The sequence below is a fragment of the Ruegeria sp. BHSA123 genome (assembly GCF_059613425.1).
In genome coordinates, this window is the sequence record NZ_JBXWSL010000004.1 from 113,765 (window position 1) to 171,435 (window position 57,671).

Here is a 57,671-nt window from a genome sequence, read left to right on the forward strand (position 1 = left end):
TTCTTGAACATGTTTCCGGTCCCTCTTCTTACTCGGCCGGCGTGGCGTCGGCGTCAGCCTTGCCATAATGCGCGTTGAAGTCTTCTTCGATGGTCTCGGGCTGGGCCAGAGGTTTTTCGATCACGCCGAGGATCGGCAGGATCACGAAGAAATAGGCGAACCAGTAGGCCGATGCGATCAGCGAGAAGGTCGCATAGGGTTCTTCCGCAGGCATCGCACCCAGCCACATCAGGGCAAAGAAGTCGATAATCAGCAGGTAGAACCACCATTTCAACATCGGACGGTACTTGCCCGAACGCACGCTCGACGTGTCCAGCCAAGGCGCCAGCGCCATGGCCAGGATCGCACCAAACATCGCCAGAACACCAAAGAACTTGGCGTCAACGATGCCACCGGTGATGAAGCTCGCGAACTGTACAACCCAGACCTCACCGGTAAAGGCACGCAGGATCGCGTAGAACGGCAGGAAGTACCATTCAGGCACGATGTGAGCAGGCGTAACCAGCGGGTTGGCTTCGATATAGTTGTCCGGGTGACCCAGATAGTTCGGCATGAAACCGACAACAGCCCAGAACACGACCAGGATCACGGCCAGCGCGAACAGGTCCTTGATCACGAAATACGGCCAGAACGGCAGCGTGTCTTTCTTCGCCTCGTCTTTCGAGCCGCGACGCACTTCAACACCTGTGGGGTTGTTGTTGCCGGTAGTGTGGAACGCCCAGATGTGCACCACGACCAGAGCCGCGATGATGAACGGCAGCAAATAGTGCAGCGAGAAGAAGCGGTTCAGCGTGGCGTTGTCCACCGCAGGTCCGCCCAGCAGCCAGGTCTGGATGGCATCGCCCACAAACGGAATGGCGCCAAACAGGCCGGTGATCACAGTCGCACCCCAGAAAGACATCTGACCCCATGGCAGAACATAGCCCATAAAGGCCGTGCCCATCATCATCAGGTAGATCAGCATACCGACGATCCACGTGATCTCGCGCGGGGCTTTGTATGAGCCATAGAACAAGCCGCGGAAGATGTGGATGTAGACCGCAACAAAGAACAGCGATGCGCCGTTCATGTGCAGGTAACGGATGAAGTAACCGCCATTTACGTTACGCATGATGTGTTCGATGCTGGCAAACGCCAGATCAACATGCGGCGTATAGTGCATCACCAGAATGATACCGGTGACAATTTGCAGCGCCAGGCAGAACGCCAGAACGATGCCCCAGATCCACCACCAGTTCAGGTTCTTGGGGGTTGGGATCATGAGGGTGTCATACAGCAGGCCAACAATAGGCAGGCGGCTGTTCAGCCATTTCTCGCCGTTTGTCTTCGGCTCGTAATGATCGTGGGGAATTCCGGACATAAGTTTGGGTCTCCCTTAGCCGAGTTTGATTGTGCCGTTGTCCACCCACTCTGCGGGCGGAATGGGCAAGTTCTCAGGCGCGGGGCCTTTGCGGATACGACCGGCAAGGTCGTAGTGTGAACCGTGGCAGGGGCAGAACCAGCCACCAAAGTCGCCTGCATCACCCAGAGGCACACAACCGAGGTGCGTACAAACACCCATCTGGACGACCCATGCACCCGGCGCTTCGCCTTCCGGCGACGGCATCACCCGGTTTGCGTCGGTCGCAGGGGCATCGGCGCTCAGGTTAAAGTTGCGGGCCAGCGGATCGGGCAGCGCATCAACACCTTCGGCGTCCTGTTTCTGAGCTTCCTGAATCTCTGCACCGGTGCGGTGACGGACAAAGACGGGTTTACCCAACCATTTGACGGTCAGCTGCGTACCCGGCTCAACACCGCTCACATCCACACGGATCGAGGACAGCGCCTGAACGTCTGCCGATGGGTTCATTTGGTTGATCAGGGGCCATACGGCTGCACCCGTTGCAACGACACCTGCGCCGCCAGCGACGTAGTACAGGAAATCTCTGCGGGTGCCTTCGTGGTCTTCTGCGTGGGACACGAGGTTATCTCCGATTGTCTGGCGCCCGCGGACGGGCAAATAGCTCGCGCACCGCACGAATGCGGTGTCTTAACCGCGCTTACTATCGGGGAGAATAGTGTTCGTCCAGCGTTCATAAACGCGCAATACGCCGCATGTGTCGTTTCCAGCAGCTGCGGACGGTGTTTTTTGGTGAATCTCGCGTGCGACTTTGTCGGCAACTTCGATTCATGCGCCATTGATTCGCTTACCCACCCTGTCTTCCGTCACCTGGATCAGGTATCTGGAGCCTGTCTCGTGGACCACTGATTTGCGCCCCAAAGTACATAATCAAGACCTCGGAACGGGGATTGTTTTCAGCAAAAACATACTCGCTAAATAGATGATTTAAATTATAAATTGCACGCGCCCCACCTGTTGCACTTTCCGCGCGAATAAAGGACAGCGCAAAAGGCGTGCGAACTCCCGCAAGGAGACCCCAATGTCAAAGATCGTTCTGGCCGCTGCCCTGTGCACAATGGCCCTTCCCACTCAGACCCTTGCCGCGGGCGATCCCGCAAAAGGTGAGGCGATATATAACCGTTGTTCTTCGTGTCATGCGATCATCAAGGATGGTGAAGTTCTGGTCAAAGGTGGAATCACCGGCCCGAATCTGTACGGCGTCATCGGTCGCGTGGCCGGGTCCGAAAACGATTATCGCTATGGAAGCGAGCGCCTGCCGATTGGCATGTTCACGGACGACATGATCCGTGCCGGCGAGGAAGGTCTGGTCTGGACCGAGGAAAACATCGTTGCCTATGCGCAGGATCCTATCGGCTTCATCAAGGAATTTCTGGATGACGAAACTGCCCGTCCGAACATGAGCGTCAAACTCAAGAGCGGTGCGGACGATATTGCCGCCTATCTGGCGACTTTCAGCCCCCAGTAAACCCGGCGCCTGGTGCTGGCTACGCCTTGTGCATCAAGGCGGCCAGCCGGGCGATTTCACTGCCAAAGCCAGTGGATACCTGATCAGCAGCAGCGTTTCGAGCACCTTCGGGTTTGTTCTGACCAAGCTTCCAGGTGCCCTGAATATCTTCAATGCGCATGCGGCACGGTATGATCATGCGCATCATCTTGTTCAGCGCGTCAGAGGACATTTTTCCCGTGCCCCATGGGGCCTTGGGCAGCAGCCGCTTTTCGTAGAACGCCGATTGGCGGTCAAGCACGTCACGTAACTCGTCCTGCGGGCGCAGCTCAAGTTTTCCGATCAGGTGCACGGCGACATAATTCCAAGTCGGAACCTGATCTTCGACACCGTACCAATCCGGCGAAATATAAGCATCCGGCCCCTGCACCGCGATCTTCGCGTGCTGCGGCTCGCGCAGCGCTCGTACAATAGGGTTCGAGCGCACAAGATGCAGGTCAGCCAGTGAACCGTCTTCGGACAGCAGAAACGGGACGTGGCTTAATAGCGGGGCCTCTTCGGCAGAGAGTGCCAGAACGCCGAACGCCCGGTCGCGGGCGAATTCAACATGCCGGGCTCGATCCTCGGCGCGAAAAGCGGGGTTAGGGTGCATGAATGTCCTCCTGTCAATTCTCTTGCAGCGTCGGACAGTTCTTGGCAAGGTCCGCCTCGTTCTCAGGGCGGGGCGGAATTCCCCACCGGCGGTATGCAGGCCACGGCCCGCAAGCCCGCGAGCGGCCCCGGCTTTCGGGGTGTCAGCAGATCTGGTGAGATACCAGAGCCGACGGTTACAGTCCGGATGAAAGAGAACGTGCAAGCCGCGCCGGTGAACCGGCGCGCCTGCTCGTGATCGCCTTGGGTGACGTGTCATGCCGGGCTGGCAGCGAAATGGGATCTGGTTCTCGCGACTGCCGGCAGGCCACCAAACTGAAAGGAGATCATGATGACACACACCCGCTATGCTTTTGTCAAAGCCAACTGGCATTCCGATATTGTTGACCGCGCGCTCGACGGCTTCCTCGAACTCGTCCCCTCGGAACAAGTCGATGTCTATGACGTTCCCGGCGCGTTCGAGATGCCCCTGCTGGCCCGTGATCTGGCCCGGACCGGGCGCTATGCCGCCGTCGCCTGCGCTGCCTTTGTCGTTGATGGCGGCATCTACAGGCACGACTTCGTTGCGCAGGCCGTGGTCGATGGTCTGATGCGCGCCGGGCTTGATACAGGGGTTCCTGTCCTGTCGGTCTCGCTGACCGCGCACCAATATCAGGAAACCAAACATCACAATTCGATCTATCGCGACCATTTCGTACAAAAAGGGCGCGAAGCGGCTCAGGCCGCGCTGATGATCTCGGAAATCCGTGCGAAAATCGCGCAGGCCGCCTGATCTTCATCTTTTCGAAAATACACAAAAATGCGCCGCCCGACGGGCGGCGTTCAAACCATCAACGGCCAAATCCGCTTGAGGCCGGGGGCCTTGCCCGCTAATCACGATCCGCAAAGGAGCACGCCCCATGTCGATGAACAGCTTTGGCCATCTTTTCCGCGTCACCACCTGGGGTGAAAGCCATGGGCCCGCCTTGGGCGCCACTGTCGACGGTTGCCCGCCGGGCGTTGCGATTGACGAGGCGATGATCCAGCACTGGCTGGACAAGCGCAAACCGGGGCAAAACAAGTTCACAACGCAGCGGCGCGAACCGGATCAGGTCAAGATCCTTTCTGGCGTGTTCGAAGGCCAAACTACAGGCACGCCCGTGCAACTGATGATCGAAAACACCGATCAGCGCTCGAAAGATTACGGCGACATCATGGACAAGTTCCGTCCGGGCCATGCCGATATCACCTACTGGCAGAAATACGGCATCCGCGATTATCGCGGGGGTGGGCGCAGTTCAGCCCGGGAAACCGCGTCGCGTGTGGCCGCGGGTGGACTGGCGCGCGAGGCCATCAAACAGATTGCGCCCAATGTGCAGATCACCGGCTACATGACCCAGATCGGTCCGCACAAGATCGACCGCTCCAAATTCGACTGGGCGCAGATTGAACAGAACCCGTTCTGGACGCCTGATGAACAGGCGGCCGGGGATTGGGCCATCTATCTGGATGATCTGCGCAAATCCGGCAACTCGGTCGGTGCCGTGGTCGAGGTTGTGGCACGCGGTGTCCCGGCAGGGCTTGGGGCGCCGATATACGCCAAGTTGGACACTGATCTTGCGGCCGCGATGATGTCGATCAACGCTGTCAAAGGCGTCGAGATCGGCGAAGGCATGGCTGCCGCCGAACTGACTGGTGAAGCCAATGCCGACGAAATCTTCATGGGTCAGGATGGCCCGCAATACAGTTCAAACCACGCAGGCGGGATTCTGGGCGGCATCTCGACCGGGCAGGACATTGTCGTGCGCTTTGCGGTCAAGCCGACCTCTTCGATCCTGACCACCCGCAAGACCATTACAAAATCCGGTGAAGAGACCGAGATCATCACAAAGGGCCGTCATGACCCCTGTGTTGGCATCCGCGCTGTCCCTGTCGGTGAGGCGATGATGGCCTGTGTTATCCTAGATCACTTGCTGCTGCACCGTGGTCAGATCGGAGAAAACCGTGGACGGATCGGCTGATCTGCGCGCGCGTTTGCGTGCTGTTGTCGCGCAACGCATGGAAACTGATCCGGCCCATGACCTGGCCCATCTGGATCGTGTTTGGACCAATGCTCAGGCCATTGCAGGCGCTCAGGCGGACATCCCCGTCCTGTTGGCAGCCTGTTATCTTCATGATCTGGTCAACCTACCCAAGAATGACCCGAAACGACAGTTTGCCTCACGTCAGTCAGCGACTGAATCAGGGCCTATTCTGGCAAAACTGGGCTTTTCCGACGATCAGGTTCAGGCCGCGCAACATGCGATCGCGGCCCATAGCTTCTCGGCCAACATCCCACCCGAAACGCTGGAGGCCCGGATTCTGCGGGATGCGGATCGCCTTGACGCCTTGGGTGCCATCGGGATTGCGCGCACATTTTCTGTATCGGGTGCTTTGGGGCGTGTTCTCTATGATCCGGCTGATCCATTCGCAGAGGCGCGCCCGCTGGACGATCTGCGGTATTCGATTGATCACTGGAAGGTCAAACTGCTGACCCTGCCGGACGACATGCTGACGGATGCAGGCAAGCAGATCGCGCAAGCAAGGGCGGGCCGAATGTTTCAGTTCCTTGAGGCTTTTGCAGCGGAAATCGGCGCATCGGTACCGAACTCGTGGACCATCACCTGATCCACCCCGTTGATCTTTTTTCTGCAAAGGCGCAGGGTCGCGCCGATGACAAAACCCTTAACATCGCATCGACCTTTGCTGGCTGTAGCGCTGAAGCTTGGCGCGCTGTTCCTGTTCACGTCGATGTCAGCCTTAGTCAAAGCCTTATCTGACGAATTCCCACCGGGCCAATTGGTGTTCTTCCGGTCCCTATTTGCTATTCCGGTCATCATTCTGTGGCTGATCGCGCGCCGAGAGCTGGCGCAAGGCTTTGTCGTCAAGAAACCCATGGGTCATTTCTGGCGCGGTGTTCTGGGGACCAGCGCCATGGGGTTGACATTCACTGGCCTTAGCCTGTTGCCTCTGCCCGAAGTTACCGCAATCGGTTATGCCACCCCGATTTTCACCCTGATTTTGGCCGCCGTGATGCTGGGCGAGCGCATCCGCATGATTCGCATCGGTGCCGTGGCACTTGGGCTGCTGGGCGTGATGATCATGATCTGGCCCCGGCTTGGCAGCACTCAGATGGAAACGGCTGCAACTATCGGAGCTCTGTGTGTACTGGGCGCGACTTTTGCCCGGGCCTTTGTGCAGATCCACATCCGCCAACTGGTCAAGGTCGATCACCCTGCTGCAATCGTGTTCTATTTCTCGCTGACCGCGACGTTGCTTTCGGCCCTGACGGCGATCTGGGGATGGACAATGCCAACTCTGACTCAGGCTCTAATACTGATCACCATGGGGTTGATTGGCGGAGTTGCGCAGATTTTGGTCACGTCCTCGTATCGCTTTGGACAGGCATCGATGCTGGCACCTTATGACTATGCAACAATGCTCTTTGCGATTGTGATCGGTTATTTCGTGTTTGATGAATTGCCTACCGTTGCGATCCTGATCGGGGCCGCATTGGTGATCGCAGGCAATGTTGTTGTGATCTGGCGCGAACACCAGCTGGGGCTTGAGCGTGGCAAGGCGCGTTCTGTCACAGACCCCAAAGCGTGACTTTACCTTTTGCATTCTTTCCCTAGGTTGGGCCGGACAATCAATGAGGTTCCCCAATGAGCGACGCACAGGATCACAAGGAAAAGATGCAAAAGGTGCAGGCCCAGCACCGCAAGAAAGTGTCCGAGGCCGTTGATCCCGAACGCGGCCTTGTTCTGATCAATACCGGGAAGGGCAAAGGCAAGTCATCTGCGGCCTTTGGCGTTGTCATCCGCGCGCTTGGTTGGGGTCAGAAGGTTGCCGTGGTTCAGTTCATCAAGGGCAAGTGGAAAACCGGCGAGCGTCGTTTCTTCGAAGAACGTGATCTGGTCACCTGGCACACGATGGGCGAGGGGTTTACCTGGGATACACAGGATCGTGAGCGCGACATTGCAGCTGCCAATGCCGCCTTCGACAAGGCTTGCGCCCTTATGGCAAGTGGCGAATACGATCTGGTGGTTCTGGACGAGATCAACATCGCACTTCGCTATGGATATCTCTCGGTCGAGCAGGTGATAGACGGGCTGAACGCGCGTTCGGACAAGACGAGTGTGTTCCTGACAGGCCGCGACGCACCGCTGGCGCTGCGTGATTATGCAGATCTGGTCACCGAGATGACCGAAGAAAAGCATCCGTTCCAGGCGGGAATCAAGGCCCAGCGCGGGGTGGATTTCTGAACCTTGCAATAGCGCAGCCCGTATTGCTGCGCAGTTATCCTCTGCCGCTTAGCACAGTTTCAAAGATATATCGCAACGACTTGCGTTGACGGACGGTGCCTTGTGCCCGGGCTTCTTCTGCGGTTGCGGTGTCCCGGTTCTGGCGATCAGCATAGGCACAATAGTCGCCTTCGCAACAGTTGCACCCGCACGCAACTAGCGCATCATGTCGGGCCATGATTTCGTCAAGCGTGTCTGTCATCTGTGACCTCACCCCGCACTGGGATAAATCTGATGAATTCAGTCAGCTTTTTCAAGTAAATTCACCCGACCGGTCGATACACTTCTCTGCTCTGAGCCGCCGATTTCTAAAACAGGCAGCTCAGCTTTTTTGGCAGTATTTGGACAAAGTTGCCAATGCAGAGGCACAGCGCTCAGGCAGCGACTTCCTGCTCGGGCGCGCTGAGCGAGATGACGAGAACCACGGCCGCACCGTTCAGCCAGTAGAACGCCGCATCCAATCCTGAAAACCCCAGTACACTAGGTGCAAACAGAAAGGTGATGCCGACAATAAGGTCCACGGCCAAGTGAAATTTGTAGGGTAGAACGCGCCAAATTCCCAAATGATGGTCGGTCAGAACCGTCAGGACAAAGGCGGCGACGCCAGTGACAACCGAAAGCCACAGCGCCAGCGGGTTGGACTGACCCAATCCCAGCAGGAATGGCAGTGTCATCAGGGCAATGGCAACCGGGTAGTCCAGATACGCGTGGACAGAGCGGGTAACGAAACGCAGGGACATAAGATTCTCCTCTTTTCAATCAGTGATGAAAGAAAGATAGAAAGCCTGACCCGAACGCTGAATTCTTGATCGTTTCAAAAATCTTGCAGATCGTACATAATATTCGGCGTATTAGTGCATGGACCTGTATGCGGCTGGTGACAAGCCGACCTGCTTCTTGAAAACGCGGGAAAACGCGGCCTCAGAGGCATATCCAACTTCGGCTGCTGCATCTGCGACGTTCCATCGTGCCTCTGTAAGGCCATGGCACGCAATCTGCATGCGCCAGTCGGTGAGGTATTGCATCGGCGTCGTGCCCATCTTCTGGGCAAACAACTGAGAAAAGGCCGTGCGCGACATGCCGGATTCGCGTGCCAGTGTCGCAACACTCCAGTCTTGCGCTGGCGCTTGGTGGAACGCCGTCAATGCGCGTGAGATGCGTGTATCCGCAAAGCCCGCAAGGGCAGTGTCCTGAGGGCTTTGCCGTTCCAGGTAGGTTCGGATCGCCTGCGCAAACAGAACTTCGGACAGCTTCAGGGCAATCAGATCGCCGCCAATACGGGCCCCGGAAACTTCGGATCCGATCATGCGCAGGGTCGATTCCATCCACGATCCGGCCTCTTCGCCATAATTCTCGATCAGGATGTAGGGCGGCAGGCGGTCGATCAGCATATGCCCGGTGCCTTTTCGTCCTGCTGGGCCGGTGAATGAAAAATGACCGCAGATCAGTTGTGTGTCCCGGTCCTCGTCTGCACCGCCATAGACAAGAACGCCATCGCCCTTGTAGCCGGCAATCTCAAGAACCTGTTCCAGAGGAAGCGCATCCAGTGGCCTGACCTCGGCACACAACAACGCATGTGGCGCCCCATGAGGGATCAGGATCAGATCCCCCTGCCGCAGCCGCAACGTTTCCCCGGTGGATGAGACATGGACCTTGAGTTCACCCCGTTGGACAAAATGAAACCGCGCGACGTTTTCGAATTCCGGCACCTGAATACCAAATGGTGGTGTGAACGAGGTGCGGAAGTAGAACGTGCCACGCAGGGACAGACGGGTGAGAATATCGCTGAGTAAATCCAACATGTGTCGAAGATACGGGAATTGACCCGATCGTCCAGATCACGGAACGCTTTGCACGACAATTTGCACGATCTGCAACAAAAACCCCGCCGAAGCGGGGTTTTGCAACTTATTACGAGCGGACCAGCTTTTCGTAATCTTCTGCGATTTCGCGGGTCAGGTCGCCGACTTCGAAAGTGTAATCGCCGATTTGCCCGACCGGAGTGACCTCGGCCGCGGTTCCGGTCAGCCAGCACTGTTCGAAATCAGCCATTTCTTCGGGCTTGATGCGCCGCTCATGCACAGTGATGCCTTTATCCTTCAGCATCTGAATGACGGTTTGGCGGGTGATACCGTTCAGGAAGCAATCCGCCAGCGGGGTGTGAACCTCTCCATCCTTGACGAAGAACACGTTGGCACCTGTTGCTTCGGCCACATAACCACGCCAGTCCATGAACAGCGCGTCCGAGCATCCCTTGGCTTCGGCCTTGTGCTTGGAAATGGTGCAGATCATGTAAAGGCCCGCAGCCTTGGCGTGAACCGGGATGGTTTCCGGGCTGGGGCGTTTCCATTCGGCGATGTCCAGTTTTGCGCCCTGCATCTTGGCGTCGCCATAGTAGGCACCCCAAGGCCAGACCGCGACGGCCATCCGTACCGGGTTGCGGGCCGACGCCACGCCCATGTCTTCGCCAGACCCGCGCCAGACCAATGCGCGGACATAGGCATCCTGAAGGCCACTGGCTTTCAGGGTCTCTTCCTTGGCTGCTTCAATCTGATCGACAGAATAAGGCATCGGCATGTCCAGTGCCTCGGCGCTGGCGATAAGACGTTCGGAATGTTCGCGGCTTTTGAAGATCTTGCCGCTATAAGCGCGTTCCCCCTCGAACACGGATGAGGCATAGTGCATCGCGTGGGTCAGAATATGCACATTGGCATCGCGCCAGGGCACCAGCTTGCCATCCATCCAGATGACACCGTCACGATCATCATACCCTGCCATGCGAAACCTCCTGAACCGGGTTAAATTTCCGATTGTTGCGCTACTTAGGTCCGATGCGGACACAATGTTGCGCAAAAACTGCGATTCGATACCTCTCTGCCCTTGGAATGTCAATAACGCTGACATAAAGTCGAACCCGAGTAACGAATGAGGCATGATATGTCCGAAATCCGCCCGGCCCCGCGATATGGGGGCGAAAGCCTGTTGTTTTTGACGGATGAACAATTGCGGCAGGGGATCGAGGCAATGTTCTTCGCCTATCGCGGCTTTACCGCGGATCCCGATCGTATCCTGTCCGAAATGGCCTATGGCCGCGCCCATCACCGCGCGATCCATTTTATCAATCGCGCCCCGGGCACCACGGTGAACAACTTGCTGGCGATCCTCGGGGTTACAAAACAGTCTCTGAACAGGGTCCTTCGGACGTTGATCGAGGATGGTCTGGTGGAAAGCCGGGTCGGAACCGTGGACAAACGTGAACGGCATCTATTTCTGACGGAAAAGGGCGAAACGTTGGAGGCCACGTTGTCAGATGCGCAACGAACAAGAATGCGCGCGGCCTTCAAGGATGCCGGTCCCGAGGCCGTGGCCGGGTTTCGCAAAGTGCTTGAAGCAATGATGGATGCTGATATGCGTCATGCCTATACGAAATTGCGGGATACGACATCATGAGCGAAATAGATGCACATTTGCTGATTGTTGATGATGACGAACGCATTCGCGATCTACTCAAGAAGTTCCTGATGCGAAACGGGTTTCTGGTGACGGCGGCACGGGATGCGGCCCATGCGCGGCGGGTTCTGTCGGGGTTGGATTTCGACATGATCGTCATGGATGTGATGATGCCGGGCGAAGATGGCGTCAGTCTGACCAGGTCGCTGCGTGACACTCATACGACGCCGATCCTGTTACTAACCGCCAAGGGCGAGACCGAGCATCGGATTGCAGGGCTTGAAGCCGGGGCGGATGATTATCTCGCCAAACCTTTCGAGCCGAAAGAGCTGCTACTGCGGATCAATGCGATTCTGCGCCGGATGCCGGAAACCCCGGCCGAGGAAACAGCGGCGAAGATCCTGCATCTCGGCCCCATCCGGTATGACATTGAACGCGGTGAAATGTGGCAGGGCGAAAGGCCAGTCCGCCTGACCGCGACCGAAAGCCAGCTGATGAAAATCTTTTCGGCCCAACCTGGTGAGCCAATCAGCCGCGCAAAACTGGTGGAAGATCTGGGCCGGGATAAAGGACAGGCACAGGAACGTGCGGTGGACGTGCAGATCACCCGCCTGCGCCGGAAGATCGAACAGGACCCGAAACAGCCCCGGTATCTGCAGACAGTCCGGGGCGCGGGCTATATGCTGGCGCCCGATTGAATGAGCCGCTGTGCGGCGATTTAAGCCTTCGGCGAGGATATTTTAGCCAGATGAAGATGGGATCCCGATGAAAACCGCCCTTTTGACACATGCCGATTGCCTTGGACATGTCACACCGCAAGGTCATCCGGAACAGGTGGCGCGGCTGGAGCATATCCTGCACGCGCTTGAAGGACTTGACCTGAAGCGCGTGACCGCTCCACTGGCGGCAGACGATGATTTGCTGCGTGTTCATCCCGAAAGCCATATCCGAGACATCAGATCGTCACGCCCTACTGACGGGTTTGCGCAAATCGACGGGGACACCTTCATGTCACCGGGTTCCGTGGATGCGGCCTATCGTGCGGCTGGTGCGGCGGTACGGGCCGTTGATCTGGTTTTGGGCGGTGAGGCGCCGAACGCCTTTTGTGCCATTCGCCCACCGGGGCACCACGCCGAAGCCGAGAAAGCTATGGGGTTCTGCCTGTTTGGCAATGCGGCGCTGGCTGCGAAACATGCGCTGGATTACCACGGGCTGAAGCGGGTCGCAGTGGTCGATTTCGACGTTCATCATGGCAACGGCACGCAGGACCTGCTGTGGGATGAAGATCGGGCCCTGGTAATCACGAGCCAGCAGATGCCGTTATGGCCAGGATCGGGCCGCCCGGACGAGACAGGCGCTTACGATAACGTTCTGAACATCCCGCTTGCCCCGGGCACCGGCGGGGCTGAGATGCGATCCGCCTATGAAACGCAGGCCTTTCCACGCTTGCGGGCGTTCCGGCCGGAACTGATCATCATCTCGGCCGGGTTCGATGCGCATCAGGACGACCCTCTGGCCAACCTGAACTGGTCGACCGGCGATTTTGCTTGGATCACGGCAGAGCTGTGCGGGATAGCCGATGAGGTGTGTCAGGGCCGTATCGTCTCGACTCTGGAGGGCGGGTATGATCTGAACGCACTGGCCGAGGCGGCACGCGCCCATGTGGAAGAACTGATGAAGGCAGCACGATGACCGATACCCCAGTTGAACAGATGACATTCGAGCAGGCCATGAAAGAGCTTGAGGCCGTGGTTGGCCAGCTTGAGCGCGGCGACGTGGCGCTGGATCAGTCGATTGCGCTGTATGAACGCGGGGCCGCTTTGAAAAAGCGTTGCGAGGACGAGTTGAAGCGGGCCGAGGAAAAAGTGGCCGCGATCACTCTGGACGCGAATGGCCAACCGACCGGGACAACACCTGTCGAAGGTCAGTAAATGTTTCAGGAAAGACTGGCGCAGGACGCGGCGTGTCTTCAGGATCATTTTGACCTGACAATGGGCGCGCTGGCCGATCTGGATGTGACACGGGCAATGGCCTATGCCACCCGTGGCGGTAAACGGCTGCGCGGCTTTCTGGTTCTGGAAAGTGCGCGCCTGCACCAAATCAACGAGTCCCGCGCGATCTGGCCCGCGACCGCAATCGAGGCCCTTCACGCCTATTCTCTAGTTCACGACGATCTGCCTTGTATGGATGACGACGATCTTCGGCGCGGACGCCCCACGGTTCATGTGAAATGGGACGAAGGCACGGCCGTACTTGCCGGGGACGCGCTGCAGACACTGGCCTTTGAACTGTGCACCCGGCCCGAGGTTGGAGATGCAGACGTTCGCGCTGATCTGGCACTGACACTGGCCAGGGCAAGCGGTGCGCAAGGTATGGTTTTGGGGCAGGCGCTTGATATCGCGGCGGAAACCGCTTCTGAACCTTTGACGCTGAATGCGATAACACTGCTTCAGGGCGGCAAAACGGGCGCTTTGATCGAATGGTCCGCCTGTGCGGGTGCGCGTCTGGCAAAAGCGGATCCAGAGCCCTTGCGCCAATATGCCCGGGCCCTTGGTCTTGCTTTTCAGATTGCAGACGACATCCTTGATGTTGAAGGTGATGCGTCAAAGGCAGGCAAACGTCTTCAGAAAGATGCGGATGCGGGAAAGGCCACTTTCGTATCTCTTCTGGGTTTGGATGCTGCCAGAACCCGTGCCAGTGAACTTGTTGATCAGGCCTGTGCCGCACTGGACGGGTATGGCCCGACGGCAGAAACCTTGAAGGAAGCCGCTCGCTTCGTTATTGCCCGGGACAGCTAAGCCAGGAACGCGCCAAATGTCTGACCGCCCCAAAACGCCTCTGCTGGACCTTGTGAACCGCCCCGCCGATCTCAAGCGGTTCTCGGACGCGCAGCTGCATCAGGTTGCGCAGGAATTGCGGGCCGAGACGATTTCGGCGGTTTCCGTAACCGGGGGGCATCTGGGCGCGGGTCTGGGCGTTGTGGAGCTGACGACCGCGCTGCACGCAGTTTTCGAAACACCGCGCGACAAGATCATCTGGGATGTAGGCCATCAGTGCTATCCGCATAAAATCCTGACCGAACGGCGCGACCGCATTCGCACGTTGCGTATGAAAGACGGCCTGAGCGGTTTCACCAAGCGCAGCGAAAGCCCCTATGACCCGTTTGGCGCCGCGCATTCCAGTACGTCCATCAGCGCCGCTTTGGGTTTTGCCGTTGCGCGTGATCTGGGCGGTGTGACTCCGGAAGGGTTGGGCGACGCCATTGCCGTGATCGGTGATGGATCGATGTCGGCAGGTATGGCCTTTGAGGCGATGAATAACGCAGGTCACTTGAAAAAACGCCTGATCGTCATTCTGAATGACAATGAGATGAGCATCGCCCCCCCGGTAGGTGCCTTGTCCAGCTATCTGTCCCGAATGTACGCCGAGGCGCCGTTCCACGATCTGAAAGCCGCCGCCAAGGGCGCTGTTTCACTGTTGCCCGAACCGTTCCGCGAAGGGGCCAAGCGCGCCAAGGAAATGCTCAAGGGTATGGCCGTCGGCGGAACCCTGTTCGAAGAGCTCGGGTTTTCCTATCTCGGGCCCATTGATGGGCATGACCTGGATCAGCTGCTGCCGGTTCTGCGCACCGTCAAGGCGCGGGCAACCGGGCCGATCCTGATCCACGTCTTGACCAAGAAGGGCAAAGGGTACGCACCAGCCGAACAGGCCCGCGACAAAGGCCACGCGACTGCCAAATTCGATGTGGTCACGGGTGAGCAGAAAAAGGCTCCGTCAAACGCGCCTTCTTACACGTCTGTCTTTGGCAAGGCTCTGGTGGATGCGGCCACGCACGATGACAAGATCGTCGCAGTGACTGCCGCGATGCCAGATGGCACCGGGTTGGGCCTGTTTGCCGAACGGTACCCGTCGCGCTGTTTCGATGTGGCGATTGCCGAGCAGCACGGCGTGACCTTCTCAGCGGCGTTGGCGGCAGGAGGGATGAAGCCATTCTGCGCCATGTATTCGACCTTTTTGCAGCGGGGTTACGACCAGGTTGTGCATGACGTCGCAATTCAGCGCTTGCCCGTTCGGTTTGCCATTGATCGCGCAGGTTTGGTGGGCGCTGACGGTGCCACCCATGCCGGGTCGTTCGATATTGCCTATTTGGCCAATCTACCGGGCATGGTCGTCATGGCCGCTGCGGATGAGGCGGAATTGATGCACATGGTGGCAACCGCTGTTGCGCATGATGAAGGGCCGATTGCCTTCCGCTATCCGCGCGGCGAAGGTGTCGGAGTGGACCTGCCCGAACGTGGTGAGGTACTGGAGATCGGCAAAGGCCGCATGATCCGAAAAGGCGCGCGCGTCGCACTTTTGTCTTTTGGCACGCGGCTGGCTGAAGTTCAGAAAGCAGCCGAGTCTCTGACCGCCAAAGGCATCAACCCAACCATCGCCGACGCCCGCTTTGCCAAGCCGCTGGATCGGGACCTTATCCTAGATCTGGCTGCGGATCATGAGGCGTTGATCACCATCGAAGAAGGCGCTGTTGGCGGATTTGGCAGCCATGTAGCACAGCTTCTGGCGGATGAGGGTGTTTTTGACCGGGGCTTGAAATACCGCTCGATGGTCTTGCCCGACATCTTCATTGATCAGGCCAGTCCTGCGGATATGTATGCCGTTGCGGGTATGAATGCAGAGCAGATCGAAGCCAGGGTGCTGGATGTTCTGGGCGTAACCTCGATCAGTGAAAAGCGCGCGTAATACCGGCGCTGCCTTACCCTTCTTTGGCTTTGCCGCTTACCAAAAGCAGGAGGCGATAGGCGACCCAGAACCAAGCGGGTATACATAGCGCCACGAGAACCTTTATTGCGGTTTATCTTGTCATGACAGAATCGCCGCTGTTTCAAAGATGATTTGAAGCGATAAGACACCGATTCAGACATCACCAGCTCATTAGGCGGCTGCTTCCATATTTTCTTTGGGAAGAAATGGTGCCCAGGAGAGGCTTTTCCCGATTCGTTAACCAGTCCTTAACGCCAACTCAAGTCACTGATGCTATTGCCAAAATCGTCGGCATACAAAGGCCTCATGTAGAGGGTCAGCTCGCCGATGTGATACAATTTGTGTAACAAACATCGAGGCAATAGCATGAGTTATCTTTGGCCCAGAGGAAACGTATTCTGGTTCAGAATGAGAACACCTTGCAAATACAAGGCAGTTCACGCAGACGCGTTTCTCACGGAATCCCTGAAAACCGACAGTCGAAAAACAGCCCAAGCCTTGGCTTATCAAGTTCGTGAAAGGCGTTTGGCCGAGTTGGAGGCCAAGTTGACCATGGGGAATGGCGGCCATGACGAAGATCGTTACCGATCCGCAATCAAGCTTGCGAAAGACAATGGTGTCGCACCGGCTACTGCTTCCGAATTGGCCGGCGGAAGATTGGAAGAGATCGTGTTACGTCTAAGAAACTTGATAGATCAGGATCCGTCGGCCAAATCTCCGCTGTTTGCGGCAAATCTAGGCGGATTTCAGCTGCCTGATACCAGGGTGACTGAGGTCGCTGATAGGATGGATCAACTTTGCCCAGACAAAGTGGCTCGTAAGAATGACCGACAAAAAAGAATGTGGCTCAACCGTTACAAGCGAGCAGCCAAAATGTTTGCTGAAGTTGCGGGCGAAAAGTCGATCTCAGAGATCTCAGCGAGCGATGCGTCAAAATTCCGACGAGCGTGGGAAATGCGTGTGAATGCCCAAGAGGTAACGACACAGTATGCGAACAAGCACTTCGGCTACTTGAGAAATATCGTCAGCGCATTTTATGAAGATCTAGAAATTGATGATTACACAAACCCTTTTTCGACTATTCGCATTAAGGGCGAAGCAATTTGGGAGAAAGAAAAGGAGCCAAGCCCAAAGCTTGAGTTCACCCCAAGTTGGATTGCCCAAAACATCATCAATGGAGATAAACTGGACGGGTTGAATGACGAAGCTGAAGCCATCTTGACAGTGTGCGCAGAAACAGGATGCCGACAGACTGAGATCTATGACTTGCCTCCCTCGTCAATTCATCTCGACGCGGATGTTCCACATATCATGGTCAAAGTCGAAGGTGGTGAGCACCAGAGAGAAATCAAAAACAAGGCATCAAGGCGACCAGTTGTACTTGTGGGCGCAGCTTTGGAGGCTATGAAACGTTTCCCAAGTGGCTTTCCACGCTATCGGGGTAAAGAGGGTTACAGTGCCGCAGTTTCAAAGTTCTTTGCTCATAACAACCTCTTCCCGACGGACCAACACTGCGTGAGCAGCCTCAGACACAGCTTTGAATCAAGGATGATCAGGGCGGGTTTAAGCAACGAAGAACGAGGTTTCATGATGGGACATTCAATGAAGTCTATTCGAGGCCGTGAAGTATACGGAAACGGTCCAGATCTTCGCATCAGGGCTCTCTATGCCGAACTCGTGTCATTTGAAACAGAGAGTTGGAAACCCCGCGAACCAGAGGAGATTTTCAGAGATATCGACAACATTCTTGTTGAGGACGGATTTCGGGTGACTGGCCGCAGGCGGTAGATCTCGCAACGGCCAGTCGTGAAGCTCTAGTGACGCAAAAACTTTGCAGCGGTTGTATTCACGATGGCGCGTCACAAGAGTCTCATGACGCACTTAATGACGTCGACTACGAGCAATCTTGGGATTAGGCACGAGAGCAGCGCCACACTGGATTGCGACATTGCGCCGCACCAAGTGATCGGCCACCAAGCGAAGTGGTAGAGGTTTCTATCCTAAAGTGATGCCTCAGGCATCACTTCGACAATATTTCACAAACACAAATTGCCGTATGATTTTTTAATAAACTTATCAGTGTGTTGCGCAATTTTTTCTGACCTGTTGATTTTGCCAACACGCTCCCGCATATCTTTCTTACGACGCTTGAATGACGAAGCTGAAGAACGAAACGGAGAACATATGACAGAAAAAGACACTGGGTTTGGAACTGAACAGTCGGCCCCTCAACTTGGTAGGGCCGCCAGCAGAATTCCCGAGTAGACTTTCAACATCGGGCATTCGTTTGATGCTGTTCCCGGACGGCTAATCGAAGTCACTGCAAGGCATCCGAATGGTACGTAGGACTCGGGCGAAACGATGCTGAACGAACACGGAGACATCGCGAACACGCTCAAACGCGAACGCATTCAACACTAACTACCTTCCCGAAAATTGACTTCAAACAACGGTGAGCATCGCTTCACCGAACGCTACCGCTTTGCTCTCCTGAACAGATAGGAGAGCAGCTCCTCGCCGGCTCTAGCAAACAGCCCGCAGTCCAAGCAATCAAACCCAAAAATGGAGAAATGTATGAACAAAAACACCATCAAGACCGCGGCAGACGGCATCTGCCAGCTTGAGAAACTGGATCGCGAAAGCCCTACAGTCCTGGCCGCAATCGAATATCTGATGCGTAAACATCGATTTTCCCATCCCGAGGGGGAGTTCGACAATGCTGGGCGGTTCAGCCTCTCCGCAGAGGAACAGCACGATTGCTGCGTCGGTATCCGGACACCATCCCGAGCGTACCCGCACTCAGCAATGGTGCACGCACGCACCATTGCCCATGTCGCAAATCTCTTTGACGTCGACGCTCTAGACGTACGTCGGCTGGCAAAGCGGATCGAAGCAGAAGCCTCCATCCCAGACTGAATTTTCGAAAAATCGAAACACACCAAACGATGAATCGCGATTCATCGAACGCTCTCGCCTTGCCAATCGAAACTTGGAGGGAGTCAAAAAGCCGATGATAATCAATGAGGTGACGATATCTAACGCGCCCTCAACTTCCCCAACCAACCTTCTCAACGCGGCTGCATCGTGTCGGCCGCGACCCAATCCCTGCGTCCAATCGCAAGTCGTCATAGGAATCCCTCATGCTTGATGAAACACCGCTGTCCGAGCAGCACGCCGCCCCAATGACTCCCGAAGAATTGCGGCCTCCCAGGCTCACAGTTCTGCGTGCTCTGGAAGGCAAGAAGGCCGTGAAGATCTTCTCGAGGAAGGGTGTTCGATCTTACGACAAGGCGACCTGGTTCGAGGCAATGGATGTGGAAATCATCGATTTTGAGAGCCTTGTCAGCGCCCTGAGTGAGCTGGAAAGAAGCGATGACAGGATCATTGTCACGGGCCGAGTTACAGAAGCATATCAAGGAAAACCCAAGATTCCCCGCAGGAAAAAACCTCGTGGCGGGGAGCCCGCCAGTCTTGAAGATGCTGGCTCTAGGATCGCGATGTTCGATTGCGATGACTTCTTAGTTCCGGAGGGCCATGGATGGCACGACACAGCAGGGCTTGCGAAAGCAACCTGGAACATTCTGACAGATCGCGTGAATGCGTTCAAAGGCGTCCACGTCTTTTGGCAAACCAGCGCCAGAGCCGGTCAGCCAAACTTAGCAGATAAGGCCAAATTTCACTTCTGGATATTGCTCGACGAACCGTTGAGCGAGGGACAAAAAAGGTCGCTGTACGGATTGGCCGGAACCGACAAGAGCCTCTCCTGCCCCATCCAACCCCACTATATCGGGCGTCCTTCGTTTGATGGAGTCGCGGATCCTTTAGGCGGACAACCGCGGTCGGGTGTGATCATTGGCGAGTGTGACACTGCCCGCGTTAAGGAGCTCGGTCTCGAAGAGGTCGAATCTGCCAAATCAGAACTCCGGCTCAGTAACTTGGACCGAAAAGCGCGCGCTTCCTCTGCCCTGCGCGATCAGACTACAAACTCTACCTGGGCAGAGCGTCAGCTGAACACTGCGTGCGACCTCATCTTGAGTGCCGACGAACGCAATACAGAAATCAACAAGCAGGCATTCTTCATTGGCGGAGCGGTCGCCAAGGGCCTCATTGACGAACAAACCGCGCTTGAACGCTTGCATGAAGCCGCGGCCGCAACAGGCCATGATCGCTTTAAAGAGGCGCTGAACAACGGTTTTCGCGATGGGCTGAAACATCCATTGAAATGGAACGATAAGCCCAAACCCCCACAAAACTTGGGGCCCTATTACCCTCCCGCGAGCGAATGTCGCACATCGGCAGTGGAGGGCAGCCGGGCCGCGATCAACACCTGGGCAGACAAGAGTATCGACTATCTAGCCCAAAAAGGCCCAACGGCTCCGCCACGTGAAATGGTTTGGGGGATGCAAGGTGGCGGAAAAACCGGCACCCTTGTTGGACGCGAAGACCCCCCAAATGGAAACTCAGAGTCAGGAACAAGACCAGAGACATCCGCCGGCGCTCTACATCGAACGGCCGGCCTGGTGAGCGTCATGTACCTGCCCACGCATACCAAATGCGAAGAGGCCGCCGAAACGTACCGGAAATGCGCACCAGAAGGCGCGCCTCCATGCATGGTGATACGCGGGCGCAGCCAAAAAGATCCCGAGAGCAAAACCGGTCAGAATATGTGTCTGCTTTCAGATCTAGCTGATCGATTGGCAAATCAGGGTGTCACAGTTCGCAGCACTCTTTGTGTCACATGTCCGCTCAAAGACGACTGTGGCTACCTGCGGCAAGAGCGTCTTGTTGAGAAACACATTCAGGCCGGATTCGGCCTCGTATTCTTCGCACCACATGCTTACGCTTACTTGCCTTTGCCTGCGGAAACCCAATCTGATCAGGCCATCTTCGACGAAAGCCCGGGCAGCACAATCATCGAGAAACTACAGCTCTCCATCGTTGATCTGCTGACACCGTTGGAATTTGGCGGAACCACCTTACTGGTTTCCGAAAAGCGCAAAAATGACATGGCGGCAGATACCATTGCGGATGCTAAACACCTGGTCGAGCCGGCCCTCAAGGTGATTGCGGCGGCGTATCACACTGAATACGGGCTATCCTTGGATCACCTTCGATCCAACGGTGTAGATGCAACCAAGCTGGAGAGCATCCTTGCGGCATTGGATGCCTGTCGCGACAAACGTGTCCCCATTTTGATTGGTAGTCAGCTCTCCACCTTGGATCATTCCGCATCTGTAGAACAGGTTCAACGGTCTGCCCGTAAGATTGCGCGCACATTCTCTTCCAAATCAGGACCGCGGATTGATCACCTGCGCGTATTCCTGGAGGTTCTCAAAACGGAGATGGAAACTGAGTTAAGCTGGCCAATTGCGATTGCCGCAACGCATCCATCATCGGGCATTCTGACTGTTGTTCGTCTGCGCCCGCTCACGCACTCCGATGACAAACCGTTTCTTTTTCTTGATGGCACAGGAGATCCAGACCTTGCCAAAATCATGTTCGGCGATGATTTGAAGGCACATCGGTTTGCTGCTGAAAGGAATTCGGTTGTTACACAAGTAGTTGGAAACCAGATGTCCTCCCAGAACATTTTGGGAAAACAGGGTGCCAATGAACTGATAGATGAGCCTACCTCCCCGAAGTGCGCCCTGCTTCAGGGCCGGATCAAGGGTGTACTGGATCGTTTCCCCGACGCCGCCGTTTTTCTGACCAAGAAGATCCGGAAAGCCCTCGGGCTGTCAGATGATGCGAGAGCCGGCCACTTCAACGCGATTAGAGGCCTTAACCATTGGGAAGATCGGCCGGCCGCCATCATAGTGGGCCGCGAGCAAGCCCCGATGCAGGAGATTGAACTGACGGCCCGGGCCTTTGCAGCAAAACTCGGGAGGCCATTGGCCAGTTCGGGTCCGGTATGGGAATGGCGCGGTATCCGCACGCGGGACGAGGCCTCTTCTTATCCCATTGTTGTGATGACTCACCCTGATCCTTTAGTTGAGAAGATCCTGCATCAAACAAGGGAAGCTGAGATTGCACAGGCCATCGACCGGATCAGGCTGATCCACAATAGGGAGCCCAAGGAGGTCATCATCATGAATGAGATTGCCGTCGACATCACGGTGGACCGGGTTGTGGGATGGCCTGACTTTTGGCCGGGGGGGACACGCCCGGAACGGGCAGTCCAAATGTCTGGTTTCCTACCCCTTGATGGTCAGGAAGCTGTAAATTTGTTTCCTGAAATCTGGAATAACAAAGAAACCTCAAACAAGGATCTCAAGCCTCTGAGAAGCTTAGTGTCAGAAAATGTATATAAAGACTTATTATATGCGAAACCTGACAGTAAGGCCGTTTGCCACGTTCGGTACAAAAAACACATACCGGGAAGCCAACGCACCCACTGGCGGGCCGGTTTAGTATATTCCCCCCGCGCTGAGGCAAAGGGGCTGGTTGAGAAAGTCACCGGGGAACTGCTGGAGTTCGCGGTGCTGAGTGAAAATTCGCTCCTAGACAACAGTGGAGGTTGAGCAAGGCCGGATCAGTTTTGGATTACCGACGGAAATCCCCCTCAATCTCAACCGGCACAAAGTTCATACCTTCCAAATTTGGCAAAACCAGCTTCCCCTGCCGCGCCATTCGCCGCCAGTCAGACACTCTGCTGGGGATCAGCTCATACCGCTTGGCAACCGCGTTGACAGTTTCGCTTTCGTTCAGGGTATCCGCCACGATCCGGGCCTTCAACTCCGGCGGTCAATTACGCTTACCATCCGCCCGACGCAGCAACGTTGCCAGAAACTCGCTCGTAACTCCCATCAAGAAACTCCCCACAAATCAAAGAAGCCTCTGAATCGCAGATAAAGCGGCAGCACGAAAGTGTGGGGGCGGCAAACCGCTTACAGTTCTCAGCGACAATCAACAGCCTTATGCCCAAAGTGCTGTGTAGCATGTTCGACCATGCAGTTCCCAATTGCTTCCCCCAGTTTCGGCGGCACAGCATTCCCAATCAGAGTTCCCACATGTTTGAATGAAAACTCTTCTTTGTCGCTCCAAAATTCGTATGAACTCGGAAATGATTGAATGATAGCGGCCTCCCGGAGGCTGATGGCCCTGTCTTGTTCAGGATGACCAAACCTACCATTTCCAAAACCGTAGCATTGAGTCGTCATTGTGGGTGCTGGCTTATCCCACTCCATCCTGCCGTATACAGACGGATAACTCTTACCTGAACTTCTTTTGTGGCACTCGGCTCGCAGCTCCGATGGCCAGTCTCTCCAGGTTCCACCCGGAACGGATGCGCGTATTCTATCTAAGTTTAATTCACTAAGCACTGAAGACGTATGAAGTTTATCTCTGTTGCATTTTTGGCCGGCCGCAATTTTTGGCAGGCCCCCAATGGCGTCTTTTACAGTAACAATTTCGGGCTCCTCAGGGTCGGAGAAGGATATTTTTCCCAAAAGTGAAGCAACTAAAACTAAGCGCTTTCTTGTCTGAGGTATTCCAAACCTAGTGCAATCAACTATACGCCAAGACACTGAGTACCCTAAGTCATTCAGAGTAAGAACAAAATCACGCCAAACCTCTCGCTTAGAAAGCCCCGAAACATTCTCCATAGTCACCAGTTCGGGGCGAACGCCTTCCACGATCCGTTGAAAATGCAACAACAAGTTCCATCGGTCGTCGCTTGATTTTCGACTATGCGAATAGGTGGAAAATGGCTGACAGGGAGCACATCCCGCCAATAAACGAACTTTGGCATCTCCAAACATCGAGTCAACTGTTTCACAAGATAATTTGGCGACATCCTCTTGATAGAACCTAGCGCTTGAGTTGGCCTCAAGCGCATGTCTACATTTGGGATCTAGGTCCACTCCGTAGGCTACCTTCACTCCAGCTTTCCACAAGCCATAAGTCAGCCCACCCGCGCCGCAGAACAAGTCAACAGCAACCGGATAGTGTGGAGTGTCGTTTTTTCCTGTCATCCGATACTCAAAGGCCTCCAGAAGGTTTTGCTAGCCCGTATGCCATGACTGATGTGTAGATTGGAGGAGAATTTTCGGTTTTGAGCCTGAACATCAAAAATTTCTCGCTCTTGCAGCATCCAAAGCTCGGATCGGCCTGGTTGAAGCTTCAAACGAGTCTACAAAAAGCACCTTTCCACCAATACTTTCGGTCGCATCTGCTAGGATGTTTTGCTGATGAGAAGTTGGTGCGGTTTTCCAGAATGGGTGTACAATCAGGTAGTTAATTTCTCCTGTGCCTGATCCCTCTGATATGGCACTAAGGCCCGCCCTCCCAATCTTCCGAATAGATCTGGCGTTCGGGTTATGACTCCAAATTTCCTTTGCAATGCGTTCTGCTTGTTGAAGCCAGTCGGCAAGCTCGAAGTGTGATGAAAAGTCACCATCCAACCCTGCTTTATAGTCCACATCTAGCATCGCTCTCAGGAAGCCAATGCCCAATCGCCAGTCTAGTAGTCCATGGTAGTTCCTGTTTCCGTATCTTTGGAGGCAATGGTAGCAGGCCGTCGAACAGGCTTGCATGTGGTCGCCTGAGCGGAAACTTGAGACAAGAGGATCTCCCTCGTTGTAAACCATGTCCGATATCAGCCTTTGGACCAACGGACGGGAACCAATCTTGTCCGCTAGTCTTCTTGAGAACCCTGCACCATTGACAAGTTGATCAGCGATTTGAAGTAATGGTCGCCCCTGTCTGACTCTAGGTTCAAGAGCCTCGAATTCTTCCGGAGACACATCAAGCTCCAATGAAGCCCTTTGAATGATTAGCTGTGTCGCAGAAATTGCTGCGGCTCGCACACTTGTTGCGTATGGACTACGTTGACCATTGTCCTGCCTTAACCCCAGTTTGGAAAAGGAAAGGTCGGCGTGGCACCTCTCCATTACCAAATAGAGAGAGTCCGTGTTTTTTCTAGACATTAGGTAAACTGTTTGCTCGGCTTGCTCGTTGCCATGCTCATCAAGTTCGGCGATCCAGTTTCTAGTCGACCCAACGCTTTCCGGCTGCACAAATTGGTTTGGCAGAGAGCTCAACCACTTCTTTTCTGGCTTTTGGACTAAGATGTTTTTCTGCTGATAAGGCTTTACAGTGTAACCTGAGAAGGCTTCTCCATCTACATCAGGTCCCCGATTTCGACGGATTATTGCTGCCTTGCTGCCAGTAGCAACTGACATGTTGGTTTCGGGTACATTAAATGTAGAAATTTCTTCAAGCTCTGAAGAGGTTTCTCTCCGCACCAGGTTGGTAAAGTCCTCAGCTTCATCGATATCAGTAGGCTTGAAAGTAGTCCTGAACCCGTCCGGCATCACATATTCATTGTAGGCGGACGGATCAATTTTTGACGAACAATCTCCGCAAAACGCTGAATTAACTACTTGAGTGTCGGAGGAGTTGATGGCACCGCAACTCGGGCAATCTGCTATGAAAGCCGTTTCGGTCCACCATTTTTGACTAGGCTTTGGCGCGATTCTAACGTGCCCATTGGGAGATTTAATTATGCGTCCCAGTGAAGAGGTAAACCCGACCGATGTGTGTTTCTGCTTGTCGCGAATGAGAGATCGACCCGGAGCGAACTCGTAGATTGCGATATCTAACTCGCGATCAATTGTATCCCAAGAGTTGCTTCCGCCACCTTCAAGTACTGGACCAAGATAGAGATTCCTAACCCTCGTGGGCATTCCGTACATCGGAAGAAGACCATTTTCAGCCAGGAAACTAGCTAGGTTAAGAGGCGATATCTCACCGGTATCCTTCAGCCCGCCTATTTCAGCTAAGACTTCTTCAACCGAACACGCATCTTTTAATGCATTGGATTTCTGTTCGTTTCCTGAGGATAGCACCGCCACAAACGTGTCCCTAGTATGCAAAGACTGATGCAAAGCAGTTTCAAGTTTTTCGGGCCAAACAGAATCTGGTTCGTAATAGACGGAGCAAGGAACAAACTCACCATGCACGTCAGCCGGGGCATCGTCGCCAGGATACGTATCGCCGGCTTCGGCTCTTAGCAGGTCAAATGCCTTAGTTAACCAAACCTTTCTAAGAAGCCGAAGTGGTATCTCAATATGCTCGGTAGTTAGAAATGGTGGAGGCGGGGCACTGCCCGTGATCGCTTCGGGATTGCGAAAATAGTGCAAGTCGTGACTTCTGCTTCGGCAAAGTGTTGCTACAAATGAGAAAGCCTGACCCCTTCGACCTGCACGACCTACCCTTTGCTGATAGTTGAAACGCTGAGGAGGCATATTTGCTTGGTAAACAGCCTCTAGCGCACCGATGTCAATTCCAACCTCCATCGTTGTAGTAACGGAAAGAAGGTCAATTTCCTTTGCGTTGCGATCTAGATGTGGGTCAACTCCGGCCGGGGTATCGACAAAAATCCCTCTAAATCTTCGAAGCCTTTCGGCAGGAGATCTCGTTTGCCCGCTCAGCTCTTCTGATCGCAAGCGAAATGCCCCTGATTGAGCGTCGTCGCTCCTATTGATGCGGTGCGCCAGGAAGTTGTGCCTAGCAAGGTCGCCTGCGCAGCCGGTTTTTGTTTCCGGAAGCTTTGTCCCGCATCGGGTGCAGAGGTTTGTCCCTTTGTGAAGGTGTACCCTGGTACACTTTGGGCAGGCCCAATAGGGGTCACTTTCGTCGGACAAGTGAATGAATAGTTTATCTAGTACTATTCGACCATTCTTGTGACCTAGCTTTGCAAACTGCTCCAGAACATTGTCAAGTTCTTGAACTGGGTCCGACTCGTTCAGAATGGTAGCGTAGTTCTTAATGCGCCGCCTCTCGACGGAACGCCCATCGGGCCAGTCCTTTCCGTTGCCAGCCCACTTATTCTCTTGAATACGATAGTTGTCAGCAAAAACTCTTAGCCACGAATCCATCTTAGTAGAGCCGCCTTGCGAGTTTGGATATAGCGTGGGGTAGCCTAGGCCAGTTTCCTCCAAGGCGAAGTAAGATCTATTGAACAAAACCTCGTCTACAAGCGGCCGCTGTTCTGTTGCAACTTGCGCCTTTGCATTTGCCAGCTGCAAGGAACCGTCAGCACTAATCCAGTCGACCGATTGGTTTTTGGTCTCAAAGAAACCTTGCCACTCTCGACCCTCAGCGTTGTTCTGATCGCTTCGGCCAAGCAGTTTGACGCCGACATCGTCGGTCGGATGAATACCTAAACGAACCATATTGGCCAACAATGGCCCTATGTTATCAGAACCTCCTTTAGAGGAACCTGGTATAGGCTCAAGTACTTCCTTGAGTGGGACACGATTACTATCTCTCGCATCACTTGCCTTGCTTAGCTGCTTTATTAAGTCGGCAGCTTCTTCGAGCCTGCCAGCATTGACAGCCTCCTTGAGTTGTTTATCAATCTCTGATTTGTCGAGCCTTGGCTTCCTTGATATCTCGCGCAGCGCATCCACCAAAAGTAGGCGGCGAGCGTCTTGATGATGGCGGCGTTCAATGTCCAATGAAGCTTTTGCGGCATCCTGTCGACTGTCCGAGAAAACGATAGCTTTTGGCGTGTGCGTTTCATGGCCAGCGTGAAGCAACTCGAATACTTCGGTCGCCACCAATTGCGAGCTCTTGCCAAAACCCGTTCGAAAGTTTCGTATTGGAGATCTCCTGAGCGGCTTCCTTCTGGGTGAATAGTCTGTCCCACACGCGGGGCAGCAGTTCGGCCCAGCAGTACCCGGTTCCCGAAGAAATTTGTCAGATCCAAACCCTGGAAGATAAAACAGCTTTCCAGCAATTTCATTTTGTGAAGATGCGTTTGCCCCTTCAGTGATCATGCCGCTTTGCGTGTTGAGTGTTGCTTCCTTCCAGATTTCCTTTGTGTTGTCTCCCGAATTCGCATCTGCCCGACTGGGCCAGAAGATTGCGAAGTCTTCGTAACTCAGTTGTTCATAGTTTTGGTCGGCACCGATTTCAGGTAGTTTTTCAAGTTCAGGCGACGCAGGGAGCAGCTCGACTTGAATATTTCGCGAACGAACATTCTGTCCCCGATGGCCAGCTATAAACTCTTCCCCGCAACACTCGCAGTATACTAGTTCAAAGAGCCTGCGTGGAGACGAACCAGTTGCAGTGTGAGTCATACCCCGATCAACGCGCAGCCCGTCAAAGTCGACCCCTGAGGAACCTTCGGTCGGGCTGCCAAACAGACCCTCAATGCTCCTAAAGAAAGTATGAGCTCGAAAAGTAGTTGTTTCCGGATTTACTTCACGATCAAAGATCTGATTGGAGATTTCACTTAAGCCTCGTAGTAGAAGTAATCCTCGGAGTCCTTTTTGTGTCTGCGGTGTGTTTTCTTCGAAAATGGCTTGCGTCAATACGGCACTAGACCTGGCTCGTAACTGCCCATCTTCGAGTAACGAAGCATTTGCAAGAACTACCGCAGATTTTTCGATAGCATCAATTGCTACGTCTTCAAAAAGTCTTTTTGAATTCGGAATGCCCAGTTCCGATGCACAATGCAGAATTGCATCTTGGATTTCAGCGGACGATTCAATTTTTCCAATAAATGCCTCCCTTTTTGTGCAGCTATCGACCAAATGAGTGAATGGTTCTGGGTTTAGGGGAAGGGGCGACGCAGCTTTGGATAGCGAAGGTTGGCCGGTGACAACGGTATCCAACCAGTCTTCAGCCCCCCTAGCGCCATCGGAGCCATTCTTCTCATAAGTGCCGTTTGAACCAAAGAAATCGTATAGGTAACCTAAACTCTGATCTCGCTGCTCCGGACCAAGTGGAAGTGACGCACTAGACGCCAATATGCGAAGTTTGTGCCGATATTTGGGGTCATCCAATCCTAGCCTATGTATCAGAGCACGTATCAATCCGGCTGTTTCAGTGCCCGCAGAGCCGCGGACCAAATGGAGTTCGTCCATAACTAGAAAAAAGTAGGCCTCTGGATCACTTTGAAGCCAATGTTTGGTCTTGTTGAAGAGGTCTTGCTCAACTTCCCGTGACAACATCGTTCCCAGCATGGAGGTGTTGGTCACGAGGATGTCAGGCGGAGTCTGCTGCATATCCCATCTGGTAACGAGTTCTGCATTTTCCGGCGATGGAAATAGATACTTGTCTTCCCTCCCGGATTCTTGATCGCTTCGCAGGGCCAAATGAAAATCATGATGCATTTCCTCCAGCGCCGAAACCACACGCTCTGTACGTTGAGCGCTCCTTTGAACTTCTTGACGAGTGTTCCCTCGTCTAGGGTGATTGCGATAGCCTGGAACTGGAGTTGCACTTGTATACTTTCCAAAGAAAATACGATTTCCAGATAACCTTCTGTCCATAATTTCCGCAGATTCCGCGGAGTCGAGCAATTTCCGAAGCCGAGCCATCTGGTCTTCCACGAGAGCATTCATCGGGTACAGTAGTATGGCCCTCATTGCCTTTGGGCGCGCTTCAGCCTCCATCTCTCTATGAAGTTTGAATTGTTTGGGTGTAGATTCCCACCATTTCTGTTTTAGAAAGCCAGATTTGGGGGCAGGCCAACTCGCAGCCTCGTTAGCAATGGCGGCAAGAATTGGAAGCAAAAACGACTCAGTTTTCCCGGAGCCTGTTCCGGAAGTAACAATACCTGGTCGTCCACTCTTTAGACCTCGGTCTAGCATCTGAACTTGATGCAAGTACGGTTGGTAAGTGCTCTTCCAAGATAGTTTCGAATCTGTTTCTGGGTTCCCGTTGAATAACCCAGCGAGTGCCAGCTCAATGAAAGCGCACCTGGCCTCGTGGGGCAGGCTCGCAATTGGATTGTTTTCACGCTTTTCCAGCAGATCTTCTAAGTAGTACCCAGCTGCCTTGTACCTGGGAATTGGCTCAACAAACAGATCCGTAACAAAGTTCCCCGGATCTCTTAGTAGTAATCGCCTATCACGTGCCAGTTTTTCGTTTCGAACTTTGAATGCAGTATCAATGTAAGAAATAAAGAGCTCTCGGATTCGTTCGAATCCTCCAATTGGATCTAACATGGATTAGCGTGCCTCCAATTTTTTGATCAATTGGTTCAGCATGTCCTGCCCCTTCTTCAAACTATGCATCTCGAGTTTTTGATTTGAAATTTCTAGGGTCATTTTGATCGATAGTTCCTGCGATAGCGTCATACTGGTAGCGGTGAAGAGTGCGTATGCCTTTTCGATACAGCTTTCACTTTCAAGAAACGGAAGCACCTTCGAAGAAAACCCTGCCAAATCTTCCGCCCTGAACCGGTCTCCACGTATCTCGTACTTAGTTGGAGTTGCTGAATGTGAGGCCAAAAAGCTCTTTGTGTCTGCTTCACCTGTTTCGCAAAACACGGGAATCATGCTGGTGCTGGATAAGCTGACGCTGTGCGCGCTGTCGACGAATGCGCCGCAAATACTGGCAAGCACGATCAGGTTCTTTGGATATTCTCTTGTAAGTACAGTTTTTTCTAAGCTTGGAAGCCAAAAGTCCAAAGGCGAATTGTTTATGTTTTCCAATAGTACGATGTACGTTCTTTCCGGGTTGTTTTGAGCTTGAAGCCAACTCTTTGCAAAACCGGTGATTTCAGAGGAAGCGCTCGTCCGCCACAGATCGTCCATGCATATCGTGGCCGGGTTCAACATCTCGCGTACTAGCTGTCCACCAGCAGCCAAATTAGCATAGACACTTGCCAATTCGACACCAGACGGCCCCAAGAGCAGCGGGATATTCCCAGATCTCGCAATCGCATCAAGAGCAAGCAGATCTTCTGCCGATACGTTAGAACCTGTTAAAAGTTTCTTTACAGCTTCGTGTAGCTCTTCAATTGGTAGTTCCTTAACAGCTTCTCTCGACCCTTCTCGAGACCATGGTGGAGAAAGTGGGTGCGATATCTTTCCTTGCGCAGACGGAACATGTTCCGCTAATGCATCTGATATTTTGGACGCATCTCTAACGTTGTTAGCAGTGATTGCATCAATCACATTTTGAGCACCATCATACGTACGATTCAGTAAATCTTTCGCCGTCTTAAGCTCAGACAAGGTTTTCTCGCACTGGCTTTTCGTTTGGGATGCTTTTTCATCCAGGGATTGAATGGATTCGATCAAAACACTTTTCTGTTTTTGGAGCTCGGTATTTTCTCCTTCAAGAAGCTGCTTCACATGAGGCCGGAGTTCTTCCTTCAGATTTTGTTCCAGTTCAGCGCGTCGATTCTCGACTTTTTCGAGTACACTCGGAGATTTCGAAAACAAGTCTGCAACTTGAAAGAGGGTTTCCAGGTTGCTCTCGACAGCGGCAACGAGTCTTGCAGCGCGTTTGGATGTTTCTTCCCAATCAGTCGAGAATGTTGACAGAACATCTATTTCGCTCAAAAATCGAGAAAGCCCTTGAATGTCGTTCCGTGAGAACGGTGCGCCTGAGTGTGCCCTTCGAATACGCTTCAAAACTAATTCTAAAAAGTCTTGGTCGCTTTGCCAGTTAATTCGGGAAATTACTGCGCCGGTGACCAGATTGGGAACGGCAAAATATCGGTTTTCTACCTTCTTGGAAGTGAAAAAAGTACTGTTGATTGGGTAAACTGGATATTGTTCCAAGTTCTGTTTTAATGCGAAATGCTTTCCGCTGCCGCCGTCGAACTGCATTTGAACTTTGCAGCATTCCGTTTCCGAAATGGCAACCACAACCTCCTGATTGCCGGATCTGTGTAACTCAATACCATTTTCAAAAAGATCCTCACGAGCTCGATCCGGGCCACTAACACGAAAGTCAAAAACTTCTGTGGCAGTTAAAGGCTGATCGACTAAGAAAGCATCCTGATCCGGGTTATCGCGACGAGGGTTTTGGGCGATTCCACAGGTTAGTATCTGACCTTCAGCAAAATCGGCCAGGTTTGGAGAAAACAGTTTCCCCTCCGGTGGTAAGTCGCGATGGAACTCCCTTGTAAACCAGGTCAGCCCTCTTCGCTCCGCTATCACCTCTACTCTGCCGTAACCGCGAGTATAGATGACTCGGCAGAGAAAGACCCCATCTATCATCGCAGCCCTTTCTTAAGTGCATAGCTTTCTGCTTTCCAGACACTTTGTCTCACTTTGAACCTACGTCCAAGGCCCAAGTGCATTGGACTTTCGGCACTGTCTTGAGGTGAAAATCCAGCAATCAATGGACCGAGCAGTCTTGATAAAATTTCAACGTCAGCTTGTAGAGCTGGATACTGGTATGTCAACTCATCATCTGATAGACCGCTGGATTTTAAAGAGTTTATCCGGAGAGCGCGAGCCAACTTGTCTGGAATGTGTCCTCCAGAACCGCGTCGCGTAATAAACTTCTGGTCGTACTCAAACAATGCTTCGCCTCTTCGCCGGTACGCTTCACAAATAGCGGAGGATCTCGCACTACTGATGTATTGTGTCCCTGCTCCTTCAACCATGAAAACATCACGGTCGTTTCTCTTGTACCAACGTGACAACTGAACGTCTGAATGGGTATCCTGAATTTTTGGAGCGCTGTTAAAGAACATGCCCTTGGCAAAGCTCCAAACGCCCGTGCATTCGCGGCCGATAAGCGTCTTGTCCTCTTGTGGCCAGCAATGGGGGGCCTGCGCGAAGCTCGGCAACAATCCTCTCTTTGCTTCCCAGCCCAAAATTTTCGAAATCTCCTCAAGCTTGTTGGACTTGATGCAGATTACCGGAGCCTTGAACTTCGACGGTTGCTCCAGCATTAACTTAGCACCTACCCGAGAAGCGCAAGCATTCATCCTTTCAAAGGCAGATGATGCAATTGCGCCTTCTACTAAAATGAGTCCAGGAGAAATCTCAAAAAGAGTGGGCTTCACCAAACGCCACTTTCTTGCTCGCCAATTCAAGTTTTGAACCGGTGCAATCCAACGAGCCTCTTGTAGTGAACGAAGGATGTCCCATACTCGATGGCCGTTCTCTACATAGTTTTCTAGTAGGCTGTATACTTCTGCTTCAGATCTTGGCGTTCTAAGAAAGCAATATAGCGCCTCCAGCATGTCTGAGATTTCAAGCTGAGTGTCTGTCAGGAGATGATCAATTGACTGACCTAGAACACTTTCTCGATAGCTTTCTGGAACAATTTCATCAATTGTGATCCAGTGTTCGGGCATTTGCGCCCATTCTGTCAGCTCGGGTGTATCTGCGCTAAACCTCGCTACGTGCATAATTTTTTCGCTTCCGTCCCGAAGAGTGATCTTCCAAATTCCAGAAACTTTGCCTTCAGTTTCCAAGACCCAATAATCTTCTTTGGGAACGAGACGCAGGTCACCCTGCGTGGGGCCGGCGGCACATATCTTCAGGCTTGCGGATTTGATCGTACGGATGGCAGGTAGGGTTTTCGAACGTCCCAACCAGAAAGAACGCTCAATTTTGATACCTCCCTGTAAACAAAAATCAGGATGCGTTTTTTCCGGGCTGGTTTTCTTTCCCCACATATCACGGATTGAAGGTTCTACTGCCCGCCACTCAATTCGTTGCGAAGCAACCCAACCTTCGCCAATGTTCGAGCAATAAGGTAGCAAATCACTTGGCGCTCGTTCCGATTTAAGGAGCAAAACGACCGCCTCATCTAAAGTTGGAAGACTCTGGCAAAACTCGAACTGGCCATCAATCCCCTCTGAAAGAACTAGGATACCTTGGCTCAAGCTCTGCAAAGCAGGCTGGGCGACGTTTCTTGGAGGTTTATTGATGAAGTCCGCAAAACTTTGCGTGTCTGTACCTGTCCCCGTTGATACATCTGCCACGAATGAAACCTCGACCGAATCCCCGTCATAACCGGCGAACCAGAACAGAAGGCGCCATTTGGATAGGGAGGAAATTTTTGACAGGTTTGGCGAAGTTAGAGCAGAGCTTAGAAAGAGGCGCCAAAATCGGTGCTGCGAAAGAAGTCTGATTCCCTGATCATGTTTTCTTCGGAAGTCGGTATAGGCCTCGTTTAGAGCGCTCGTCATATCCCAAGGGTTTGCCAGACGATCCATGGCCCGAATTACATCCGAGTAGCCGATAGACTTGAGGACACCCAACTTTCCTACAATTCGGCGCATTGCCGCCTTATCGCCGCGAGAGGGAAAGGCCATTTTGGTGGCAATGCCGATCAACGTGGCGCTACCCGGATTTGGCAAAATCAGTTCCCGGAATGGTTCGCCGGCATCGATTTTTTCATCGACCCACTTCTTGGTTTCTATCCAAAGACTGTTTACTCCGGAAACAGATTGAAACGAGTTTGGATACTCCAAAAGTGCAGCTAGGCGATCTCGGAAGTTGTCGTTGTTTCCCACGCCTTGATCCGCTGCACTTACGAAGCAAGATAGTACCAAGTAGCGGAAGCTGCCGGGGACGTCTTTGTGTTGCGTGTTTACAAGAGCGTAACCACCGAAGAAATCGGCAACGCTACTAGCAGAAAACTGTTTAAGGAACGACTTCTGTACGATTTGGTCTGGGAGGTTTGCGAGATTCGCAGCGGCAGCGATTTCTCCAGGCGTCGCGTCTAACCAAGACAGCGGCGCCCCTCCATATGGACCATCTGACCTTAGGTAGTGAGCGACGAGACGGTTTTCCCATTCAAGAGGAGGAAGCGTGGGCGGAACGCTCAAGTTGCCTTCGGTATTATTCATGACATAGCTTTTTTGCCTTACATTTGCTCAGATGGTTGCAAATGACAACACTCAGTTCTTAATGACAATTTATGGGCATACCGGGTTAGTTCTCAATGACAATCAACAGTACTTGCGTCCCCCACGAAGACGCTGTCGAGTGTATTCTTCATGTTTTCCTTTCGCTCTTGCTGGTGTCCCATTAGGCGGAAGGTCGCCAAGAGCACCCGCAAACAACGGGGAGAAAAGCACGACCGCTGTCGCAAGAAACATTCAACTGTCAGAATGTGATCGTTTCTGAATTGTTTCGCAGATCAAGCAAGCAACAAAGTTTGCGAAGGCTTTTTCGTTCAGGGCTTGTCACTTCGGAGCGCCATGCATATGTTTTTATTCCCAAAGGAGAAAATCGTGCCTTCAAACAACTCGAAATCTAAGCGCACCGTGCCGCTGCCTGAGAAACGCATACACGCCTAATTCCGTCGCGTGTTCGTAGCCCTACGGCTGCGATGTTTCTAGATTTCGAGAATTGAAAGGGCACCTCCATGCAGCCCCAATCCTATACACCTTTCGTCTACCCACGTCTGAACGGATGGTTCCAGCCAGCCTATGAGAGCCTCGTTACAGCGACCAACCGCAAATCCGGGTGGGGCGCCTTTGATGAGGAAGCATCTGCCGAAGAACCAATGCCTAAGGAATACGCGCGAGACTATTGCGCCGTAGCCGCACTTATCCGTATTTGCGCAGCATGGAAGGCAAGTCGCGGTCAGATTGCAGATCAATTGCTCCGCCCATTTTCTTTAACCGTAGTTGAAACCGGTGACAGCGCCTGGGTGGAAGCCGCAGAGAACGCGTTTACAGACGGTTTGATCCCCGTGATTTGCAAAACCAATCCTGATGCAACCCGTCCGAATGTCGTGTGCTACAAGTCTCGCTGGCGCAAGACCACGCCTGCAAAGACAGCAACCGATTTCAATGAGTCGCTGGCTCTGGCCGCCAAAGAGGCCGCCCCAATGGTTGTTGTGGTGCCGAGCATTGAATTGATGCCAGACGCTGTTTGTCAGAAATCTAACAAGATCATTTCCCTGAACCCATGGTCGCGAAACATGTTGTTGATGCTCTTTGCCATGATGCACGGCCGCCAAGGGACAGCTCTGATGACAAAAGCGCTCAATGAGATGCCATCAAACGATGCATTGGCTCGGATCACCATGAAAGAAATGATGTTGGCACTTCGCACGCCCAAACTTTTGGCACTTGTTAGTCAATTGAAAACGTTGACTATGCGGACGAAAGCCAATCCCAAAGCATTGGATGACGTCAAGGGCCTGAGTTCAGCGCGGGCAGGATTGAAGCGTCTTGTGGACGACATTCAAGCATATTCCGAAGGCCGCCTGAGCTGGTCGGAGATCCCGAACAACATTCTATTTGATGGCCCGCCAGGTGTTGGGAAGACCTTTGCCGCACAGAAGCTCGCGGAGGCAACTGGAGCGCATTTTGTGAGCGCGAGCTATGCCAGCTGGCAGGCCGAAGGTCACCTTGGCGATTTCCTCGCTGCAATGCGTGATGATTTCCATGAGGCGAGGCGTAATGCGCCGTCCGTTTTGTTGATTGATGAAATCGACAGTTTTGCTGATCGCGCAACCAACGCGAGCGACAACGAGAATTACAATCGAGCAGCCCTTAATGGTCTTCTGGAGCAGCTTGCAGGTGCCGAAAAGACCGATGGGATTCTGGTGGTCGGTACGACAAATTACTCGAAGAAGTTGGACGCTGCACTTCTGCGCTCTGGACGGTTCGACCAAAAGGTCCATCTCGCTCTTCCGGATCGGGACGCGCTGACTGAAATCATGTCCGCACATACTGGCTCCACAATCAGTAAGCGGGAACTTCACGAAGTGGCGGCCGAAATGCTTGGACAATCGGGCGCAGACGCAGCCGCCCTTGTGCGTCAGGCACGCTCCATCGCCCGCCAGGATGGCTGCCCACTTGCAATTCAGCATCTCAAGTCGGCGCTCGCGCAATTTGCAAAGCCAGTTTCTGCCCAAAAGCTGTACAAGATGGCAGTCCACGAAGCCGGTCACATTGTGGTTGCGCACGCCCTTCGCGCCGGATTGCCGACAGTGGCCCAGATCTCACCAAAGGGTGGTCAAGTTGACCTTGAGTTGGACCAATTCGGTCACGAAACTCAAAGCTTGGAAAATCGACTCGCTACTTTGATGGCTGGACGTGCAGCCGAACTTTCGTGCCTGGGTAGTGTTTCGTCAGGTGCCGGCGCGGGGGAGAAAAGCGATCTTGCTCAAGCCACCATGTTGGCAGTCCAAGCCGAAACGCAATTCGGGCTATCCAACGACGATTTGATCTGGCGCCCAGTAAGTCTGGATAGTTTGTCGGACACTCTCAAGGACCGCGACCTTGCAGCCCGAATTCAGAAGCGGCTGCGTTCTGCGAGCCAACTTGCAGACAAGGTGATCGATAAGTCTGGATACTTGGTCGCAGGTGTGGCTCAGGCCCTTGTTGAACGACGGCAAATGAAGCGGGCTGAGCTTCAACAGCTTATGGATGATTTGAAATCCGCAAAAGGCAAAGAGCGCCATGCAGTTTCGGAGAGTATGGACCAGAACATCCGTTGGCTTCACTGACCTAAGGCCCGCCCTTGAAACCAGGGGGCTCTTACTGTCAAATTCCCCATATAGATGAGACTACATGGCAATTTTGACAGACGTTTCGCGTGTGATGTCGTGTTGGGCAAGCAACTGCGTTTCTGGTAGCAATCTCGTTCGAAGGTATTCTTATCGAGCCAAGTCTAGGGCAAGCCGGTTGCGGATTTTCCTGGCCCGATGGTCCAACCACCTACTTTCGTCTTCGCCAGCTTCAACGACAGCCTTCCGCAACGCGTCTTCAAGCGGAGCAAGGTCTAGGTTTGGCTTTTCGTCTGCCAGAGCCCGATAAACCTGTTTGTTGAACTGTCCTGGTACAACGGGGTGGCCAAGCGTCATCTCGCATAAGCGCGCTAACTTCTCATTCCGCACTTTGTAGAAACGGCTGCTCAGTGTTCGACCGCTCTCCACATCGTATTCAGGTAATGTGACATGCCAGTGTGTTTCGTTGCCAATTCCTAATGCGCGCTGCTTCACATGCTCAACGATGGAAGCTCGGTTTCCCGATTTTGTCGAAACCTCATACTCACGACAGATTTCAGCAAACATCCACGCGAGGTCTTGCCGGCTCATGGGTTTGGCTGGTGAAATGACAAAGTGCCTGACGCCATACTGTTTGCCGGCAATCCTGGAGATTTCACCCAACATTAGGAGATCTTGTGGGCACCCACGGATCCAAGTTGAAGTTTCGTTGTCCGCAGGCTCCGCAAGATAAGCAGCGATCCGGCTAGTATGCGCAGTTGGGATGCGCGTTGATTTGATAATCATGATCGCTCTCCCAAGATCTGGGCGCGGATGAGATCGACATCTCTTTGAATGGCGTCGATACGTTTGCCGTGCTCGACAACCTGGCCAGCCCTGAGCGGATTGAATGTGTGCGCCTCAGATAATTCGCGCGACAGGTATGACAGATTCATCCGTACATCGATCAACAGGCCCAACACCTCAATTGCAGACTGGATGTCTTTCGATATCGGCTTTTTCCTTGGCGACTTACGAGGTTTGGTTTCGGGCAGCGTGTCTTCAAAATTCAGGGTCCGCGCCAAGACGAGACGAGCGTACGCTGTTGGCGAGATGCCCTCAGATTCCGCTCCGTGTGACAGCAACTTATGGAAGTCATCGGATATCCGCATCCCCACCATTTTTGTTTGTTTTCTGGTATTTACCTTGATCATTCTTCCTCTCCAATTCTGATAGCTGCACGACTTGTTATGAGCGTGCGCAAAGTGGAGGTGGGAGGCGGGTTGCAAGGGGCAAGAGAGTTTGCAAGAAGTCCCGACCGCGCAAACCACCAACAAGCCAAAAAATGTCAGGGCCACTGAGCTTCCCCCCTCGACAACTTGCACGCGGATGAGTTGATATTGAACACGTAAATACTCTCAAGGCAGGAAGCGAAGTGTGACCAAGAACAAAAGTGCAAGGGATCAGCTTTGGATCGCGTTTCGGAATTCGGCTTGGGGTAAAACGCCTGAGAACGACCGCGAACTGAGAGAGCTAAGGAATGCAGTTGAAGAAGGCATTCTAGGCCAAGATGCGGGGCAGAACGTCCTAGAAGCCATGGAAACTGGCAAACAGGCTTTTGAGTTGGGAAGGCAACTGGGAAACATCTTCAAGCAACGCGGCAAGAACGAGGCTGAGCGGTGGCTCCAGTCGGTTGAACAGCAGTCGATAGACAAAAAGATCGCGCGCCACCTGAACAAAAAACTCGCGGATCTGATTGATTACCAGAATTTGCAGCGTGCTCGTAGACCTCGCGGTTCTCAAACCTCCAATGTCAGAGCGCAATTGGTGGACGGCGGGCATCCAAATGACTTGCGCCGGCAAAGCGCGGCTTTGAACTGGACGATCTACATCGATGAAAGTGGAAGCATCTTTGACGAGAGTGCGAGTGAGCTGAACGACGCGAACAAAGACGTTGGCAGGCTGGTCGCCTTAGCGGTTCCCTCGAATGTAAAACTGCGTCCCTTGGAATTCTTTCATGCTGCCGAGGCCCCATCAGAACAGATAGACGAGATCCTACAGCGGCTTTTGGATGCTCCTGTTGGAATCTTTGGTTTCAGCGTTAACAGCAGAAGCGCGCAACACGTGGACTGGCTGGGCCATGTCCTGCACCTGGTTCGGTGGGTTCTGCTTCAACTACCTGTTCCAATTTCCGAAGGTGGCTGCAAAGTTCAAGTTTTGATTGAACAGCGTGGTGGTGACCGACAAAGCGAGAACTTGCTCTACAGTAGCCGTGAAATCGAGAGCGAATGCCGTGCGCTCGACCCCGCAAGGTTTTCGGATCTGGAGTTGACCTTGGAGTTCATGGACAAGAACCATTCTATGAATGGTTATGTGGACGCAATTGCGAACACTTGGGGAAGTCCAAACAAAGATCGGTTGAGGAAGTCATCGCTTCTTGGCCACTGTCTTGTTGAAACGAAAGAAAGCAGCCTTCACCATCTTTTCTTGGCATTGCGAGACCGGGGGTCTTTGGCTGCGGAGGACTGGTATCTATTATGCTCCGCTGCCGAAAGTGATCCAGCTCAGGGATTTCTGAATCGCGAACTTGATCGCCTCGGGCTCGAGTTAAAGGAGTATCCACATCAATGGACTCTATACTTAAATGAGGTTCAAAGTCGGCTTCAAAGAAAGCAATACAAGCTTTCAGAGTTAGGCCATGCTATTGGGTGGCTTGAACAATATTCGGCTGCCAATCAATCGCTTCCTGATGTTCTGAAACTCCAGCTATTGAGTAGCAAACTCGCGCTCGGCAACCACAGGGGCGATTTCGATATTCAAATTTTCAAAGAGTGTTTGAGTCTTAGCGAGGGCTTGAGAGACGAAGAGCCCCAGTTAGCTTGTGAAGCGGTCTTGCGCATGGCCAGTATGTCGACCAACTTTTATGAATTTGGAGCATTGAAAGACAGTCTTAATGGCTGGTTGGCGCAACCAGTTGCCGTTGCCGGTCTACGAAATTACGGAAAGCTCCTATCCACATTGGGGCAATTGGAAGCCTTTGAGGGGCAAGCTGACGAGGCTTTGGGACACTTCAATCAGGCATTGGAGTATTTCTCGCGTTTGAGCGATGGGTCTCAAGCGCAGATCGAAGTTCTGCAAACCTCCAGGTATCGATTGGTCGCGGAAATGGATTCAGTCAGCGTTTTGTCGACCGATCAGGAGGCTTCCACGTCGGTGCAGCGGTTCATTTCAGGTTTGCGGGAACATCTCGACAATGCACAGTCGGAGCGAAATGGTGAGCGCCTTGCGCAAAGCGGGCAAGATGGTCGCTTTGACCAGCATTTGTGGCTGCGGTCTTTGGTTTCTTTTCCTCGCGAGCTCTCTGAAGAACGTAAGGAGTATCTAAGTCAAAGCGCGCTATGGCAGGTTGGCGCGGACCATCCGTGGCCTCTTATTCTTGCCTATCGAGCTTGGCTTTTTCAGATGGAAAATCGCCCGGACTTGGCGTTGAACTTGATGAAGGATGCCATTGCGGCTTGCGAAGAGGCCGAGCATGGACCAACCTTGGAATGGATGTCGGAGGTTCTGCGAACTTTAGCAAACATACTCGGCCTTGAGATGGGCGTTGACTCACCGAGCCAGGAACAGCGCGCATACTTAGAGAAACGGTTGCCTCGCGCGCCGCACTCCGCCCTAAGGGCGTTCGCAGAAGAAAACACAAGATCTCCATTGAGCCATTCAAAGCTTCTGAAGCATCTTGGGAATTGTTTGCCATTCAATTTCCATTGAGTGTTTACCTTTAGCGAGCCGGCGACTCTTGAAAGACACAAATCACCTGAAGCGATTGGGATGGACCTCTAGAAAATGGGAAGTAAACCAAAAACCGCTTCTGACCTAGCGCGGCGCATTCTTAAACATCCGCTAGGCGGTTTGAACAAGCTTTTAACACTGGCGGACAGAGAAGAGCTGGAATGGCTTGAGTTGAAGGCTGCGACGGAGCCCAAAGGCGGGGCGGTGAAGAGTGGATACACCCTTGGGGATTACCGCTGGCATGTCGCGAAGGCCGTTGTCGAATTGGCGAATTCAATAGGCGGTGTCGTTCTATTGGGCCTAACGGATGACGGTAAGCCAGTTGGGATCGAAGCCAGCGACCCCGGCAATGTCAGAACCAAGAAGGGTGCTGAAGCCTTTAGACGTGACTTTCTTCAGAGGGTTTTGCTGCGCGAGAATGGTTGGAAGGTGCGCGGCGACAAGACACTTAAGTTGTCAAATCTTCACCTGCTGGAAAGATCTATCGAGTTAGACGAGTTCTCCTATGGTGAACACTCGGTTTTGGCGATTTTTGTGGACGCTGTTCCTAGAGGGATTGGGTACGTCGAAGTTGAGACCGTTGCGAAAAGCCAGTTCGTGCAGAAACAAGTGTTTGTCCGTCAACGCGGAGCAGTCGGAAAAGTTGTCGAACTCGACCTGAATAACATCCCGGCAGTACAAGCTCATGAGGCCCATCGAAATCGCTATGAGCAGGAAGTCAGCACAACTTGGGAACGGTTCTTGTCAAAGGCGCCTTTGGCAAGGCCCACTGACGCATTGGAGCCGGAAATTCGTCAGTACCTGAGTGCCTTGGCAACCCAGCACTCGTCTGCATCTCAATTTATTCAGCTATGGGCCGAGGGATTGCCAGGCTTGCGGTCAAAACCGAAAAAGACACGACCAAAGCCGTTTCGCGACCAGCATGAGGGGTGGCTAAACGACGGCCGCAAGCCGAAGCACGGCTCAGTCGATAATCAACAACCGAAGTCAATTGGTGACCTGGAATGTGGTCCGGTTGTTGATCTGATGAGAAAAAAGCAACGGGCGGTCTTAGTCGGTGATGCTGGATCAGGAAAAACTGCCTGTTTCTTGCAGCTAATGCTCAAAGAAACTGAAAACTGGAACTCAGGTCGAGTTTGGCCACTAATTGCGTCGCTCGCAGGTTATGACTGCGGTGGGCTATCCAATCTACTTCAGACCAGCTGTGGACTTGATTGGGAAGATCTTGTTCCGCAAATAGCTTCAGGTTCAGTGACGCTTCTTCTTGATGCGTTCAATGAATGCCCGGATGCACTCCAAGACAGATGCGCATCTGAAATTGCCAACTTACTCGCCGAGTACCCAAAGGCACGAGCTTTTGTTTCCACTCGGTCTACTAATATCCCATCGCAGCTCACACTCCCTAGGTTCGAAGTCAGACCGTTGAGGCGGTCGGAGCAATTGGAGTTCCTTCGCCACTACTTGCATCAAGGTGCACATGCCGAAGAAATACTTAGGAAGTTGTACGAGCAACCAGCGGCTGCAAGCATCGCAGGCAGCCCTATTCTCCTCAGAATCGTCGCTGAAGTTGCGCGTGAGACGAAGGATATCCCGAAGGGACGAGCAGCGCTTTTTAGGCGTTTCCTGGAAACGTGGCGCCGGCGTGAAGAGTACAAAATCGTTCAAGAGCTCGGTGAATTGTCTTGGGGTAAGGAGGAAACACTCCAAGCTTTAGCTGAACTTGCCTTCCAGATCCGACAGTCTGGCGCGCGGATCTACTCTAGAGATCAAGTCCGAAATGTATTGAAACGATCCTTTGGTAGGGAAGTGGACCGCTTTATAGATTGGGCCACACAGGGCCCAATTCTGGTCTACGACGAAGTAAGAAATACGATCAGTTTTTGGCACGAAACTGTACAAGAGTATCTTTGCGCGGAGTACCTGGCCGCTCGCCACGAAGATATCGATGTTCAAGCCATAATCGGGAATGCGGCGCACAAGTCAGGGACTTGGTCAATGCCCATTGCTTTCACTTTTGAGCTCACTGACAAGCTTTCGAGCACATTTGTCGATGCGGCATTGGAGGTGGATCCTCTAATCACAGCAGTCTCCTTCCGAGGTTCTTGGCAAAGTCTGCCAGTCGGCCTTGAAGGAAATCTTTGGACACATGGTGTCGTAAAAATTCTGCTTGATTTGGATGCTTCCAGTGAGAAACGGGAAGCCTCCATAGTAGCCAGAACGCCACCCAAATACCCTCTCCCACTGTACTTGGAATCCACATTACGCAGCGGCGCATTTTGGTATGCGGGGCAATCTCACCAAGCAGGCAGGACAAGGCTGGACCGGCTCAAGAAGACAATGAGCCCTGGCCTTTTCCCGTGGATAGAATTGTTGCCCGCAGCACTGGCTGGAGGTGATTGGGACGCCAAAGACTTGAGTGACGCCCTTCGACTTCTACATGGGGTGTCCCCAACACCGACCCTTTCAAGCGTGCTTTCAACAGCCACTGCATCGGAATTGTGCGCGCTGCGAAGACAAAAAAAGATCAGCGCGGAAAGATTTCTGACCTCTTGGGCTCGCGCGGTCGCGCGGTCGAATGGAGCACAGCGAGAACTGGATTTGATAGGCGTTCTTGCCGCTGAAAAAGAGAAAGGGCGGGAGCTTGTCCCGAGGATGCTTCAACTTTACCCGACCGAGCTGAGAAAAATCGCTGACGAGAGAACGCTTTCACTAAGGTTGCTGAGCATCTTGGTGCGAGAAAGAGTGATCACCGCCAAAATGATACGTGAGGATGAGCATCGACTGAGGTCGATCATTGAGCGGATGTCGATGATGAACGCGTTACGGCTGGCGAAAGAAAAAGTGGTTTGTCGGGAAGATCTTACTGAGCAAGATCGTAAACGCTTGGTGGTTGACCTTTGGCTGGACAAAAAACTGCGGGAAGCTCAAAAAGTTAGCCGACTGAGCGACGCGGTCTCCTCTGGCCTGCTTGCGTATGAGGATATTCCAACGGATTTGGCAGGGCCAGTGAGGAGCGACGCTGTTAGTCGTGGAAGGCATGCTAAAGCTGGAAAGAACCGCTTTACATACATGAATGATCAGTTGTCCGATGAGACTTTTCGCAAACGGATGCGAGAAGAACTACGAGACCGGCGATGGATTGTGACTGTCAAAAAGGTGAACACCGAGAAAAACTTCGGTTTTGCCACGCATCCTGACTTTGACGGTGATCTACACTTCCGCCTGTCTGACATTCGTACCGGTGGAAATACTATGATTTCGCGTGGTGTAGCATTGGATGTCGCCATTGCGCCAAGTTACAACGGCCGGCGCGAAACATGGAGCTTTGCTGTAACGCACGGACGAGTGCGATAATGGCGAGGGGCTCAGACGCTTACATCGTGAGACTGTTGCAAATTTGTCGCACCTCCCAGCGTGATACCACTGTTTTGGTGCAAGTTGGACATCCGTGCTTGTATCGGTGCGGCGTCATGCTGTATCGACGCAATCCTGCGCAACTCACCTTTATGTTGATGCAAAGCGCAGTGTTCAACTTCGAAACTTAACCTGAACCAAATCTCTACTTTCGGTGCGCCGTTCTCATCGGTGTCCGAGGCGCGTGCTCTATTCGAGTTATGGCGTCCCACGCTCTGTGGAAACGGGATCAGGTTTTCGGAGAACCGACACTGTTCTAAGCGAGGTGAGCAAACATGCTAACTATTCCCGAGTTGACGATAAACTGGCACGTACTCGAAGCATGTAACTTTAACTGCTACTTTTGCTACGCAAAATATCGCCAGAAGCCTAGCTTTCAGCACATCTATAAGAATATTCTACTAGAGCTGAGTTTGCTTAAAGGGCGTGTTCTGAAGCTTAAATCTGGACACGTTCTCCCTAAATCGATCAGAGTAAACTTTGCGGGAGGAGAGCCATTTCTTGTTAAAGACCTTGGTCAGGCCATTGAGCTGGCTTCGGATCTCGGACTCCGGCCCTCGTTCATCAGTAATGGTTCGCTCATAACCGATGATTTCATATCCAAATTCGGAAAGAGAATTTCTGTCGCTGGTTTTAGCATCGATAGTTTCTCGCCCAAAGTTAATGAGGACATCGGCAGAATAGACAACAAGCGTCAGCAAGTAAGCTTGGAGCGGTTTCATCGCATTTTTTCAATGTTCAGGGAGGTGTCTCCTGAGACGATGATCAAGGTGAATACTGTGGTTTGCCGTGAGAACGTGCGAGAAGATCTTACTGGGCCGCTCGGGGAGCTGAAGCCCGACCGTTGGAAAGCATTAAGAGTGATACCAATTCACGGCGCTGAAAGGCGCCAAATAACGGATTCTCAATACAAAAAATTCCTCGAAAGGCACAAGGGGGTTGCCGGTCAGGTTGTTCCGGAGGACAACGAACATATGCATCGGTCGTATCTTATGCTGAATCCGGAAGGGCGGTTCTACCAGAGAGAGGGTTCTAGTTTCATGCAGAGTGAACCCGTTCTCCAGGACGGCGCTGCCGTGGCTTTAAGGGATGTGGAATTCGATGCCGAAACGTATTTGAGCAGATATTCGCAAGCCAAGGAAGGGCAGAAAGATGTCTAAGGATTGCGCAACTCTCGCTGAACTTGGCGAGAAGCAGGTCGTACGAGAGCTGATCACTCGCCTGCGCCCAAACGGCGTTCTATTGGACGGAGTTGGGCACGATGCTGGCTTCGCCGATCTGGCCCTATCAAGAGATGAGGTTGCCGTACTAAACACTGACCGCAGTGGCGAGAACCTGGCATTTAAGCTTGGTTTGGCAGGGCCTGAAGCAGTGGGAGATTTAGCAGTTTCACATGCTGTCAGCGACGTCGCCGTGGCAGGCGGTGATCCCTATCTATTGACGGTTTGCCTGCTGTTGCCTCAAGAAACGACGCTTGGATACGCCAAGCGCCTCATGGATGGTGTGGAAAGCGCTGCCGACAGGTGGGGTATCGCAATTGCTTCCGGGGACACCAAGAAAAACGCAAGCGTTGCGATTGTCGTGACTGTAATGGGTAAGGTCAAGCGTTCTCAACGCCTTTCCAGATCAGGAGCAAAGGCCGGGGATTTACTAGTCGTGACGGGACAATTGGGCACCATGTTTACGGCTGCTCGCGCTTATCAAACTGGCACTGAAATACCTGCATTTTTACAAGCGCGACTTAAAGACGCCTTAGTGAACCAGCATCCGCCAATCGAGTTAGGCCTGGCTTTGTCACGGTCTGGAGTTGCACGAGCTGGCACGGATATCAGTGACGGTCTCCCGAGCGCCATATTTGATTTGTGCAAGCTTAACCGACTTGGCGCATCGCTTGACGTCAACGACGTCCCGGTGGCGGAAGACGTTTGGCGTTTTGCCAAGTCGAGCATGGAAATAAACCGCGAAAGTTTGATTTCAGCCAACGGAGACTGGCAGTTTTTGTACGCGATTCCCAAAGAGAACCTTGAAAGAGCGCGAAGGATTGCATTGGAGTTCGGTGCTACTCTCTCTACCATTGGGTTCTTTACGGCTGGCCGAACCATTGCAGCAAGGGGTGAGGACTGCCAGCTTCGGCATCTAAACCTTCTGGAGAATGATGCCTTCTCTCAAGTTGAAAACAAAAACTACTTTGAGTTCTTGGCAAGCAACCCCCCACTTCTTGGGCCGGTCCTTTAGGAAGAAGTCAATGGTGTATTCCGTTTGTGCGCAAACGCTTGGGGAGGCCTGGAAAAAATCCATCCGCGCCGTTCAGGAAGATGGAGAGATCCACTTCGACGAGGATGTTCAATTGCTAGAATTGCGCCAAGGATTGTCTCTCACGATTTCAGAGCCGAGGGTTGAAGACCCGATCATCGAGCGTTGGGGCGATCCCCAAGTGCTGGCTCGAATGATGAAAAAGTTCGCAACAGGAACGAAGATGAGTGACCGGCCATTTACGTACGGCGAATTGATCTACTCCAAAAATGGTGTCGACCAGTTCGCATGGATGGTCGAAAGAATACGCCGGAAACCGGAGACAAAATCAGCAACGATTTCTCTACTTTCGGAGGGTGATGGCTCACCAAACCTTCCGTGCTTGGTATGTTTAGATGCAAAACTACGAAAGGGCTTCCTGGACCTACATTTTTTCTTTCGAAGCCAAAATGTAGTCGGAAGACAATATGCGAACTTGGTGGCACTAGCAGATCTGCAAGCAAGAATGGCCTTAAAGCTTTCTTGCAAAGTCGGAAATCTTTCAGGGTATGCGGCTTCTCCACACATCTATGAGTATGACTATGACCATGCGCAAAACATCCTAGCGGGCCTGGAATTTGAAAATGTCGACTTGTTCTACACCCATGGGCCGAAGTCTATTCGTGGAGGTTACTCGTGATGGTAGCGCTCCGGGTTAGGTCCCTCAGCTGCTGAGTTGTAGTCGTTCCGATGTGATCTGACATTTCTGCTCTTTTGGATCTGCTCTTTTGGAGCGCAAGCAAGGAGTGTCGATCAATGACACACGCGAGGACGAATGACTGGTAAGGTAGGAAACGCAATTGGGGTCATGTTAGTAGTGACCTTGTCGCTGTATCTTTGGGCAAGATTGTACACTTTGACCGATTGGGGTTTGCTCGCACTGGCGCCCCTTGCAGCGCTACTTTTCACCGGTTTGTTTTGGAGCAGTGCTGCGGTCTTTCGTGCTAGCATCAAGGTGGCAGTCAAGGATGGGTCGCCATTGGCATGGCTGATTACTGGAAGGCTTCGTGCGCTTCTAGGTGCAGCAGCGTTCACAGTAGTAGCGGTTCCACTATTGGCGTGGCATGTGATCTCGTCCACGTACCCTGAAATGCTGCTGCTTGCTTTCTTGTGCTTTTCTGCGGCTCTCCTATTCGCGTTTTCCGAGTGCAAATTTCTTGATCATCTCACTCCTCCGTTCGCTCGAATGAATGCGCTGTCGACAGGAACACTTGTTGCTGCGGGCTTTTTCATACCTGTAGTTGCATGGGCTGACTGGAACTTTACGGCTCATTCCGGAGAGATCCGCACCGTAGGCTTGAAGCAAGCCCTGGAGCTCGGACTGGAACAAATGCCGGAACGTGGAGGATGGGTTGCGGAGCTTATGGCACCTTTATATGCGCTCGAATACGGCAAGCTCTGGTTTGTGGTTCAGAAAGGCACGCCCAAATGGTTTTCTTTTTGGTACAGCATTGATGCGGCTCTGATCAGCGTTGTAGCTGCACGAACGAGTGCTGTCTTGATGTCGTTTGTCTCGGTTGAGAAAGGGAGGAATGATGACTCAAACATCACCTCCTAACCCGACTGAAACAACTTCCGATGTGAACGCAAAAAACGTGATTGCATCGCGTTTCTTCTGGGCGACTGTCGCCTTGCTGGCTGTTGCGACGCTCGCTTTGACTGTTGCGAGCAGTTTTCAAACAACGAAACCCTCTCCCCAGCATTCGGTCGAAATTGAACCAACAATGCTTCAGACAATTTTGAGCGATACTGCAATTTCGGCACAGAAAGCGGTTGCCCCGGATATCAATGCGTATCTCGATACCGTTTATGCTCCTGCATACGCCGCCATTCCGGCATATGCAGATTTTCATTATTCAGTTCTGGGAGAGTACATAGAGCTGACGTCAGCAGCTACAGGCCAAATGAGCGATGCCATACACGAGCGGTTGTTTGACGGCTTCGAAAAACGACTGACAGAAGCCGCTGCTAAACTCGATAAACGGTACGTTGAGGAGTACCAGCGCATCTTAGAGAAGCAGGTAGCGCAGCAAGTGTCACCCGGGGGAGCAACACCTCTTTTGGGCGAGGTCACCGACGCTGTCTTGCAAGATGCGATTTCCAGAGCTCACACAACGTTGCCCCTCGCGACAGTTGCAGCCGGAATCGTGGGAAGCGGTTCGCTCAAACTGGTTTCGGCAACTATTGCCAAAAAGCTTGCGGCGAAGGTTGCAGCTAAAGCCTCTGCCAAGGGCTTGGCAAAAGGTGGCGGTGTGCTCACCGGCGCCGGTGGCGGCGCGCTCCTGTGCTCTTGGAGCGGCCCGGGAGCCGCGGTTTGCGGTGTTGTCGGAGGGGCCGCTGCGTGGCTACTGACAGATGCTGTGGTCGTGAACATCGATGAGTACTTCAACAGGGAAGACTTCGAGGATGAGCTAAGAAAAATGCTGTACGAAGATCGAGCGGAGAAACGGGAACAGCTTACCGCAGCCCTCCGAGACAAGGCCGTCGCTATGGACGCAGCCTTAGAGGAGATTTTCAAAATGCGCGATCTATACAAAGCCGACTGAACGCCGGCATCAATGCGTTCAACATGCTTGTCGGCGCTGCCTAGTTTTTATCCTCACCCATTAGTTAGGAGGTAAGCGTCCGTTGAACCCGACCTAACGCTTGCCGCTAGCGGGGACTAAGTGTCCACCATCGATAGTGGACACCATGAGGCACTCTATGAGCAGGCGGAAGAAGCGGTTTTGGGCGGATGAGGAGAAGCGCGAGATTTGTGCGCAGGCGGTTACGCCGGGGATGTCGGTTGCGCAGGTGGCGCGTCGCTATGCGGTCAATGCGAACTTTATTTTCAAATGGCTAAAGGATTCGCGGTTTGCGCCAGAGGCTGATGCGTCCGCTCAAGAAGCGATGTTTTTGCCGATTGAGATCGAGGCTGATGTTACCCGCGAACCTCGGCCCATCGACGTGCCAATGCCGTCTCCATCTGCCTCTCTGTCGGCCAGCCGAGTGGACATCACTTTGTCGGACGGGCGGCGCATCCTGATCGAAGGGCCGACCGCGCTGGCCGCTGTGGTCAGCTTGGTGCAAGGTCTGGCGGTTTGATCCCGGTTCCCAGCAATACACGCGTCTGGCTGGCGGCGGGTGTCACGGACATGCGGCGGGGTTTTGCCAACATAAGGTGCACCTAACGAGAGGCGCGAACCCAAATTGAACGCAAGTCAAAGGTCTACCCCGCATCCTTATCTGAATGAGCGAGGAACAAAGTCCTTAGTTCTTCGCAGCGTTCGATTGGAACGGGCCGCGCATTCTCAAATTCCTTAAGAATCCTTTGAGGGTTGAGCATGAGAGATGGTTTGTCGTTTAGTATCACACGTTCACGGACGTTTAACCTTTTATAAAATATCTGAAACTCGTCATTTTCTAGTTTTATTTTAAAGTAGATGAAAAAGTACCCATCTACTACGCCCGTGTTTTTATTGTTGCAGAGGTTGGTGGTAAGTTGAGCAACCGCGAGTACTGCTTCTGAATCAGCTGACGACGCTTTGCCAAATAGAACATCTTCTGCAACGGCAGCCCTGTCGGTAACTTCCTTTGTCTGAGCTGTTCTTTTGAAAACACGAAACATCTTATTGAACACGAGTTTTCTCCGCCTCAGAGGCAAACCCCAAGTAATTCATATATGAATCAGCAGCTTTGGCCAAAACCTCCACGGCTCGTTCATCATTCAAATCCAAATAGACATTCACTTCAAATGTATCTGGTATAGACTGAATTTCTGCTGAACGAGTTGCTCCCAATACCGAATGTTCAGCAGTGTTTGTCCCACCAATCTCAAGTTCTGCGCCCTCAAAGGCGCATTCAGTTTCCCTACTCAAAAAGGCCATCACCAACATAATCACGCCGTTTGACAAGAGATCAGCAGCCACAACCAAAAAAAGTAATCCCATGTAGTTAATGTCAGATGGTTCCCAAGTATTTACTAAGAGAATACACAAAAGTAGAATTGTTGCCGTGTTCGCCCCAAGAATTGGGAAAAAGAACTTCGAGCCTCGAAAAGTGAAACACCAAACCATCCTATTGATGCTGCCAGCCATGACAACGATAACGACAATGGCTTTGATCGTCCCTACTGCGTCAAGGATGTGTCCGTAGATTGCCACGCCCAGACTGAAAGTCAGCAACCCAGACAAAGCAAAAAAAATACTCTCTACGCCCTTTCCTGATATCGCGAGAGATGCTTGGGTCAGACCAGCTGCGAGCACCAATGACGCGGCAAGAATTCGAACTGGGCTGCTTGGATCAACTCCCACGGCAAGTGCCAAAGTGAAAGCCATAAAATAAATACCAAATACGACTGTAAGTTTACTGAATTTGCTCATAAAAACGCAACCTTTAGAACTTCCGTAGCACTGCTTGCTTTTGAAAGACTACCACCAAGGCTGTCTGTGGCAAAACGAAAGGTCGCGCACCCTTTCGCTGTGTTAAAAGTTTATCCGATCCGATAACGGCCTTGAGTTCATCGCTGAGGCTGTCAGGGGCTGGATCAAAGCTGTCGGGGCCAAAACAGCTTACATCGAGCCCGGATCGCCTTGTAAGAACGGCTATTGCGAGAGTTTCAACGGGCGAATGCTAAAAATCTACCTAACAGGGACCTTCAAACAGTGTAACACTGAGACCCTTTCAACGGAAAAATCTCCTGCATCCGGAAAGAAAAACAACAAATGGTAGGCATCATGGATGGCGACCAACAATACGAAACCGGTCACGTTAGGAGCGGGGATAGGAGTTGCAATTTCGGACGTGGCTATTCAAATCTCTTCTCTTTCTTTCGCCTCTCTTCCCCAGCAATCTAAATCATTTTGAACTAAATCTTTCCGAAACCTTCTCTTGGTATCCTCTTGGAAAAAATTCCCAGAGGAGAATACCATTGCCAACACTTTCATTTTGCTCACCAAAAGGTGGCTGCGGAAAATCCACAACCTGCATTCTGACGGGCCTTGAGTCTGCAAGGTCTGGGATGCCCGTTTGTATTCTGGACACAGACCCCAAACTCTGGTTGTCCGAGTGGGCCAACGCCAAACATTTGCCCAACAATCTCACCGTTCATCAGGTAGAACAACGAAACTTGACTGAGGCGGCATTCGCGGCTGCCGCGCAATATGACTACGTGTTGATCGATGTTGAGGGATCCAACGATGCATCGCTAATCGACGCTGTTCTGGTCAGCGACCTTGTAGTTATTCCCTCCCAGGCATCTCGCTTGGATGCGTTGGCGGCTGTCCAGGTGCTCAATCAAGTTCGCCAGAAAAGCTTTGTACTGAAGCGCGAAATCGCGGCTCGAGTTCTTCTAAATCAGACAGAAGCTGGGGCCGTCGAACACCGCATCACTGGGGAAATCAAGTCCGTCCTGCGGCAAGCAAACGCGCCGGTTTTTGCAACTCAACTGGCACATAGGCCGATCTTTCAAGCAATGGTCAGCTTTGGGGGTGACTACATGGAGCTGCCAAAAGCGTTCCAGGGCTCCTCCCCGCAATCAGCGCATGCAAACGTCGCCGCCCTTGCACAAGAAATCTCTGCCACCCTCTCCGAAATTCTTGCCGCAGCCTAAGGACAGAAACATGAACGACACAAAACAAAACCACATGCCTGGTCTCGGCGATGTTGACAAAGTCGAGCAATCCGACATGGGTTTTCCCCGCGTTTCAACCAGCAAATCAAGCTTGGTGGCCCAACCACAGATGAGCCCAAGTAAACGCAGGGCCGCAGCACGCACGCAAAAACTTTCTGTCAGCGTAAACCCAGGTCTTTATGCGGCATGGAATGCGGTCCGTGAGGATAAGGAGCAGGCTGTTGTTCGGGCTGTCGAGCTGTCCTTGATCGCTTACCTCGAGAAAAACGGGCAATCATTCGATCTGTAAAACCTGCCAAAAGAGCCCAGTTCCTCACCTTCGTTGTGTGGGGAGCTGTGCTGTTTTCTTCGTCTCATATTTTTTCGTGACGCCCTCTTCTTTTTGGCGCTGCCCTCTTATTTGTTGAAAAGAGACTAAAGCCAAATTTGAGCACCCGGAATTTGGCGAAGATTAGAATATTAGTATTTTATTTCAAAGGCTTAGATGTTGACATATGCTGGATAGCGAGATAGAAATCACGCATCCAAGAACGGGAGGGGGCGACATGTTCCATTTCATCAAAGAGGCCTATCATCAGTTGCATATCGCAGCTGTTATCATTCATGTTTCGCTGGTCATCGGTGAAGTCTATCATTTGATCCCCCACGCGTGATCAGGAGGACATCATGCAGTTTTTGGTCTACCAGATAAGAGAAAGAGCCCTGTTCTGAACGCCGGTATCAAGAGCCCGCGTTGTGGCTCACATCGAAGATTTTGAAAGCGTCGCCCTCGGAACGGGCGGCTTTTTTGTTTTCAGAAGGGTCAGATGAAGATATTTGGCGTCTTCGATATCTCGGCACATCCAAGCCGCCGCTGCATAGGTTTCCTCGTGGACCTTCAGAAAACCAAACAAATGCGGATCGGTGTCCTTTCTTCTACGCCTGAGGACATCGAGCTTGCCACGATTGCTTTTGCCGATCTCCTTGCCCATTCGGCTGATCTCCAGCCATAGGGCGCCTTCAGCCTTCGAGTAGACCTCAAGCTGACCAAGCAGAAGAAACCGGCCTTCATCGATTTTGCCGACGGCGCTCCAAACAGGCTGATTTGGTTCGCTTAGAACGATGTCGCGATACAGTCTGAAACTTTGTTTTGATGGCATTTGGCACCCCCTCGCAAAGGTATTTTGGCGAGCGGATGCAAGGAGCAAGTTAGATTGTATTTAGGGTAGATTGGGCGGTGTGAGGCCGAGTGTTGGTGGGGTGTAAAAACTTCGTTGACGATAAACTGAGCCTGAGCATCGCATTTCGGCTCGAAACATGTTTCATATGAGCAGGAAAAAGACCGAATGGTGGTATGGCAAAGTTGGACGACGAAGACCTGTCGACACTTCAGCGCGAAGTACAGCGACTGCTGGGGCGATGCATTTTACGGGTGCAACAGTTTGAGCGGTTGATCAAAGCCATGGTGGCTGGTCACAAGATTTCAGGACCGGTTGATGACTTGGAACCTGTAAGGGCCGCACGAATTGACGCTACGGCCGGCAAAACGCTTGGCACCTTGGTCGGCGATCTCATTGGTTCGTATGTGGTTGCAGACAAGATCGACCCAACCGGAGAGATGGAAAACAACTCACTTGAGAACGTCAATTCGTTCGCCATGCAGATGACAATCGCCCTACCGGGCACAGAGTTTGACCGGGTAGAGCGTGAACTGCGAGAATTGGTCCAGCTAAGGAACAACCTAGTTCACCATTTTTTCGACCAACACGACCTCGAGACGTCGGATGGATGTCGTGCCGCGCAAGATGCCCTAGTCTCAGCATACAACCGTATCGACCAACAATTCGAGCAACTTCGCGACTATGCCAAAGATACGGTGGAAACTCGGCACGCACTGTCAGAGATATTGCAATCAGAGAAATTCAAGGACGCACTTTTCAACGGAGTTTCTGCTGACGAAAAAGTCGATTGGAATGCTTCAGGCATAGTAAGCGTCTTGCAAGAAGCATTTAGTGCGGTGGCTACCGATGGCTGGGCATCCATTGATGTGGCTGCCAAATGGATTGCTAAGCGTTACCCCAAGGAGTTGCCTGCCAAGTATGGATGCTCCAGTTGGCGACAGGTAGTGCATAGTGTGCCTCATTTAGAGCTTCGGTATTTTGAATTTAATGGGCAGCGCATTGCGCGCTATCGAGAGAAGGATTGTACCGCTATGGGCCGTTCTCGCCCGCTTGAGGAATAAAACTGAAGCTCGTCACCACTCAGACAGCCGCACTTCAAAATATTTTTTGATAGTCGCCAACGCGAAATCACGATCTCCGGATGTCGCTTCTTCCAGAAAAGCCAGAATTTCATCCTGTCCGGCTCCAGACTGCCGCGCAGCCTTTTGGCAAACGGCCAGTATTTCGAAAGTGTTGCTGGCGCTTGAGGGCAATTCTACGGTCGCAAGTTTGTCCAATTTGTTCGTTCCGTTTTTGGGTGCCCCAGCAGTTTCCCACATCACAGTTAAAATGATGTTCAAAGCCTCATAAGGATTCGAGCTTACACGCTGATCAAGCACAACGGGGACTTACCCCCCTCCGTTAGGGCGAGGCACAAAACCCGATGTTTTGTTCCCAATTCCCCACTCCAAGGGTCTGTTTGCTTGTCATATCTTGAGGTCACCCTAGCAACGAAAGGACAGCATATGGGACGTTTTGATGGTAATAATCACAGCCAGGACGAGATTGACAATCGCTCAAGGCAGTTGGATCCAGAGCACGACACATATTGGACCGACCGCGGCTATGACGAGCGGCCGGATGACTGGGAAAGCGTCTACGACGACGATTAAGGGGGCAAAGCGGGATAGTAGGAGGTCTCCAGATTCAGAGCCTCCTGCAATCTCTCTTTAGGCATTGCCTGAAGTTCCCGAAAGTCGTCAAAGGGAGAGATCGGATCAAGCGTCAGGTTGCTGGTTTTTCGCAGACCTTCAAACGCCCGCTGACAAAAGCTGGCCGTGTTTGCGAGTGTAAAGAGTGCCATGGCCGATCTCTCATCCATATCCTTCTTCAGGTTCGCATGAACCTTGAGGCAAGTCCCATGGGTCGGAATACTGGTCCCCGCCCGGTATCTCTTGGCCTCCCTGTCTGAACCAGGCCCTGCGGAGAGATTGAACGCCTTTCTGTAGAAGTCAGTATTGGTCTCAATGCAACTAACTTCCTTGGCGCGATCCAAGAAGTACCGGATGGCTTCAAGGTTACCAGTCTCAGAATTCCTGGAAGCAAGCATATCTGAAAAGCTCCAGATGGAGTCCTGCGAAGGATGCCTTTCCGCCCCTTCGATCATCAGCATCCGAAGACACGCAAACAGCCCCATGGTTCGCGCCGGAAGATGCCACTTATCCGATAAATCTCCCTCATTGGTCCGAAGTGCGCTCAGATACCACTGCATTGTATCCGTATGAGCCCAGGGCAGCTGAGCAATCATGTCAATTGCCTCGGAGCGCCGGTTCGCCTGCCAAAGGGCGTGACAAACAATAGACCCTCTGGCCAGCTTCGTTACGAAGTCTGCGGTCTGAGGAGCCCAGTTCTTCACCCTGGCCGATAACAGGAAGCGAGACCAATCAGACTCCCTTTCGCTTTCGGGCGCCTGATTGAAAAACTCAACATCACCCTCTCCGTAATTCAATCTTTTCATCTTGTCATAGAGAGCGTCCAGAACGTCCCGACCACCTCGACTTTTCGCCATCTTCGACATTGGCATCTTCTTCTCACGAGCGCGCTTGGCGGCCATGTGAGCTCTCTCATTGGTATTCTTACTTCCCAGAAGGTCAGAGGTCAGATTGCCACCGACGACTTTGTAGACATCCTCAGGCTCTGGAAAGAAAAACATATTGTTGGCTCTGTAGTTTCAATGGGTCCAAGCAATTGACCAAGTCGTGTTTCGGTAAGCTACCATCAACCGCACCAGTTTCCCGGCCGCGGTGGACAGCTTGTCGCTCCACAGATGTATCTGACAGCAAGCCCTTCGGAAATCAGTTTGCTTCCGACATCCTGGCCATCGACATACAGACGTCCACAGAGTCTGCCGAAGTTGCACGCCTGGGTTTCTTCAGTTCCTGGCTTGCAGGCGCACCTAACTCTGCGAAGCTCGAATTCTGATGCTGATGACAGCAGTTCAGCAAGGCGACTTTTAGCCATGTAGCCCAATTCTCGCTCACGAGAACACTGGGCCGACTTGGTTTCAGCTGTATTGAAGCCCACCAACATTAACACCAAAAATTCGACCCAGTCTCACATCTCTTCAGGCGCCAGAAATCTGGGCTGCTCACCACGGAAGCGAATCTCCTGACCGGCGTACGGATAAGCGGCGACCATGGCGAGTCCGGCCTATCTCAAAAATCGGACGCAGATCTTGGCGATCTTTTATAGGTATCTGCGATATCGATCTGAAGCCTGGCGTTTCGATATTCTGAAGCGCGATGGCTACTGCGGAAGCGATGTCAGCAGGGTCATCCCACCGCTACCGTGGTCGACTTTCTCACCGCCGTTCTCATTACCGAAGTCCTGAGCCTAGGATAGGGAACATAAGGAAAGACAAAGAAAGGCTGGACACGACTTCGATAGCGTTTCCAAAAGAAGTGAAGAGAAGCAAGCGCAAAGCAACGCAAGGAAAGCCTTCGAAACCCTTACCTTTGAATGCCAATCCTTCTTCAGCAAAGACAATCACTTCAAAGAAAGGCGAAGCCCAACTTTCGAAATCCTGTGCAAAGCTTGCCAGAGGAACGCATGGGAACAAAGCGATTTACAGTGAATCCCAACTCATTGGAGGGTTTGTCAGTGCTGGCGAAATCAATGAATGGGAAGCTCACGAAAGGCTTCTGAAGGCGGCCAGCCATTCCAGTGCGTTTTCTTTCAAAAGAATTGGGCCGCTTGCTGCTAACCGGGCTCCGCAAGTTTCCCCGAGAGCCAAAGGCAAAAAATCTTTAACAATTGATAAACCCGAAAAAGATAGAAGCAGGGCACGACAAAATAGAGGCACAGCCCATGCAGGTTTCTGTAAAAGACTTAGAGAACTACAAGATTTACGTTGCAAAAGCTATTCAAGGCAGGTCAGACGGCGAACTTTACGTTCCGATATTTGAAAGATTGGAGCATGAAATTGATGAAAGGCGTCAAGGCCTAGATACGATGTCCAGAATCCGAGCCATCGCGAGCGCGAACTAACCTACACTACAGCCAAAGTTTCCCGTTAACTCACCGACTTCAGGAATACCGCCGACATTTTGTTGGCGGCTTTCCTCTATCTAGAAGTCCAAATATGCAGATTTCTACGGGTGTTCCTCACCAAAAGTGCAACGATAGAGGTTGGAGTATTCCGCCCATCGGCGCTTCGATTCTGAGTTTTGTCTAG

49 protein-coding genes, 2 pseudogenes and 1 riboswitch (1 of these 52 cut by a window edge) are annotated in these 57,671 nt (G+C 52.7%); of the genes and pseudogenes, 31 read left to right on the forward strand and 20 right to left on the reverse strand.

Going from position 1 to position 57,671, the window contains the following annotated elements:
• The 3 genes in view from AC2FNC_RS03515 to petA are tightly spaced (at most 17 nt apart) and all read right to left on the reverse strand, a layout consistent with a single transcriptional unit that may run on beyond the window.
• A protein-coding gene (locus tag AC2FNC_RS03515) for a cytochrome c1 (protein ID WP_480474560.1) crosses the window boundary here: on the reverse strand, window positions 1-11 show its 5' end (the start). The gene continues 781 nt to the left of window position 1, outside the view; only the first 11 of its 792 coding nucleotides appear in the window; the start codon lies at window positions 9-11; its stop codon lies beyond the left edge, outside the window.
• Window positions 12-28: 17 nt separating this feature from the next.
• Window positions 29-1,360, reverse strand: coding sequence for a cytochrome b (petB, locus tag AC2FNC_RS03520; protein WP_209506969.1), 1,332 nt, complete (start codon window positions 1,358-1,360; stop codon window positions 29-31).
• 15 nt (window positions 1,361-1,375) lie between these two features.
• A complete protein-coding gene (petA, locus tag AC2FNC_RS03525) occupies window positions 1,376-1,960 on the reverse strand; it encodes a ubiquinol-cytochrome c reductase iron-sulfur subunit (protein WP_267363183.1) in 585 nt (194 codons plus the stop codon).
• A 460-nt stretch (window positions 1,961-2,420) separates the two neighbouring features.
• Between petA and AC2FNC_RS03530 the strand changes: the two genes are divergently transcribed.
• Entirely contained in the window at window positions 2,421-2,867 is a 447-nt protein-coding gene (locus AC2FNC_RS03530) for a c-type cytochrome (protein WP_480474561.1), read from the forward strand.
• Window positions 2,868-2,886: 19 nt separating this feature from the next.
• On the opposite strand, the gene AC2FNC_RS03535 is transcribed toward AC2FNC_RS03530, so the two are convergent.
• A complete protein-coding gene (locus AC2FNC_RS03535; RefSeq protein WP_496714629.1) occupies window positions 2,887-3,498 on the reverse strand; it encodes an FMN-binding negative transcriptional regulator in 612 nt (203 codons plus the stop codon).
• A gap of 54 nt (window positions 3,499-3,552) precedes the next feature.
• Window positions 3,553-3,700: riboswitch (FMN riboswitch) on the forward strand.
• 128 nt (window positions 3,701-3,828) lie between these two features.
• Here AC2FNC_RS03535 and AC2FNC_RS03540 point away from each other — a divergent pair.
• The 5 genes from AC2FNC_RS03540 to cobO all read left to right on the forward strand — a co-directional run bounded on the left by AC2FNC_RS03540 (window position 3,829) and on the right by cobO (window position 7,780).
• Window positions 3,829-4,269 (forward strand): 6,7-dimethyl-8-ribityllumazine synthase, encoded by a 441-nt coding sequence (locus AC2FNC_RS03540; protein ID WP_496714630.1) that lies wholly within the window; start codon window positions 3,829-3,831, stop codon window positions 4,267-4,269.
• 127 nt (window positions 4,270-4,396) lie between these two features.
• Window positions 4,397-5,497, forward strand: a complete 1,101-nt coding sequence (gene aroC / locus AC2FNC_RS03545) for a chorismate synthase (protein ID WP_480474567.1) — start codon at window positions 4,397-4,399, stop codon at window positions 5,495-5,497.
• Window positions 5,481-6,143, forward strand: coding sequence for an HD domain-containing protein (locus tag AC2FNC_RS03550; RefSeq protein ID WP_480519682.1), 663 nt, complete (start codon window positions 5,481-5,483; stop codon window positions 6,141-6,143). The genes aroC and AC2FNC_RS03550 overlap by 17 nt, the downstream gene beginning before the upstream one ends.
• A gap of 45 nt (window positions 6,144-6,188) precedes the next feature.
• On the forward strand, window positions 6,189-7,124 hold the full coding sequence (locus AC2FNC_RS03555) for a DMT family transporter (protein ID WP_480474571.1): 936 nt from the start codon (window positions 6,189-6,191) through the stop codon (window positions 7,122-7,124).
• Window positions 7,125-7,180: 56 nt separating this feature from the next.
• On the forward strand, window positions 7,181-7,780 hold the full coding sequence (gene cobO, locus AC2FNC_RS03560; protein WP_480606073.1) for a cob(I)yrinic acid a,c-diamide adenosyltransferase: 600 nt from the start codon (window positions 7,181-7,183) through the stop codon (window positions 7,778-7,780).
• Window positions 7,781-7,814: 34 nt separating this feature from the next.
• Here cobO and AC2FNC_RS03565 read toward each other — a convergent pair whose 3' ends face one another.
• The 4 genes from AC2FNC_RS03565 to AC2FNC_RS03580 all read right to left on the reverse strand — a co-directional run bounded on the left by AC2FNC_RS03565 (window position 7,815) and on the right by AC2FNC_RS03580 (window position 10,597).
• Entirely contained in the window at window positions 7,815-8,021 is a 207-nt protein-coding gene (locus AC2FNC_RS03565; RefSeq protein ID WP_480474574.1) for a hypothetical protein, read from the reverse strand.
• A 172-nt stretch (window positions 8,022-8,193) separates the two neighbouring features.
• Window positions 8,194-8,559, reverse strand: a complete 366-nt coding sequence (locus AC2FNC_RS03570) for an SPW repeat domain-containing protein (protein WP_050604526.1) — start codon at window positions 8,557-8,559, stop codon at window positions 8,194-8,196.
• A 111-nt stretch (window positions 8,560-8,670) separates the two neighbouring features.
• Window positions 8,671-9,621 (reverse strand): AraC family transcriptional regulator, encoded by a 951-nt coding sequence (locus tag AC2FNC_RS03575; protein WP_209598922.1) that lies wholly within the window; start codon window positions 9,619-9,621, stop codon window positions 8,671-8,673.
• A gap of 109 nt (window positions 9,622-9,730) precedes the next feature.
• Window positions 9,731-10,597: a branched-chain amino acid aminotransferase gene (locus AC2FNC_RS03580; protein ID WP_480474578.1), complete on the reverse strand. Its 867-nt coding sequence runs from the start codon at window positions 10,595-10,597 to the stop codon at window positions 9,731-9,733.
• A gap of 159 nt (window positions 10,598-10,756) precedes the next feature.
• Between AC2FNC_RS03580 and AC2FNC_RS03585 the strand changes: the two genes are divergently transcribed.
• The 9 genes from AC2FNC_RS03585 (at window position 10,757) to AC2FNC_RS03625 (ending at window position 22,554) form a co-directional block, all read left to right on the forward strand.
• On the forward strand, window positions 10,757-11,269 hold the full coding sequence (locus AC2FNC_RS03585; RefSeq protein ID WP_480474579.1) for a MarR family winged helix-turn-helix transcriptional regulator: 513 nt from the start codon (window positions 10,757-10,759) through the stop codon (window positions 11,267-11,269).
• Entirely contained in the window at window positions 11,266-11,967 is a 702-nt protein-coding gene (locus tag AC2FNC_RS03590) for a response regulator (RefSeq protein ID WP_480474581.1), read from the forward strand. The genes AC2FNC_RS03585 and AC2FNC_RS03590 overlap by 4 nt, the downstream gene beginning before the upstream one ends.
• 67 nt (window positions 11,968-12,034) lie before the next feature.
• A complete protein-coding gene (locus AC2FNC_RS03595; RefSeq protein WP_480474583.1) occupies window positions 12,035-12,961 on the forward strand; it encodes a histone deacetylase family protein in 927 nt (308 codons plus the stop codon).
• Entirely contained in the window at window positions 12,958-13,200 is a 243-nt protein-coding gene (locus tag AC2FNC_RS03600; protein ID WP_120634800.1) for an exodeoxyribonuclease VII small subunit, read from the forward strand. The genes AC2FNC_RS03595 and AC2FNC_RS03600 overlap by 4 nt, the downstream gene beginning before the upstream one ends.
• Complete coding sequence (locus tag AC2FNC_RS03605) at window positions 13,201-14,067, forward strand: polyprenyl synthetase family protein (RefSeq protein WP_480555083.1); 867 nt, start codon at window positions 13,201-13,203, stop codon at window positions 14,065-14,067.
• Between the two features lie 16 nt (window positions 14,068-14,083).
• Window positions 14,084-16,012, forward strand: coding sequence for a 1-deoxy-D-xylulose-5-phosphate synthase (dxs, locus tag AC2FNC_RS03610; protein ID WP_480606059.1), 1,929 nt, complete (start codon window positions 14,084-14,086; stop codon window positions 16,010-16,012).
• 387 nt (window positions 16,013-16,399) lie between these two features.
• Entirely contained in the window at window positions 16,400-17,821 is a 1,422-nt protein-coding gene (locus AC2FNC_RS03615) for a hypothetical protein (RefSeq protein ID WP_496714631.1), read from the forward strand.
• A gap of 786 nt (window positions 17,822-18,607) precedes the next feature.
• Window positions 18,608-18,949, forward strand: a complete 342-nt coding sequence (locus AC2FNC_RS03620; RefSeq protein WP_496714632.1) for a hypothetical protein — start codon at window positions 18,608-18,610, stop codon at window positions 18,947-18,949.
• Window positions 18,950-19,173: 224 nt separating this feature from the next.
• Window positions 19,174-22,554 (forward strand): hypothetical protein, encoded by a 3,381-nt coding sequence (locus AC2FNC_RS03625; protein WP_496714633.1) that lies wholly within the window; start codon window positions 19,174-19,176, stop codon window positions 22,552-22,554.
• A 22-nt stretch (window positions 22,555-22,576) separates the two neighbouring features.
• Here the strand turns inward: AC2FNC_RS03625 and AC2FNC_RS03630 are convergent, their stop codons facing one another.
• The 5 genes from AC2FNC_RS03630 to AC2FNC_RS03650 all read right to left on the reverse strand — a co-directional run bounded on the left by AC2FNC_RS03630 (window position 22,577) and on the right by AC2FNC_RS03650 (window position 34,595).
• Window positions 22,577-22,768 (reverse strand): transposase, encoded by a 192-nt coding sequence (locus tag AC2FNC_RS03630; protein WP_496714634.1) that lies wholly within the window; start codon window positions 22,766-22,768, stop codon window positions 22,577-22,579.
• A gap of 161 nt (window positions 22,769-22,929) precedes the next feature.
• Complete coding sequence (locus tag AC2FNC_RS03635; protein ID WP_496714635.1) at window positions 22,930-24,006, reverse strand: DNA cytosine methyltransferase; 1,077 nt, start codon at window positions 24,004-24,006, stop codon at window positions 22,930-22,932.
• 93 nt (window positions 24,007-24,099) lie between these two features.
• The gene (locus tag AC2FNC_RS03640; RefSeq protein WP_496714636.1) at window positions 24,100-29,994 is read right to left on the reverse strand and encodes a DEAD/DEAH box helicase; all 5,895 of its coding nucleotides are present in this window, start codon (window positions 29,992-29,994) and stop codon (window positions 24,100-24,102) included.
• A 3-nt stretch (window positions 29,995-29,997) separates the two neighbouring features.
• Window positions 29,998-32,001, reverse strand: coding sequence for a tropomyosin (locus AC2FNC_RS03645; RefSeq protein ID WP_496714637.1), 2,004 nt, complete (start codon window positions 31,999-32,001; stop codon window positions 29,998-30,000).
• Window positions 31,998-34,595, reverse strand: coding sequence for a hypothetical protein (locus tag AC2FNC_RS03650; RefSeq protein ID WP_496714638.1), 2,598 nt, complete (start codon window positions 34,593-34,595; stop codon window positions 31,998-32,000). The genes AC2FNC_RS03645 and AC2FNC_RS03650 overlap by 4 nt, the downstream gene beginning before the upstream one ends.
• Before the next feature lie 521 nt (window positions 34,596-35,116).
• Here AC2FNC_RS03650 and AC2FNC_RS03655 point away from each other — a divergent pair.
• Entirely contained in the window at window positions 35,117-37,213 is a 2,097-nt protein-coding gene (locus tag AC2FNC_RS03655; protein ID WP_496714639.1) for an AAA family ATPase, read from the forward strand.
• A gap of 150 nt (window positions 37,214-37,363) precedes the next feature.
• Here AC2FNC_RS03655 and AC2FNC_RS03660 read toward each other — a convergent pair whose 3' ends face one another.
• Together AC2FNC_RS03660 and AC2FNC_RS03665 are read right to left on the reverse strand one after the other, a co-directional pair.
• On the reverse strand, window positions 37,364-37,999 hold the full coding sequence (locus tag AC2FNC_RS03660) for a hypothetical protein (protein WP_496714640.1): 636 nt from the start codon (window positions 37,997-37,999) through the stop codon (window positions 37,364-37,366).
• A complete protein-coding gene (locus AC2FNC_RS03665) occupies window positions 37,996-38,406 on the reverse strand; it encodes a hypothetical protein (protein ID WP_496714641.1) in 411 nt (136 codons plus the stop codon). The genes AC2FNC_RS03660 and AC2FNC_RS03665 overlap by 4 nt, the downstream gene beginning before the upstream one ends.
• Window positions 38,407-38,629: 223 nt before the next feature.
• Between AC2FNC_RS03665 and AC2FNC_RS03670 the strand changes: the two genes are divergently transcribed.
• The 9 genes and pseudogenes from AC2FNC_RS03670 to AC2FNC_RS03710 all read left to right on the forward strand — a co-directional run.
• Window positions 38,630-40,960 carry a hypothetical protein gene (locus AC2FNC_RS03670; protein WP_496714642.1) on the forward strand — a complete coding sequence of 777 codons (2,331 nt, stop codon included), beginning with the start codon at window positions 38,630-38,632 and terminating at the stop codon, window positions 40,958-40,960.
• 75 nt (window positions 40,961-41,035) lie between these two features.
• Complete coding sequence (locus AC2FNC_RS03675) at window positions 41,036-44,335, forward strand: NACHT domain-containing protein (RefSeq protein ID WP_496714643.1); 3,300 nt, start codon at window positions 41,036-41,038, stop codon at window positions 44,333-44,335.
• 335 nt (window positions 44,336-44,670) lie between these two features.
• Window positions 44,671-45,555: a viperin family antiviral radical SAM protein gene (locus tag AC2FNC_RS03680; protein WP_496714644.1), complete on the forward strand. Its 885-nt coding sequence runs from the start codon at window positions 44,671-44,673 to the stop codon at window positions 45,553-45,555.
• Window positions 45,548-46,630 (forward strand): thiamine-phosphate kinase, encoded by a 1,083-nt coding sequence (locus AC2FNC_RS03685; protein ID WP_496714645.1) that lies wholly within the window; start codon window positions 45,548-45,550, stop codon window positions 46,628-46,630. The genes AC2FNC_RS03680 and AC2FNC_RS03685 overlap by 8 nt, the downstream gene beginning before the upstream one ends.
• A gap of 10 nt (window positions 46,631-46,640) precedes the next feature.
• Window positions 46,641-47,327, forward strand: coding sequence for a thymidylate synthase (locus tag AC2FNC_RS03690; protein WP_496714646.1), 687 nt, complete (start codon window positions 46,641-46,643; stop codon window positions 47,325-47,327).
• 135 nt (window positions 47,328-47,462) lie between these two features.
• Complete coding sequence (locus AC2FNC_RS03695; protein WP_496714647.1) at window positions 47,463-48,245, forward strand: hypothetical protein; 783 nt, start codon at window positions 47,463-47,465, stop codon at window positions 48,243-48,245.
• Window positions 48,223-49,233, forward strand: coding sequence for a hypothetical protein (locus tag AC2FNC_RS03700; RefSeq protein ID WP_496714648.1), 1,011 nt, complete (start codon window positions 48,223-48,225; stop codon window positions 49,231-49,233). Before AC2FNC_RS03695 ends, AC2FNC_RS03700 begins: the two co-directional genes overlap by 23 nt.
• A gap of 157 nt (window positions 49,234-49,390) precedes the next feature.
• Window positions 49,391-49,771, forward strand: a complete 381-nt coding sequence (gene tnpA / locus AC2FNC_RS03705; protein WP_496714649.1) for an IS66-like element accessory protein TnpA — start codon at window positions 49,391-49,393, stop codon at window positions 49,769-49,771.
• A pseudogene (locus tag AC2FNC_RS03710) lies at window positions 49,768-49,839 on the forward strand (IS66 family insertion sequence element accessory protein TnpB); the annotation flags it as partial. The gene tnpA and the pseudogene AC2FNC_RS03710, both read left to right, overlap by 4 nt.
• Before the next feature lie 56 nt (window positions 49,840-49,895).
• On the opposite strand, the gene AC2FNC_RS03715 reads toward AC2FNC_RS03710, so the two are convergent.
• Window positions 49,896-50,306 (reverse strand): hypothetical protein, encoded by a 411-nt coding sequence (locus AC2FNC_RS03715; protein WP_496714650.1) that lies wholly within the window; start codon window positions 50,304-50,306, stop codon window positions 49,896-49,898.
• Window positions 50,296-51,048 (reverse strand): hypothetical protein, encoded by a 753-nt coding sequence (locus tag AC2FNC_RS03720; RefSeq protein ID WP_496714651.1) that lies wholly within the window; start codon window positions 51,046-51,048, stop codon window positions 50,296-50,298. Before AC2FNC_RS03720 ends, AC2FNC_RS03715 begins: the two co-directional genes overlap by 11 nt.
• A gap of 112 nt (window positions 51,049-51,160) precedes the next feature.
• On the opposite strand from AC2FNC_RS03720, the pseudogene AC2FNC_RS03725 reads away from it, so the two are divergent.
• From AC2FNC_RS03725 to AC2FNC_RS03735, 3 genes and pseudogenes are all read left to right on the forward strand, one after another.
• Window positions 51,161-51,319, forward strand: a pseudogene (locus AC2FNC_RS03725) (integrase core domain-containing protein); the annotation flags it as partial.
• A 277-nt stretch (window positions 51,320-51,596) separates the two neighbouring features.
• On the forward strand, window positions 51,597-52,277 hold the full coding sequence (locus AC2FNC_RS03730) for a ParA family protein (RefSeq protein ID WP_496714652.1): 681 nt from the start codon (window positions 51,597-51,599) through the stop codon (window positions 52,275-52,277).
• A gap of 10 nt (window positions 52,278-52,287) precedes the next feature.
• Window positions 52,288-52,587 (forward strand): hypothetical protein, encoded by a 300-nt coding sequence (locus AC2FNC_RS03735; RefSeq protein WP_496714653.1) that lies wholly within the window; start codon window positions 52,288-52,290, stop codon window positions 52,585-52,587.
• A gap of 451 nt (window positions 52,588-53,038) precedes the next feature.
• On the opposite strand, the gene AC2FNC_RS03740 is transcribed toward AC2FNC_RS03735, so the two are convergent.
• Window positions 53,039-53,269, reverse strand: coding sequence for a hypothetical protein (locus AC2FNC_RS03740; RefSeq protein WP_496714654.1), 231 nt, complete (start codon window positions 53,267-53,269; stop codon window positions 53,039-53,041).
• Between the two features lie 362 nt (window positions 53,270-53,631).
• Between AC2FNC_RS03740 and AC2FNC_RS03745 the strand changes: the two genes are divergently transcribed.
• Complete coding sequence (locus AC2FNC_RS03745) at window positions 53,632-54,519, forward strand: OST-HTH/LOTUS domain-containing protein (protein WP_496714655.1); 888 nt, start codon at window positions 53,632-53,634, stop codon at window positions 54,517-54,519.
• Between the two features lie 12 nt (window positions 54,520-54,531).
• Here AC2FNC_RS03745 and AC2FNC_RS03750 read toward each other — a convergent pair whose 3' ends face one another.
• Window positions 54,532-54,837 carry a hypothetical protein gene (locus AC2FNC_RS03750; RefSeq protein ID WP_496714656.1) on the reverse strand — a complete coding sequence of 102 codons (306 nt, stop codon included), beginning with the start codon at window positions 54,835-54,837 and terminating at the stop codon, window positions 54,532-54,534.
• Window positions 54,838-54,963: 126 nt separating this feature from the next.
• On the opposite strand from AC2FNC_RS03750, the gene AC2FNC_RS03755 reads away from it, so the two are divergent.
• Window positions 54,964-55,110, forward strand: a complete 147-nt coding sequence (locus tag AC2FNC_RS03755; RefSeq protein ID WP_496714657.1) for a hypothetical protein — start codon at window positions 54,964-54,966, stop codon at window positions 55,108-55,110.
• On the opposite strand, the gene AC2FNC_RS03760 is transcribed toward AC2FNC_RS03755, so the two are convergent.
• The gene (locus AC2FNC_RS03760; RefSeq protein ID WP_496714658.1) at window positions 55,107-56,150 is read right to left on the reverse strand and encodes a hypothetical protein; all 1,044 of its coding nucleotides are present in this window, start codon (window positions 56,148-56,150) and stop codon (window positions 55,107-55,109) included. The two genes, AC2FNC_RS03755 and AC2FNC_RS03760, sit on opposite strands and share 4 nt — an antisense overlap.
• A 589-nt stretch (window positions 56,151-56,739) precedes the next feature.
• Between AC2FNC_RS03760 and AC2FNC_RS03765 the strand changes: the two genes are divergently transcribed.
• On the forward strand, window positions 56,740-57,402 hold the full coding sequence (locus AC2FNC_RS03765) for a hypothetical protein (protein WP_496714659.1): 663 nt from the start codon (window positions 56,740-56,742) through the stop codon (window positions 57,400-57,402).
• The last annotated feature ends 269 nt before the right edge of the window (window positions 57,403-57,671 follow it).

What these genes read in the sequence shown, in the direction of transcription:
- AC2FNC_RS03620 (WP_496714632.1), top strand. Translation starts at nt 18,608, where the DNA reads ATGAACAAAAACACCATCAAGACCGCGGCAGACGGCATCTGCCAGCTT.
- AC2FNC_RS03650 (WP_496714638.1), bottom strand. Translation starts at nt 34,595, where the DNA reads ATGAATAATACCGAAGGCAACTTGAGCGTTCCGCCCACGCTTCCTCCT.
- AC2FNC_RS03695 (WP_496714647.1), top strand. Translation starts at nt 47,463, where the DNA reads ATGACTGGTAAGGTAGGAAACGCAATTGGGGTCATGTTAGTAGTGACC.
- AC2FNC_RS03640 (WP_496714636.1), bottom strand. Translation starts at nt 29,994, where the DNA reads ATGTTAGATCCAATTGGAGGATTCGAACGAATCCGAGAGCTCTTTATT.
- AC2FNC_RS03740 (WP_496714654.1), bottom strand. Translation starts at nt 53,269, where the DNA reads ATGGGCAAGGAGATCGGCAAAAGCAATCGTGGCAAGCTCGATGTCCTC.
- AC2FNC_RS03600 (WP_120634800.1), top strand. Translation starts at nt 12,958, where the DNA reads ATGACCGATACCCCAGTTGAACAGATGACATTCGAGCAGGCCATGAAA.
- AC2FNC_RS03605 (WP_480555083.1), top strand. Translation starts at nt 13,201, where the DNA reads ATGTTTCAGGAAAGACTGGCGCAGGACGCGGCGTGTCTTCAGGATCAT.
- AC2FNC_RS03595 (WP_480474583.1), top strand. Translation starts at nt 12,035, where the DNA reads ATGAAAACCGCCCTTTTGACACATGCCGATTGCCTTGGACATGTCACA.
- AC2FNC_RS03540 (WP_496714630.1), top strand. Translation starts at nt 3,829, where the DNA reads ATGACACACACCCGCTATGCTTTTGTCAAAGCCAACTGGCATTCCGAT.
- AC2FNC_RS03655 (WP_496714639.1), top strand. Translation starts at nt 35,117, where the DNA reads ATGCAGCCCCAATCCTATACACCTTTCGTCTACCCACGTCTGAACGGA.
- AC2FNC_RS03530 (WP_480474561.1), top strand. Translation starts at nt 2,421, where the DNA reads ATGTCAAAGATCGTTCTGGCCGCTGCCCTGTGCACAATGGCCCTTCCC.
- cobO (WP_480606073.1), top strand. Translation starts at nt 7,181, where the DNA reads ATGAGCGACGCACAGGATCACAAGGAAAAGATGCAAAAGGTGCAGGCC.
- AC2FNC_RS03685 (WP_496714645.1), top strand. Translation starts at nt 45,548, where the DNA reads ATGTCTAAGGATTGCGCAACTCTCGCTGAACTTGGCGAGAAGCAGGTC.
- AC2FNC_RS03575 (WP_209598922.1), bottom strand. Translation starts at nt 9,621, where the DNA reads ATGTTGGATTTACTCAGCGATATTCTCACCCGTCTGTCCCTGCGTGGC.
- AC2FNC_RS03590 (WP_480474581.1), top strand. Translation starts at nt 11,266, where the DNA reads ATGAGCGAAATAGATGCACATTTGCTGATTGTTGATGATGACGAACGC.
- AC2FNC_RS03660 (WP_496714640.1), bottom strand. Translation starts at nt 37,999, where the DNA reads ATGATTATCAAATCAACGCGCATCCCAACTGCGCATACTAGCCGGATC.
- AC2FNC_RS03635 (WP_496714635.1), bottom strand. Translation starts at nt 24,006, where the DNA reads ATGACAGGAAAAAACGACACTCCACACTATCCGGTTGCTGTTGACTTG.
- AC2FNC_RS03645 (WP_496714637.1), bottom strand. Translation starts at nt 32,001, where the DNA reads ATGATAGATGGGGTCTTTCTCTGCCGAGTCATCTATACTCGCGGTTAC.
- AC2FNC_RS03665 (WP_496714641.1), bottom strand. Translation starts at nt 38,406, where the DNA reads ATGATCAAGGTAAATACCAGAAAACAAACAAAAATGGTGGGGATGCGG.
- petB (WP_209506969.1), bottom strand. Translation starts at nt 1,360, where the DNA reads ATGTCCGGAATTCCCCACGATCATTACGAGCCGAAGACAAACGGCGAG.
- AC2FNC_RS03700 (WP_496714648.1), top strand. Translation starts at nt 48,223, where the DNA reads ATGACTCAAACATCACCTCCTAACCCGACTGAAACAACTTCCGATGTG.
- AC2FNC_RS03680 (WP_496714644.1), top strand. Translation starts at nt 44,671, where the DNA reads ATGCTAACTATTCCCGAGTTGACGATAAACTGGCACGTACTCGAAGCA.
- AC2FNC_RS03765 (WP_496714659.1), top strand. Translation starts at nt 56,740, where the DNA reads ATGGCTACTGCGGAAGCGATGTCAGCAGGGTCATCCCACCGCTACCGT.
- aroC (WP_480474567.1), top strand. Translation starts at nt 4,397, where the DNA reads ATGTCGATGAACAGCTTTGGCCATCTTTTCCGCGTCACCACCTGGGGT.
- AC2FNC_RS03675 (WP_496714643.1), top strand. Translation starts at nt 41,036, where the DNA reads ATGGGAAGTAAACCAAAAACCGCTTCTGACCTAGCGCGGCGCATTCTT.
- AC2FNC_RS03585 (WP_480474579.1), top strand. Translation starts at nt 10,757, where the DNA reads ATGTCCGAAATCCGCCCGGCCCCGCGATATGGGGGCGAAAGCCTGTTG.
- AC2FNC_RS03720 (WP_496714651.1), bottom strand. Translation starts at nt 51,048, where the DNA reads ATGAGCAAATTCAGTAAACTTACAGTCGTATTTGGTATTTATTTTATG.
- AC2FNC_RS03615 (WP_496714631.1), top strand. Translation starts at nt 16,400, where the DNA reads ATGAGTTATCTTTGGCCCAGAGGAAACGTATTCTGGTTCAGAATGAGA.
- AC2FNC_RS03760 (WP_496714658.1), bottom strand. Translation starts at nt 56,150, where the DNA reads ATGTTTTTCTTTCCAGAGCCTGAGGATGTCTACAAAGTCGTCGGTGGC.
- AC2FNC_RS03745 (WP_496714655.1), top strand. Translation starts at nt 53,632, where the DNA reads ATGGCAAAGTTGGACGACGAAGACCTGTCGACACTTCAGCGCGAAGTA.
- tnpA (WP_496714649.1), top strand. Translation starts at nt 49,391, where the DNA reads ATGAGCAGGCGGAAGAAGCGGTTTTGGGCGGATGAGGAGAAGCGCGAG.
- AC2FNC_RS03755 (WP_496714657.1), top strand. Translation starts at nt 54,964, where the DNA reads ATGGGACGTTTTGATGGTAATAATCACAGCCAGGACGAGATTGACAAT.
- AC2FNC_RS03555 (WP_480474571.1), top strand. Translation starts at nt 6,189, where the DNA reads ATGACAAAACCCTTAACATCGCATCGACCTTTGCTGGCTGTAGCGCTG.
- AC2FNC_RS03580 (WP_480474578.1), bottom strand. Translation starts at nt 10,597, where the DNA reads ATGGCAGGGTATGATGATCGTGACGGTGTCATCTGGATGGATGGCAAG.
- AC2FNC_RS03565 (WP_480474574.1), bottom strand. Translation starts at nt 8,021, where the DNA reads ATGACAGACACGCTTGACGAAATCATGGCCCGACATGATGCGCTAGTT.
- dxs (WP_480606059.1), top strand. Translation starts at nt 14,084, where the DNA reads ATGTCTGACCGCCCCAAAACGCCTCTGCTGGACCTTGTGAACCGCCCC.
- AC2FNC_RS03735 (WP_496714653.1), top strand. Translation starts at nt 52,288, where the DNA reads ATGAACGACACAAAACAAAACCACATGCCTGGTCTCGGCGATGTTGAC.
- AC2FNC_RS03625 (WP_496714633.1), top strand. Translation starts at nt 19,174, where the DNA reads ATGCTTGATGAAACACCGCTGTCCGAGCAGCACGCCGCCCCAATGACT.
- AC2FNC_RS03535 (WP_496714629.1), bottom strand. Translation starts at nt 3,498, where the DNA reads ATGCACCCTAACCCCGCTTTTCGCGCCGAGGATCGAGCCCGGCATGTT.
- AC2FNC_RS03690 (WP_496714646.1), top strand. Translation starts at nt 46,641, where the DNA reads ATGGTGTATTCCGTTTGTGCGCAAACGCTTGGGGAGGCCTGGAAAAAA.
- AC2FNC_RS03570 (WP_050604526.1), bottom strand. Translation starts at nt 8,559, where the DNA reads ATGTCCCTGCGTTTCGTTACCCGCTCTGTCCACGCGTATCTGGACTAC.